The 56,339-nt window shown below is 59.0% G+C and carries 56 protein-coding genes, 3 tRNA genes and 1 pseudogene (2 of these 60 cut by a window edge); 39 read left to right on the top strand and 21 right to left on the bottom strand.

The features are described 5' to 3' along the window. The 6 genes from ABK249_RS15090 to ABK249_RS15065 all read left to right on the top strand — a co-directional run. Positions 1–16, top strand: partial view of a (2Fe-2S)-binding protein gene (locus tag ABK249_RS15090; RefSeq protein WP_037150241.1) — the final stretch only. 467 nt of this gene lie to the left of the window's left edge; 16 of the gene's 483 nt are visible here — the last part of the coding sequence; its start codon lies off the left edge, out of view; its stop codon occupies positions 14–16. Between the two features lie 5 nt (positions 17–21). Continuing rightward, the gene (locus ABK249_RS15085) at positions 22–2,370 is read left to right on the top strand and encodes a xanthine dehydrogenase family protein molybdopterin-binding subunit (protein WP_227705103.1); all 2,349 of its coding nucleotides are present in this window, start codon (positions 22–24) and stop codon (positions 2,368–2,370) included. 29 nt (positions 2,371–2,399) lie between these two features. Beyond that, the gene (locus tag ABK249_RS15080; RefSeq protein ID WP_037150237.1) at positions 2,400–3,293 is read left to right on the top strand and encodes an NAD(P)-dependent oxidoreductase; all 894 of its coding nucleotides are present in this window, start codon (positions 2,400–2,402) and stop codon (positions 3,291–3,293) included. Between the two features lie 9 nt (positions 3,294–3,302). Next, positions 3,303–3,914: a CoxG family protein gene (locus tag ABK249_RS15075; protein WP_081952805.1), complete on the top strand. Its 612-nt coding sequence runs from the start codon at positions 3,303–3,305 to the stop codon at positions 3,912–3,914. Continuing rightward, a complete protein-coding gene (locus ABK249_RS15070) occupies positions 3,911–5,086 on the top strand; it encodes a M20 aminoacylase family protein (protein WP_037150235.1) in 1,176 nt (391 codons plus the stop codon). Before ABK249_RS15075 ends, ABK249_RS15070 begins: the two co-directional genes overlap by 4 nt. Positions 5,087–5,214: 128 nt before the next feature. After that, positions 5,215–5,364, top strand: coding sequence for a hypothetical protein (locus tag ABK249_RS15065; RefSeq protein ID WP_161784756.1), 150 nt, complete (start codon positions 5,215–5,217; stop codon positions 5,362–5,364). Between the two features lie 16 nt (positions 5,365–5,380). On the opposite strand, the pseudogene ABK249_RS15060 reads toward ABK249_RS15065, so the two are convergent. The 12 genes and pseudogenes from ABK249_RS15060 to ABK249_RS15005 all read right to left on the bottom strand — a co-directional run. Then, positions 5,381–7,066 (bottom strand): annotated as a pseudogene (locus ABK249_RS15060) (type IV secretory system conjugative DNA transfer family protein); the annotation flags it as partial. Beyond that, the gene (gene virB11 / locus ABK249_RS15055) at positions 7,063–8,091 is read right to left on the bottom strand and encodes a P-type DNA transfer ATPase VirB11 (RefSeq protein ID WP_227702535.1); all 1,029 of its coding nucleotides are present in this window, start codon (positions 8,089–8,091) and stop codon (positions 7,063–7,065) included. The pseudogene ABK249_RS15060 and the gene virB11, both read right to left, overlap by 4 nt. Then, on the bottom strand, positions 8,072–9,280 hold the full coding sequence (gene virB10 / locus ABK249_RS15050) for a type IV secretion system protein VirB10 (RefSeq protein ID WP_227702536.1): 1,209 nt from the start codon (positions 9,278–9,280) through the stop codon (positions 8,072–8,074). Before virB10 ends, virB11 begins: the two co-directional genes overlap by 20 nt. Further along, positions 9,280–10,083, bottom strand: a complete 804-nt coding sequence (locus tag ABK249_RS15045) for a TrbG/VirB9 family P-type conjugative transfer protein (RefSeq protein WP_037150226.1) — start codon at positions 10,081–10,083, stop codon at positions 9,280–9,282. Before ABK249_RS15045 ends, virB10 begins: the two co-directional genes overlap by 1 nt. Next, positions 10,080–10,778, bottom strand: coding sequence for a VirB8 family type IV secretion system protein (locus ABK249_RS15040; RefSeq protein ID WP_037150224.1), 699 nt, complete (start codon positions 10,776–10,778; stop codon positions 10,080–10,082). Before ABK249_RS15040 ends, ABK249_RS15045 begins: the two co-directional genes overlap by 4 nt. 40 nt (positions 10,779–10,818) lie before the next feature. Next, positions 10,819–11,847: a TrbL/VirB6 family protein gene (locus ABK249_RS15035; RefSeq protein ID WP_037150222.1), complete on the bottom strand. Its 1,029-nt coding sequence runs from the start codon at positions 11,845–11,847 to the stop codon at positions 10,819–10,821. 15 nt (positions 11,848–11,862) lie between these two features. After that, positions 11,863–12,075: a hypothetical protein gene (locus ABK249_RS15030; RefSeq protein WP_037150219.1), complete on the bottom strand. Its 213-nt coding sequence runs from the start codon at positions 12,073–12,075 to the stop codon at positions 11,863–11,865. Positions 12,076–12,081: 6 nt separating this feature from the next. Beyond that, positions 12,082–12,783, bottom strand: coding sequence for a type IV secretion system protein (locus ABK249_RS15025; RefSeq protein ID WP_227705104.1), 702 nt, complete (start codon positions 12,781–12,783; stop codon positions 12,082–12,084). Between the two features lie 266 nt (positions 12,784–13,049). Beyond that, complete coding sequence (locus tag ABK249_RS15020) at positions 13,050–15,509, bottom strand: VirB4 family type IV secretion/conjugal transfer ATPase (RefSeq protein ID WP_227702537.1); 2,460 nt, start codon at positions 15,507–15,509, stop codon at positions 13,050–13,052. Between the two features lie 2 nt (positions 15,510–15,511). Then, complete coding sequence (locus tag ABK249_RS15015) at positions 15,512–15,811, bottom strand: VirB3 family type IV secretion system protein (protein WP_081952804.1); 300 nt, start codon at positions 15,809–15,811, stop codon at positions 15,512–15,514. Between the two features lie 3 nt (positions 15,812–15,814). Continuing rightward, positions 15,815–16,156 (bottom strand): TrbC/VirB2 family type IV secretion system protein, encoded by a 342-nt coding sequence (locus ABK249_RS15010; RefSeq protein ID WP_037150214.1) that lies wholly within the window; start codon positions 16,154–16,156, stop codon positions 15,815–15,817. A gap of 12 nt (positions 16,157–16,168) precedes the next feature. Next, a complete protein-coding gene (locus ABK249_RS15005; RefSeq protein ID WP_227702538.1) occupies positions 16,169–17,125 on the bottom strand; it encodes a lytic transglycosylase domain-containing protein in 957 nt (318 codons plus the stop codon). 151 nt (positions 17,126–17,276) lie between these two features. On the opposite strand from ABK249_RS15005, the gene ABK249_RS15000 reads away from it, so the two are divergent. Then, positions 17,277–17,885, top strand: coding sequence for a hypothetical protein (locus tag ABK249_RS15000; RefSeq protein ID WP_227702539.1), 609 nt, complete (start codon positions 17,277–17,279; stop codon positions 17,883–17,885). A 183-nt stretch (positions 17,886–18,068) separates the two neighbouring features. Here the strand turns inward: ABK249_RS15000 and ABK249_RS14995 are convergent, their stop codons facing one another. Beyond that, on the bottom strand, positions 18,069–18,371 hold the full coding sequence (locus ABK249_RS14995) for a hypothetical protein (protein WP_037150210.1): 303 nt from the start codon (positions 18,369–18,371) through the stop codon (positions 18,069–18,071). A 76-nt stretch (positions 18,372–18,447) separates the two neighbouring features. Between ABK249_RS14995 and ABK249_RS14990 the strand changes: the two genes are divergently transcribed. After that, positions 18,448–18,960 carry a helix-turn-helix domain-containing protein gene (locus ABK249_RS14990; RefSeq protein WP_227702540.1) on the top strand — a complete coding sequence of 171 codons (513 nt, stop codon included), beginning with the start codon at positions 18,448–18,450 and terminating at the stop codon, positions 18,958–18,960. A 263-nt stretch (positions 18,961–19,223) separates the two neighbouring features. On the opposite strand, the gene ABK249_RS14985 is transcribed toward ABK249_RS14990, so the two are convergent. The 3 genes from ABK249_RS14985 to ABK249_RS14975 form a co-directional block, all read right to left on the bottom strand. Continuing rightward, positions 19,224–19,859 (bottom strand): acyl-homoserine-lactone synthase, encoded by a 636-nt coding sequence (locus ABK249_RS14985; RefSeq protein ID WP_052182825.1) that lies wholly within the window; start codon positions 19,857–19,859, stop codon positions 19,224–19,226. Positions 19,860–19,978: 119 nt separating this feature from the next. Next, the gene (locus tag ABK249_RS14980) at positions 19,979–20,704 is read right to left on the bottom strand and encodes a helix-turn-helix transcriptional regulator (protein ID WP_037150207.1); all 726 of its coding nucleotides are present in this window, start codon (positions 20,702–20,704) and stop codon (positions 19,979–19,981) included. 694 nt (positions 20,705–21,398) lie between these two features. Further along, a tRNA-Val gene (locus ABK249_RS14975) sits at positions 21,399–21,474 on the bottom strand. 263 nt (positions 21,475–21,737) lie between these two features. On the opposite strand from ABK249_RS14975, the gene ABK249_RS14970 reads away from it, so the two are divergent. The 27 genes from ABK249_RS14970 to ABK249_RS14840 all read left to right on the top strand — a co-directional run bounded on the left by ABK249_RS14970 (position 21,738) and on the right by ABK249_RS14840 (position 46,497). Next, positions 21,738–21,814, top strand: a tRNA-Asp gene (locus ABK249_RS14970). Positions 21,815–21,889: 75 nt separating this feature from the next. Further along, positions 21,890–21,966 (top strand) — tRNA-Asp (locus tag ABK249_RS14965). Positions 21,967–22,233: 267 nt separating this feature from the next. Next, on the top strand, positions 22,234–22,599 hold the full coding sequence (locus tag ABK249_RS14960) for an NADH-quinone oxidoreductase subunit A (RefSeq protein ID WP_037150205.1): 366 nt from the start codon (positions 22,234–22,236) through the stop codon (positions 22,597–22,599). Continuing rightward, a complete protein-coding gene (locus tag ABK249_RS14955; protein ID WP_227702541.1) occupies positions 22,590–23,171 on the top strand; it encodes a NuoB/complex I 20 kDa subunit family protein in 582 nt (193 codons plus the stop codon). Before ABK249_RS14960 ends, ABK249_RS14955 begins: the two co-directional genes overlap by 10 nt. Positions 23,172–23,189: 18 nt before the next feature. Continuing rightward, positions 23,190–23,792 (top strand): NADH-quinone oxidoreductase subunit C, encoded by a 603-nt coding sequence (locus ABK249_RS14950; RefSeq protein WP_037150201.1) that lies wholly within the window; start codon positions 23,190–23,192, stop codon positions 23,790–23,792. A gap of 173 nt (positions 23,793–23,965) precedes the next feature. Then, the gene (locus ABK249_RS14945; RefSeq protein WP_227705105.1) at positions 23,966–24,109 is read left to right on the top strand and encodes a four helix bundle protein; all 144 of its coding nucleotides are present in this window, start codon (positions 23,966–23,968) and stop codon (positions 24,107–24,109) included. 149 nt (positions 24,110–24,258) lie between these two features. Next, positions 24,259–25,449: an NADH-quinone oxidoreductase subunit D gene (locus tag ABK249_RS14940; RefSeq protein ID WP_037150199.1), complete on the top strand. Its 1,191-nt coding sequence runs from the start codon at positions 24,259–24,261 to the stop codon at positions 25,447–25,449. Further along, positions 25,449–25,712, top strand: a complete 264-nt coding sequence (locus tag ABK249_RS14935; protein ID WP_052182824.1) for a hypothetical protein — start codon at positions 25,449–25,451, stop codon at positions 25,710–25,712. The genes ABK249_RS14940 and ABK249_RS14935 overlap by 1 nt, the downstream gene beginning before the upstream one ends. A gap of 16 nt (positions 25,713–25,728) precedes the next feature. After that, a complete protein-coding gene (locus ABK249_RS14930; RefSeq protein ID WP_227702542.1) occupies positions 25,729–26,877 on the top strand; it encodes an NADH-quinone oxidoreductase subunit E in 1,149 nt (382 codons plus the stop codon). A 10-nt stretch (positions 26,878–26,887) separates the two neighbouring features. Beyond that, a complete protein-coding gene (gene nuoF / locus ABK249_RS14925; RefSeq protein ID WP_037150193.1) occupies positions 26,888–28,192 on the top strand; it encodes an NADH-quinone oxidoreductase subunit NuoF in 1,305 nt (434 codons plus the stop codon). A 4-nt stretch (positions 28,193–28,196) separates the two neighbouring features. After that, positions 28,197–28,895, top strand: a complete 699-nt coding sequence (locus tag ABK249_RS14920; RefSeq protein ID WP_052182823.1) for a hypothetical protein — start codon at positions 28,197–28,199, stop codon at positions 28,893–28,895. Between the two features lie 57 nt (positions 28,896–28,952). Beyond that, positions 28,953–31,034, top strand: a complete 2,082-nt coding sequence (nuoG, locus tag ABK249_RS14915; protein ID WP_227702543.1) for an NADH-quinone oxidoreductase subunit NuoG — start codon at positions 28,953–28,955, stop codon at positions 31,032–31,034. 7 nt (positions 31,035–31,041) lie between these two features. Beyond that, positions 31,042–32,085: an NADH-quinone oxidoreductase subunit NuoH gene (gene nuoH, locus ABK249_RS14910; protein WP_227702544.1), complete on the top strand. Its 1,044-nt coding sequence runs from the start codon at positions 31,042–31,044 to the stop codon at positions 32,083–32,085. A 40-nt stretch (positions 32,086–32,125) separates the two neighbouring features. Further along, positions 32,126–32,617 carry an NADH-quinone oxidoreductase subunit NuoI gene (gene nuoI, locus ABK249_RS14905; RefSeq protein WP_037150180.1) on the top strand — a complete coding sequence of 164 codons (492 nt, stop codon included), beginning with the start codon at positions 32,126–32,128 and terminating at the stop codon, positions 32,615–32,617. A gap of 147 nt (positions 32,618–32,764) precedes the next feature. Next, on the top strand, positions 32,765–33,379 hold the full coding sequence (locus ABK249_RS14900; protein WP_037150178.1) for an NADH-quinone oxidoreductase subunit J: 615 nt from the start codon (positions 32,765–32,767) through the stop codon (positions 33,377–33,379). Between the two features lie 20 nt (positions 33,380–33,399). Further along, the gene (gene nuoK, locus ABK249_RS14895) at positions 33,400–33,708 is read left to right on the top strand and encodes an NADH-quinone oxidoreductase subunit NuoK (RefSeq protein WP_037150176.1); all 309 of its coding nucleotides are present in this window, start codon (positions 33,400–33,402) and stop codon (positions 33,706–33,708) included. Positions 33,709–33,715: 7 nt separating this feature from the next. Further along, the gene (gene nuoL / locus ABK249_RS14890; protein WP_037150174.1) at positions 33,716–35,716 is read left to right on the top strand and encodes an NADH-quinone oxidoreductase subunit L; all 2,001 of its coding nucleotides are present in this window, start codon (positions 33,716–33,718) and stop codon (positions 35,714–35,716) included. Continuing rightward, positions 35,716–37,227: an NADH-quinone oxidoreductase subunit M gene (locus ABK249_RS14885; RefSeq protein ID WP_227702545.1), complete on the top strand. Its 1,512-nt coding sequence runs from the start codon at positions 35,716–35,718 to the stop codon at positions 37,225–37,227. The genes nuoL and ABK249_RS14885 overlap by 1 nt, the downstream gene beginning before the upstream one ends. Before the next feature lie 18 nt (positions 37,228–37,245). Beyond that, complete coding sequence (gene nuoN, locus ABK249_RS14880; RefSeq protein ID WP_037150169.1) at positions 37,246–38,688, top strand: NADH-quinone oxidoreductase subunit NuoN; 1,443 nt, start codon at positions 37,246–37,248, stop codon at positions 38,686–38,688. 2 nt (positions 38,689–38,690) lie between these two features. Next, positions 38,691–39,461: a biotin--[acetyl-CoA-carboxylase] ligase gene (locus tag ABK249_RS14875; protein ID WP_037150166.1), complete on the top strand. Its 771-nt coding sequence runs from the start codon at positions 38,691–38,693 to the stop codon at positions 39,459–39,461. Positions 39,462–39,469: 8 nt separating this feature from the next. Further along, positions 39,470–41,137: a ribonuclease J gene (locus ABK249_RS14870; RefSeq protein WP_037150163.1), complete on the top strand. Its 1,668-nt coding sequence runs from the start codon at positions 39,470–39,472 to the stop codon at positions 41,135–41,137. A 153-nt stretch (positions 41,138–41,290) separates the two neighbouring features. Then, entirely contained in the window at positions 41,291–41,695 is a 405-nt protein-coding gene (mce, locus tag ABK249_RS14865; protein ID WP_227702546.1) for a methylmalonyl-CoA epimerase, read from the top strand. A 105-nt stretch (positions 41,696–41,800) separates the two neighbouring features. Next, complete coding sequence (locus tag ABK249_RS14860; protein ID WP_227702547.1) at positions 41,801–42,184, top strand: PAS domain-containing protein; 384 nt, start codon at positions 41,801–41,803, stop codon at positions 42,182–42,184. Positions 42,185–42,306: 122 nt separating this feature from the next. Further along, on the top strand, positions 42,307–42,576 hold the full coding sequence (locus tag ABK249_RS14855) for a DUF1467 family protein (protein ID WP_227702548.1): 270 nt from the start codon (positions 42,307–42,309) through the stop codon (positions 42,574–42,576). A 529-nt stretch (positions 42,577–43,105) separates the two neighbouring features. Continuing rightward, positions 43,106–44,431 (top strand): proline--tRNA ligase, encoded by a 1,326-nt coding sequence (gene proS, locus ABK249_RS14850; protein WP_227702549.1) that lies wholly within the window; start codon positions 43,106–43,108, stop codon positions 44,429–44,431. 61 nt (positions 44,432–44,492) lie between these two features. Beyond that, on the top strand, positions 44,493–45,800 hold the full coding sequence (locus ABK249_RS14845) for a lipoprotein-releasing ABC transporter permease subunit (RefSeq protein WP_037150151.1): 1,308 nt from the start codon (positions 44,493–44,495) through the stop codon (positions 45,798–45,800). 13 nt (positions 45,801–45,813) lie between these two features. Continuing rightward, complete coding sequence (locus ABK249_RS14840; protein ID WP_037150148.1) at positions 45,814–46,497, top strand: ABC transporter ATP-binding protein; 684 nt, start codon at positions 45,814–45,816, stop codon at positions 46,495–46,497. Positions 46,498–46,808: 311 nt separating this feature from the next. Here ABK249_RS14840 and ABK249_RS14835 read toward each other — a convergent pair whose 3' ends face one another. Then, complete coding sequence (locus ABK249_RS14835; RefSeq protein WP_227702550.1) at positions 46,809–47,372, bottom strand: FG-GAP repeat protein; 564 nt, start codon at positions 47,370–47,372, stop codon at positions 46,809–46,811. A 378-nt stretch (positions 47,373–47,750) separates the two neighbouring features. On the opposite strand from ABK249_RS14835, the gene dnaE reads away from it, so the two are divergent. Beyond that, entirely contained in the window at positions 47,751–51,248 is a 3,498-nt protein-coding gene (gene dnaE / locus ABK249_RS14830) for a DNA polymerase III subunit alpha (RefSeq protein WP_227702551.1), read from the top strand. A 35-nt stretch (positions 51,249–51,283) separates the two neighbouring features. Here the strand turns inward: dnaE and ABK249_RS14825 are convergent, their stop codons facing one another. Both ABK249_RS14825 and ABK249_RS14820 read right to left on the bottom strand, forming a co-directional pair. After that, the gene (locus ABK249_RS14825; protein ID WP_081952802.1) at positions 51,284–52,645 is read right to left on the bottom strand and encodes a L,D-transpeptidase family protein; all 1,362 of its coding nucleotides are present in this window, start codon (positions 52,643–52,645) and stop codon (positions 51,284–51,286) included. A gap of 107 nt (positions 52,646–52,752) precedes the next feature. After that, positions 52,753–54,045, bottom strand: coding sequence for a DNA polymerase IV (locus ABK249_RS14820; protein WP_037150139.1), 1,293 nt, complete (start codon positions 54,043–54,045; stop codon positions 52,753–52,755). 72 nt (positions 54,046–54,117) lie between these two features. Here ABK249_RS14820 and ABK249_RS14815 point away from each other — a divergent pair, with 72 nt between their 5' ends. Next, complete coding sequence (locus tag ABK249_RS14815; RefSeq protein WP_227702552.1) at positions 54,118–54,696, top strand: GNAT family N-acetyltransferase; 579 nt, start codon at positions 54,118–54,120, stop codon at positions 54,694–54,696. Between the two features lies 1 nt (position 54,697). Here the strand turns inward: ABK249_RS14815 and ABK249_RS14810 are convergent, their stop codons facing one another. Beyond that, entirely contained in the window at positions 54,698–55,360 is a 663-nt protein-coding gene (locus tag ABK249_RS14810; protein ID WP_227702553.1) for a hypothetical protein, read from the bottom strand. Between the two features lies 1 nt (position 55,361). Beyond that, positions 55,362–55,670, bottom strand: a complete 309-nt coding sequence (locus ABK249_RS14805; RefSeq protein WP_227705106.1) for a DUF3572 domain-containing protein — start codon at positions 55,668–55,670, stop codon at positions 55,362–55,364. Between the two features lie 124 nt (positions 55,671–55,794). On the opposite strand from ABK249_RS14805, the gene ABK249_RS14800 reads away from it, so the two are divergent. Together ABK249_RS14800 and ABK249_RS14795 are read left to right on the top strand one after the other, a co-directional pair. Next, on the top strand, positions 55,795–56,166 hold the full coding sequence (locus tag ABK249_RS14800; protein WP_007765577.1) for a response regulator: 372 nt from the start codon (positions 55,795–55,797) through the stop codon (positions 56,164–56,166). A 16-nt stretch (positions 56,167–56,182) separates the two neighbouring features. Continuing rightward, on the top strand, positions 56,183–56,339 hold the beginning of the coding sequence (locus tag ABK249_RS14795) for a PleD family two-component system response regulator (RefSeq protein ID WP_037150132.1). The gene runs 1,214 nt beyond the window's last position; only the first 157 of its 1,371 coding nucleotides appear in the window; it begins with the start codon at positions 56,183–56,185; its stop codon lies off the right edge, out of view.

Raw genomic sequence — 56,339 nt, 5'->3', positions numbered from 1 at the left:
CGAGGAGCGGCCGTGAGCGAAATGGATGGCTTCCACTACATCGGCAAACCGCTGGCGCGAAAGGAAGACAAGCGTCTCGTCACTGGGCGGGGGCGTTATGTTGATGACATCGTGGTACCCGGCGCTCTGCACGCATGCTTCGTGCGCTCGCCGCATGCTCACGCGCGCATCCTGAAGATTTCAACGGAAGCGGCGTGCGACCTGCCCGGCGTAATCGGCGTCTTTACCGGTGAAGACCTCGACAGATGGACAAACCGGTTGCGGGTGGCGCCGCCGATCGAGGGCCTTCATCCGACCGAGATTTCGACGTTGCCGATCGATAAGGTCCGGTTTCACGGCGATCCGGTGGCCGTTGTGGTAGCGAAGGACCGGTACGTCGCCGAGGACGCCACCGAACTTGTCGACGTCGAATACGAACTGCTGCCGGCGATCGCCTCGCTGGAAAATGCGCTTGTCGGCAATGCGGTCCTGGTCGACGAGACGCTGCCTTCCAATCTCGTTTCGCATCAGAGCTTTTCCGCCGGAAATGTTGATCGGCGCCGCAAGGAGGCACACGCGGTCGTCGAGGCTTCGTTCTACCAGCATCGCCAGACCCACGTGCCTATGGAAACGCGGGGCTGTGTGGCTGTCTGGGACGCCGGGCGGGAGCACCTTACTTTCCATACCGGCAGTCAGGTCGTGCATCCGCTGCGCAGCCAGCTTGCGGTCCGCCTTGGACTTTCCGAAAGCCAGGTCGCCGTCATATCCCTCGACGTCGGAGGCGGCTTCGGACAGAAGATCGCGCTTTACCGGGAGGAACTGACGGTCGCCGCCCTGGCGCGTCATCTGAACCGTCCGGTGCGCTGGCGCGAGGACCGGAGCGAGAACCTCATGGCAGCAAGCCACGCGCGCGAAAACTTCTGCCGCACGCGCGCGTCGGTCACGGCGGAAGGGCGAATTCTCGGACTGGAACTGGAAATCACCGAGGATTTCGGAGCCTATTGTTTCTATCCGGCAAACTATATGTCACGCGTCGTAGCGATGATCCTGACCGGCCCGTACCGGATCGAGGACTATGCTTTCGACGTCAAGATCGCACTGACGAACAAGTGCGGGAACGGCCCGATGCGGGCACCCATGTCCATCACCAGCTGGGTGATGGACGGAACGATCGATGCCGTCGCTCGGCAGCTCGGTCTCGACCCCCTCGATGTCCGCCGGACCAACATACTCGGGGCGGAAGACCTGCCCTATCGAATGCCCACGGGCGAACTGCTGGAGGACATCACGCCGGCAGAGACATTGCGCAGAGTGGTCGATGCCGTCGGCTACGACGCCTTCCGCAATCGCCAGCAGGCTTTGCGGAACGAGGGACGTTATATCGGGCTCGGCCTTTGCACTGTCGTCGAATCCACCACCTACGGCTCCGCGTTCTACAAATCGACCGGCATTCCCGGTTCGGGGCACGAGGCTGCGTGGGTCAGGATCGAACCGAGCGGGGTCGTGAACGCCTCGGTCGGGCTCGGCGCAACAGGCCAGGGCTATGAGACGGCGATGTCGCAGGCCGTTGCCGAGGGATTGGGCGTGGACCCTTCCTGCATTCGGATTCATATCGGCAATACCGATGTGGCTCCCTACGGCATGGGCAGCCGTGGCGCGAGAGGCGGCACGGCGGGCGGCGGTTCGCTGTATCTGTGCGCGCAAAAAGCCCGCGACCACGTGTTGCGGATCGCCGCGCACCAGCTCGGCCTGAATTCGGCATCCGACCTCCACCTCCTGGACGGCCGGGTGGAAAGGCTCCTCAATGGCGAATGGAACGCAACGGGGATCAGCCTCGCCGACATCGCCAGAACGGCTTATCTCGACCCGACAAACCTGCCGGAAGGGATCGCGCCGGGGCTTGATTTCTCGCTGACCTACGATCCCCCGCCGATGACCTATTCCAACTCGTCGCACGCCTGCGAAGTCGAGGTGGATATCCGCACCGGAATGCTCAGCATCTCCCGTTACGTGGTTTCGGAGGATTGCGGGACCGTCATCAACCCGATCGTCGTGCGTGGCCAGCAGCAGGGCGCCATCGCCATGGGGCTGAGCGGGGCCATGCTGGAGGAAGTCGTCTACGACGAGAACGGGCAGAATCTCTCCGCCACGTTCGCCGACTACCTGGTGGCGACGGCCTGCGAGCTGCCGAACTTCGAAATTCTCCACAACCACACACCGAACAAGCGTACGCCGGCCGGCATCAAGGGCATGGCCGAAGGCGGTGTGATGGGATCGATCGGAGCGTTGACCAATGCCGTCAACGACGCGCTGACGCCGTTCGGCGTGGTGGCGGACCGCCAGCCGCTTTCCCCGCAATACCTGCGGTCATTGTTGCGCGAGCACATGTGAGCCCGCCTGGCTGAAAGGACAGAACCGAGATGAACAGTACAGATAGCAGGAAGAAAGTCGGCTTCGTCGGCCTGGGAATCATGGGGCGCAGCATGGCGGGCCACATTCTCGACGGCGGGCACGAGCTGCATGTCTACAACAGGACAAAAGGCAAGGGAGCCGAATTGGTTGCCAGGGGCGCCGTCTGGCACGACAGCGCAGGAGAGGTGGCGGCGGCGTGCGACATCCTTGTCACCATCGTCGGGTATCCCAAGGATGTCGAGGAAACCTACCTCGGCGCTGGCGGGATCGTAGAGAGGGCAAAAGCGGGGGCGGTACTCATCGACATGACCACTTCCAGCCCTACGCTCGCCGTCGAGATTGCGGCGAAAGCGGCGCAAAAAGGCGTTAGGACGCTCGATGCGCCAGTCTCCGGGGGGGACGTCGGTGCGAAGGCGGGCAAACTTTCGATCATGGTCGGGGGGGACGAAGCCGCGTTCAACGTCGCTCTGCCCCTCCTCAGGCTGATGGGCGAAAACATCGTCCTGCAAGGTGGGCCGGGGGCGGGACAGCACACGAAGATGAGCAACCAGATCGCCATCGCTTCTACCATGATCGCCGTCAGCGAGAGCCTCGCCTATGCCAAGGCGTCCGGGCTCGATGCAGGACGGGTCCTGTCTTCGATCGGAACCGGAGCCGCGTCCAGCTTCGCCTTGAATGTCCTCGGCCCGAAGATGCTGGCCGACGACTATGCTCCCGGCTTTTACGTGCATCACTTCATCAAGGATATGTCGATCGCCATCGCTGAAGCAGAGCGGATGAAGCTCGACCTGCCGGGCCTCGCGCTGGCCAAGCGGCTCTATGAGACGCTCGCGTCGAGCGGATTCGGTGAGGAGGGAACGCAGGCGATCTACAGGCTCTACGAACAGCACGCCGGGAAATAGGAAACGGCAATGGAATTTGTTGGTGAACATGTCATCCCTGCGCCGATCGACAAGGTATGGGTTGGGCTAAACGATCCCGAAACCCTCCGGCGCAGCATTCCGGGCTGTTCTGAGATGCTGCAGACCGGAGACAGGGAATTCACGGCATCGGTGGTCGCGAAAGTCGGGCCGGTTTCCGCCACGTTCAAGGGTAAGGTGGAATTGAGCGACCTCGATCCGCCCTTCGGCTATATACTATCGGGGCGAGGTCAGGGAGGCCCGGCAGGCTTTGCGAAAGGCTCGGCGAGGATCAGGCTGACGCCGCAGGGAGACCGCACGCTACTCGCCTATGTTGCAGATGTCGACATCGGCGGCAAACTCGCAAGCGTCGGGGGGAGGCTGATCCAGAGCATCGCAAAGAAAAATGCGGAGGATTTCTTTTCCAGTTTTTCCGCCGTGCTTTCCGGCGGAACGGGCCAGACCGGCGAGCAGCCAAATGGTTCTTCCGACGGGCATGAGCACTCGCCCCCAGGCCCGACATCGGCGACCGCTCATATACCGTTGATCGACCGGATCGCCTGGTTGCTGGTCGGTATGGCAATCGGCGTGGCGGGTACGCTTGTGTCGGGAGTCATGCAATGAATATTACAGACTGCATCAAGTCCCTGGAGCCGAAGCTGATCGAATGGCGCCGTCAATTGCACGAGCACCCGGAAACGGCCTTTGAAGAGCATCGAACAGCGGCCTTCATTGCAGAAAAATTACGGGATGCCGGCCTGGAGGTACACGAAGGGATCGGGCGCACGGGCGTTGTCGGCGTATTGCGCAACGGGGAAGGGCCCTCTGTTGCATTGCGGGCCGATATCGACGCTCTCGACATCGCCGAGGCGACGGGTTTGCCCTATGCCTCGAAGGTGCCCGGCAAAATGCACGCCTGCGGTCATGACGGCCATACCGCGATGCTGCTCGGCGCCGCCCGTCTGATGGCGGCCAATCCTCCCCGCGGAACGGTCGTTTTCATCTTTCAGCCAGCGGAGGAGAACCATGGCGGCGCCATGGTCATGATCGAGGACGGCTTGTTCGATCGCTTCCCGGTAGACCGCATCTTCGGGATGCACAACTGGCCCGGTCTGCCGGTAGGCACATTTGCAATCCATCCCGGCCCGATGATGGCGGCCCAGGACAATTTCGAACTGAAGATCATCGGAAAGGGCGCCCATGCCGGCATGCCGCATCAGGGGATCGACCCGATCCTTGTCGCCGGCCAGATCAATACGGCCTGGCAGGCAATCGTCAGCCGCACGCTGAGCCCGGCAGATGCAGCGGTGATCAGTATTACGCAGATCCACGCAGGCGATACCTGGAACATCATTCCGGACACGGTATTAATTCGGGGCACGGCGCGATCGCTGACGCTGGAGGTGCGCGACCGGCTTGAGGCCGAGATGGCGCATCGCGCGCGGCTGGTGGCGGAGACTTTCGGCGCTCGAGCTGAGTTGGATTATCAGAGGCGTTATCCGGCGACGATCAACACAGAGGCGGAAACCGACATCGCCAGGGCGGCTGCGCAAACCGTGTCCAAGGAGGGTTTGGTTTATCAGGATATGCCGGCGAGCATGGGCGCAGAAGACTTTTCGTTCATGCTTCGGAAGAAACCGGGGGCCTACATCTGGATCGGAAATGGCAGTGCGGACTGTGGGCGAAATCTCCATAGTCCGGGTTATGACTTCAACGACGAGGCTCTCACGCTCGGTGTTCAATACTGGATGCAAGTCGCCCATCGCGCGCTTGCACTCAATAGTCTCGCTTCCTGACCGGACCGTGCTCCGCGGATCTTGTCGCAAAGCAGCCGGAGCCGATGCTCGGCATCGTTATGTCTGGATGGCGCCCGCTTGGTAAGGTGACTTCCGAGATGGTTGAGGTTGGCGGGTCGGGTGCAAGTATGTCTCCGGTCCGTAAGCGCGGCTTGATCATTGCGATGGCGGGCATCCCAACGCTCGCCGGGCTCTTGCGGGTCATACCGACCGGCCGCATCATTCTTTACCGGGCTCCACTTGGGGAGGCGATCATCATGAGCGCGGAGCCGAAGTGAGGTTAACCGCGTCTTGGTAGCTGGCGGTTGTGGCCGGAACGGGCTTGGGCGGGAGATATTCGACCTGCGGTACCCGTGGAATGTTGGCCTGCGAATAAGCTTCCGCCGATTTGAACGGCTGCGTTTGAAAGAAGCGGAGTTTCTCCGCGAAGATCGGGCGTTGTCCTTCGGTGAGGAGGATCATCCTATCTTCCGGCATTTGTCGGATTTCCTGAGGCATCATCAGATCACGATCTCGGATCTGTTCGACCTTGGTCCGTCGCGGTAAACCGAAAAATTCGATCGTTCGCGATTCCGATTGATAGCGGATTGTGCGTTTGCCGAGCGCCCGCGACGCGTATTCAGCCGTCGCCTGGTCGTTGGCGCCGAGGACGAGCTGATAGCCGCAATTACCAAGCAGGGAGTGACGCGAGGTCTCGCCATAGATTTCATCGAGGTTCTTCAAATCCTGGATGATGAAGGCGAGTTTGATGTTATAGCCGGCGACATAAGGCAGCTTCATCATGATCTCATCCATCCGCCTCAACTGACGGAACTCGTCGAGGAGGAAATAGACCGGCAGCGAATTCTGATCGTGCTCGAGCGTGAGAATATCCATGGCCTGTTGCACGAACAAAGTAAGGAGGGGGCGCAACAGCGTGATATCCCTCAGACTTGGCGCTAGATAAATGGAGATCGGCCGATGCTTCATGGCATGGAAGTTCATGTCGGTAACGCGTGTCGCTGCAACGACCCGTTCATTCTTGAAGGGGCGCATGGCCTTTTGGATATCGAGAAGAGCGGACGCGGCGGCGCGGTCGGAAAGCGCGATAAAGGAATTGAAGCTCTCCATCGTGAACTTCGAAAGGCCAGGTTCTTTCTCCTTGACGCATTTCATCAACTCCTGAAGATTGAGGCCTGTATTGAAAAAGGAATTGACCTCTGCGAGATTGCGACGGTCTTTATAAAACGGGCTTTCCAGCACATAGCTGATGACGCCGGCAAGCGCCTGTTGCGCGGTCGCTTGCCAGATCGAATTTTCAGAGTCGATATTTTCAGGGACGAGTATATTGGCGATGTTTTGAATGTCGGCGGTGCGGTCACCGCGTTCTGTGCGAACGAAATCGAGGGGGTTGTAGCAGTTTGTCGTTACCGCCCCCGGTGCGAACAGAAATACCTCGCTGCCGTCTCGACGGCGATATCCGGCGGTTGCCCTGAAAATCTCACCTTTCAGATCGGTGACGATCATCGAACCTTGGTGCATCAGGGCATTGGGAATGACGTAACCTGCACCTTTGCCCGAGCGTGTCGGGCCGATAATGACGTGGTGCCGATCGTCCTTGACCCTTAGAATTCTTGATCCCAGCCGGCCGAAGATATGGCCCTTTTTGCGAAACCATTTGCCACGTCGAAGCGAAGCCCTGTCCTGAAATGCCGCGTCGCCTAAAGGGTTCGTGGTCGGTTTTAGACCAAGATGGGCCATGAGACCGGCGACCAGCGTGGCTGGCACCGCTGCCCAAAGTGCGACTTTCTGTAGGACAGGGTCGGTCGGATAGAACCAGAACTGCTGGATCGGCGAAAAGGGATTGCTCGTGATCGTGGCCTTGAGAATCCGTCCATCCTCGTAGAAAAGCTGAAGCCCCAGGCCGTAGGCGAGCAGCCAGACAAACAATGCGATCGCGGCGCAGAAGCACAAGTAGAAGCTTTGGAACTGTCTGATCACGGCTCGTCTCGCGCAAAGAAAATCTCAGAGACGCTCCGCTTGCCGCCTTCGCGGCGCAACTGGATGACGACCGGGATGACCATCCGGATGTAGGACATGAGGTCGTGCTTTAAGAAGCCTGAAGAGATACCGGCCTGCTGGATCATCATTGCAAGCTGTTCGTAGGCGCCCAAGGGTGTATCGGCATGGACCGTGGACATGCTGCCGGGATGACCGGTGTTGATGGCGCGAAGGAAGGAAAAAGCTTCACTTCCGCGAATTTCGCCCATGAACAGCCGATCGGGGCGCATGCGCAATGAGGCTTCGAGCAAACTTTGGATCGATACATCGGCCGTACCCTGGTCACCTTTCGAGGCAACCAGGTGGACCGTGTTCGGCTGGGGAGGGAAAAGTTCTCGTGTGTCTTCGAGCGTGATGATCCGCTCATGTTGGGGGATACTCTTCAGGCAGGCGTTGAGGAATGTCGTCTTGCCGGAGGACGTGCCGCCGCTGATCAGGATGGAGACCCGCTGACTGATCGCCGTATGAATGAAGTCGTAAATCCTGTTTGCTCGCAGATGCCCAACCAGCGTGTGATCGAGGTCGCTGAGGTCGCCGACGGCAACCGACACCTTGTCCAGCGAGCCGTTGTCCCGATATTCCTCGAGCGTAAAATCATTGATCACCTGTTTGCGGATAGAGACCGAACCGCCGCCGGATGCAGCCGGCGGCAAGACGATCTGGATGCGTTCGCCGGTCGGTAGTGAGGCGCTGAGGATCGGCTTTGTACGGCTGACAAACTGGTCGGTCGCCGCTGCAACCCGCTCGCCTATATTCTGGATTTCGTCAGCCGTTAGGCTGCTGATGTGATGATGCTCCATATATTCGGCACCACGTCGCTCGATATAGACATGGCCAGGCCCGTTGACGGCAATCTCCATGACCGCCGGATCGTCAAGGAACCGCCGAAGCGGTTCGAGGGCGCGATTGAGGAAATAATAATGATCGCGCCTGGTCGACATGACATTACCTGTCGCGACGTTCACGTCGGATCTCCTTCATTGCTTCGGTGATCGGATCGTCATAAAGGGCGCTGAAGTCGAGGTCTTGGCGCACATAGACAAAGATGCGCTCGCCTTGAGGAACATTGATCGTCGGCGCGATGCGCAGGTTTTCCGAAAGAACGGTATTCGCCATATTGCTGAAGGTCTCAGCGATCGTTTCTCGCGCGAGCTCTGCGCCACGCTCTGCGTCATCGCCGTTGCCAGAAGCCCGTTCGCTGCCGTATCCCGTCAGATAGCTTGCGCCAGCACCGACGATCGACAACATGATCGAGGCGCCGAACCGTTCACGGAACTTGTTGTCGACATGGCCGGTCAATCCAGACCTTCCCAGCCCGTCGGTGGCAATTGAATCAAGTCTGACGGAGACGCCATCGTCGCGGATGAGACGGGTCCAGATGACAAAAATGCGCTTTTGACCACGCGTGATCTCTGACTGGTATTCTCCAATGAGGCGGGTGCCGGTCGGGATTAGGATGCGTCGACCGTCGAAAGAATAGACGTCTTGTGACGTAATGGCCCTGATTTGGCCGGGCAGATCGCTATTAATCGCCGTTTCCAAAATGCCGGGGATCAACGTTCCTTCGGTAATCATGGCATCGATCCGCTCGATCCGGCGGGCCTTGGCGCTACGGCTGGCCAGATTGGAGGCTGCATTGAGATATGTGCTGTTGCGATCGGCGCCGGCGACCGTCACGCCTGAACTGCCTTCGTTGCGGAGGCTACGACCATCATTGCCGCCGGCGATTTCATCCATTGCAATCAGCTTTGACATGTACCGTTTCGGAAAAGCCTCCTCGATAGGTGAAGGGGGCATTGGCGGCTGAGCCACCTCTTTCGGCGGAGGTACGTCAAAGGTCGTCGTCTCGGGAGGCGGTTTTTCCGGGGGAGCGGGTGGCGGCAGATTGATGACAGGCTGCTCGGGGGCGGGCGAGGGCTTTTCTGTTTCCCTCAGAAAGGACGGCGGCCTGAAGGTCGTCGTCTGAAATTCCTCGTCGCTCTGGATGTTCTCGGTGTTTTTTTCGCCGGAGGTCGTGACGACGAGGTACGCGGCGGCAATCCCGCCCAGAAACAGGGCTATTGCTCCAAGCCTTTGGTCTCGTCGAGCGTTTCGATCCTGGACCGGCGTGTCGTCGGCCGCGGCCATCGCCTCTAGTTCCGGGCTTAACTTCATCAGTTGCCGCTCCTTCGCCGCTTCGTCGCATTCCTGTCCAAAGCCGGCCCGAAAAAATCAGGGTTCGGGACGCCGAAGTCAGGCCTTTCAAGATTAAAGATGCAGGTCCATTGGTTGCCGTCGCGAAGCGTGTATTGCGTGGCGATACCGTCGACGACGATGTAATCGCCCTCTTTACGGAAGTTGCGCAGGGTCTCGGAGAAATCGGATTGGACGGCAAAGATCGCGGGGACAGCCTTTTCAAACCGAAAGAAGGTCTTCTTGCCGTCATCAAAGACCATGCTGGGTTTCAGGGCCGGATCGCCGGAAAACGAATAATCGATATTGACGTTTGCCCTGTCGATATTGGCGATATTGGGATAGGCGGCCCGATCCTTGGCCTCCTGGCGCCATCGCGCGTTCAGGTCCTTGTCGGGATAGACGAAGCGAATGGCAAATACCTGCTTACCATCGTCCGGAGCGTGATCATTGAGCTCGAGGAAATAGATCCTCTTGGTCGTTACGATGTTCATGTTGGTGTCGACGTTTCGTGCGATGGGCTTTACGAAGAGGATGTTGCCCTTTTCTGAGGGGGCGACCTGCCAGCTGTCGGTATCTCCAAGCGAGATCGTTTCGAATTCCTCATCCTCGTCGAAGATGATCATGGTGGAGATGCCGTAGGTTGCGGGCACTTCCAGCACGTTGTTCGCCTGATAGACGACACTTGTAACGCGCCGGTCGAGCGATCCTGGCCGTGGCGCCTGACTTGCGAACGCCTCCACCGTGATGAGGACTGCAAAAGCCGGGAGAAGAAGCAACCTCATTGTCCGGCATCTCCTGGCGTGACCGTTTCCTGATCGCGACGGTAGTCATAGACTTGGAAGCCCAACGGATTTTCGAAGCGCCACGCATTGGTTGCTGGCGATTCCGTATAGCGATAGCGGACAACGGAAATGTAGTGGCGGGTGATCTGACCCGTGTCCGATTTCTCCGTCGTGGAAAACCGAACGAGGGCGGTGCTGGGGTTTGAGAAGGTGACGGACTTGAGGTCGACGGTGACTTTTTTATCCTTGCCGTAGATTCTCGCGGGATTGTCCGGGTTTGCCGCGCTATAAAGCTCCTGGAGTTCGCGCGCGGCGTCATTGGTGGAAAGCAGCGCCGCGATGCCGAAATTTTCGGTCACCGCAAAGGGATCGTACCCCTCGCGGGATCGGATGTAGCGCACGACATTGGCCTGAGTGATGGCTTGCAGATCGGTTAGTTTGACCGATTTGGTAAGGCCGGATTTGACCTCCAGATAGCCTGTATTCTTGTCGACCTCGATGATATAGGGCTCGAAGCTCTTAAGTGGCACCAGCAGGATGAGTGCTGTCAGCGATAGCAGCGTGATGGTGCCGAAGACCATGGTGATGAACCAGGCGATCGCTCGCGATCGCTTGGCGCTCTTCAAGATTTCCTGTTCCCAGCGGTCGCCATCCTGAAAATAGCTTTCAAGAGCAGCATCATGCGATTTGCTCATTCGCGCGCATCCTTAAAGACACTTCCCTCGAACGGTTCACTCAATTTGGCAGGCTGTTGCTGCTGATTCGGTTCTGCATCGCTCGGGCGGTGGCATTTCGAATATTTGCCCTCATGTTTTCCATGGTCCGCGTCCTTGCTTGCATGCCATGATCGCCGATCGTGCCTGCCAAGGAGCGAGCCGCGCCGAACGTCGCTTTCGGGACGGTCACTCCCGCCAGATGTCCGGCGTCACGCGCGATCCTGCCGATACCGGCCGCAATGCCACCGGTAATGCCCTGGGCGAGTATCTGAATGTTGAACAGGACGAATGCACCCGCGCAGCAGAGCAAAAGAAAGGCGGAGATATCGCTGAGTTGAAGGCGCCTCTGGGCTGCGGCATTCGTCACCTTTGTCAATTCCGGGTCCATTGCCGCAATGAGGAAGGCTGCAACCACGTAGACGAAGAGGGGAATGAGGGCATACATCAGCACCTGCTGAAACCAAGCAGCGCCAAGGCCGCGGGATCGTTCAAAGAGCATGCAGGCGATGAAGATGGGAGCGGTGCCAATCAGCATCCACATCATCACTTTGGCAAGCAGAAGGATCGCCAGCGCCACGGCGATGAAAACGCCGACGCAAAGCATGATCAGAAAGCCGACCATGGATGGCAGGATGGAGAAGTAGCCCGATTGTTCCGCGAATGCGGAAGCCGCCTCGTTGGCCGTCTTCCAGATTAAGGACAACCCATTCGTGGGTTCGGTGATGCCGGTTCCGGTTGCGGTCAAGATCGCGCGGCCAACCTCTTCAGGCGTATCGCTCAGCCAGGCATAAAAGAGGCTATTGAAATTCTCCCACTTGCTGACGAGGGTCAGGATGACCAACATGCGCACGACGCGGCCGATGATCTCGCTGACGCTGACGCGCGCCGTTCCCATGACGAGTTGCAGACCGTAGTAGCTCACATAGGCGACAAACAGGATTGTCAGCAGCGGCATCAGCTGTTGACCAACGATACCGAAGGCTTCTTCGGAAAAGTTTGATCCTGTTTGCTCGACCCTTTCAAGAACGTCGCCAAGGAAATCGTGCATGGCCTCCGACCTTTGCTATTTTGCCAACACTGCATCGATGGCCGCCAGGGCGGCAGCCGAGGTGTCGCTGTTGACCCGGGTCATCGGTCCACATTCCTGTCTCGGATCGGGAGCCAATCCGGTCAGGTGCTTCGGTCTCTTGCAAGGTGCGGTCTTTTCTTTGTAGGCAGTACCGCAACCGACAAGACCGACCGAAACCATGAAAAAAAGAAATACCTTGCCGCTCATGGTGCGTTACTCGTCACTATAGCTGAGCGCTTTTTGGGAGTTCGAGATATCCGTGAGCCGGCGTTGATTATCTGCCTGCAGCGAGGACACAGCGCCGTTCATGACGCCAATCAGCTCGTTGATGGTCAGGCCCGCTTCGACCTGAAGCTGGGTGTTTTGGTCGATCGAGCCTTTGATGTCCTTGGCCTGACCGATGCTGGAGCCGGCCTGTTCGAATGATGCGCGGCGGGTCTGAACGGCTTTTTGGGAACCGGTAACGAGTGCGGCGACGCCGAGCACCGTCTTCACCATCTCCTCATAGGACTTGTCGCCGGAAAACGAACTGCTTTCCTTGCCGGAGAGGGTCCTTACCAGTTCCAGGCTGTTGAGAAATGTGGTTGCGACCTGCGAGACGTCTCCGCTTACGCTCCCAAAGTTCGCGACTCCACCCGATAACAATTTGTCGAATGAAGGCATCTGCGACGCGCTGAAGCCATTGCCGACCGCGAGGTTTTGCATGCGGTTTGCGTCACCGGCGCGATCGCCGGTCACAGCGTCGAGCGTTTCTTCGGTTGTTTTCAGGACTTGCCCGTTCGTCTCCAAGATCTCGCCCGTCGTCTGGGCGGTTCTTCTCGCGATATCGAGATTTGCGTTGTCGATGACTGGCACCTGAGCGAACGCGGTGGATGCAACCGGCAGTAAACATGCGATGAATAAGAATTTCTCCATGGTCGTTTTCCTCATTCAGCGTTCAATATCAGCGCTATATCGGCCTCGCGTTCGCGCCTCTGTGCGCAGGCCTTTCGGTTAGGCTCCATTCATGCCCTTGTCGGAGATTGCAGACGCCACCCGAGACGCGATCTTAACCTCTTCACCATTTTGGGCAGTGCCAAAAGCAGGGTTGACGCGACCGACAACGGGCACTTGTGGCATCGCCGGACCGGAGACGCCGACTGCCAGCGATAGGTTTAGAAGCCATAAGAGACGACCTTGCTTCATTCGCCTGTCTCCCATCCGCAGAACCGGGCAAGCCAATGTTCTGGTTGTTCGCCATAGCGTTCGCGCAAGCGCGCGCATTCCTCGATCGTTTCCTTGCGCCCGGAAAGCACTTTGATGAGATCGGGCATTGCGGTGAGATCAAGCCTAGCGATGACGGAGTCATTGCCGTGCTTGATCAGGAAGGTTCGCTTTTCAGGGGGTGTCGTTTTGATGAAGCTGAATTCCTTCATCGTCAGACCAAAGCGTTTTATGTAGCTTTCCTCGTCGGCCCGCGGGTTCGGGAAGTGGATGTGGGTCGCCGCCTGCTCGATCAGCGTATGGGAGGCTTTTGCTTTGGCGATATCGGCTGCAGATTGTGTCCCGAAGCCGACAATGCCGTTCAGCTTTCGGATGGTCTTCATCTTGTCAACGATGAAGTTGCTGAAAGTTTCGTCCATTAGGAGCTGCCAGCCCTCATCCATGAAGAACATGGCGGGGTTTCCGTCGAGCAGTTCATCGAGGCGGTGGTAAAGATACATCAGCGCCGGTGTACGCAGTTCCCCGTTGGCGAGGATGTGGGTCATATCGAAACCGAAGACGCGATGGGACGAGAAAGAAAGTACGTCCTCTGCGGCATTAAAGAGCCATGCCTTTTCGCCGTCGATCCAAGCGCGAAGGCGAGAACAAAGATCGTTGGCGTTGGCCCGCGACCGGCCCGAGAGAAGGTCTGCCAAATTTGAAAGATTTCGTTCCGATCTCGGCTCCTGCATCAGGCGGGGGATCGCTTGCTCTAACGTATCTTCGTCTTCCTGGCTGAGCGCGCTGCCATCACCAGATCGCAGCATCGCCTTGACGAGCCGCAGTAAAAAATCGCGGTTGGTTCCGGTGTTTTCCAGCTGGAGCGGGTTGAAACCTGTCGGTGTTCCGGGCGACAATACCTCATAGGAGCCGCCGATCGCCCTGACAAATATTTCGGCGCCATGATCTTTGTCGAAGAATGCGGCTTTTGGTGTGGGCGAGACCCGCATCGCCTGAGCCAACAGGAATGTCAAAGCAACCGTCTTGCCCGATCCGGTCGGTCCCGTGACAAGGAAGTGGCCGATGTCACGACGATGGAAATTGAACCAATAAGGTGTTTGCGATGTCGTCTCGAGAATGGTGATCGGCCAACCCCAATGGGTATGATCAGCCTCTCCCGTAGCGAGATTGTGCATCGATGACAGGCCGGAAAAATTTGCACTCGACAGCATTGCCTTGCGGGCGATGTAAGCGTGGTTTCCCGGCAGTTGCGCCCAAAAAGCCGCTTCGAGGTTGAGATCCTCTCTGAGCCAATTGATGTTCATGTTTGTCAGACTGGCGCCGAGTTCTGTCACGCTGCGGCTGACACCTTCCAGATCGCGAGACAGACAAAGAAGCGAAAGATGATGGAAACCAAATACGGCTTCCTGGTTCATCAGGCTATTGAGCGCGTAGTCGATGTCTTGTTCAACCGCGCTGCCGGAACCGTCCGACGCCCTGATCTGCCGCTGCAGCCGGCTGATCCGCTCCTGTGCAATCGGCTTGTCGGCTATGGAGAAGGACTGGGTGAGGATGAATTCGTGGTTCACCTGCAACAGGCTGTCCAGTAAACCCGGACCGGTGAACGGGGGATATTCCTTGATAGACAGCATCGCTCCGTAACGGGTGTCTTCATCGACGGCTGCTTGAGCCTGCATCGTTCGCTTGGCGAAATGCAACCGCGACGTGCCGACGAAGCCGTAGATTCCCATCCGCGGCAGACGCATCTTTCGCGGTATTCCACAGGTCAGGATCGTGTTGAAGAATTCGCAAGGCTCAGAGTAAGGCTCGACCTTTGCCGCATTTAACTGCTCTTCGTTTCCCGCCGGATCATCATCACGCTTCCGGTAGGTAATACCGAGCGTGCGCGCGCCGTATTTGGTCAGATCCTGCACGAGGTTTCCGACGAGTTCCTCGAGTTCCGTGACGTCATCGCGGGTGTATTTTAGCCCGGCACCTCGATCTGCTCGTGCGAACATCCGTTTAATGGAATCGCCAACGCCGAGGACGCCACGCATTCCCGACTGCACAATGGTGAGATAGATCTCGTTTCGAAACATGCGCTTGTGACGCAACTGCTCCATATAGCGGGAATTTAGAAGATCGCAGTATGGATTGTCGAACGTGCCGCCGATTTGCGCTTCGACTTCTCGACGCACGACCGTAGACCACAGCGAATAACGGCTGGAGCCGAGGGCGCGGATCATCGTGTTTTGGACTATAGCGCGCATGTTGAGTTCTGCCTGATCTTCCGTCTGAAAAAACAAGCCGTGCAGTCTGATGACGCTTAAGAGGGAGCCATTCTCCAGCCCGATCACCGTATCGGATACATGCCGCAGATATGGGATATGCCGAGACATGGGCCGCTCGCGGCCGGAAAACCGACCAAGACCGAGCTCCTGGCTGATCACTTTCCGCATGGCTATGGTCCGTACGAATTCGTGCCCCAAAGGTGCATGTTAGGCGTTCGGGGAGTTTTGCGGGAGGCCACCTGCAGCACGTCGAGGATTTTGCTGTCGCGGGCGCAAAGCGAAAACAAGACGAGATAGGTGACAGGTGCGATCAAGAGTGCCAGCAGGTCGTTCGTCGCCAACCAGCCAATGACGGTAATGCCAAAGGTGACGACGACCGCCATATAGGGCACACCCCAAAGCGTCGGCGGCCTGGTCAAGCCGATGACAAGCGGAATGAAAGTCGGTCCTTCACGCTCAAACCCGGTCATTGGTCATTGTCCGACGGCTGATATCATTTGATCGACGATGGCGGGTGCACCAAACACCAGCCCGATTCCAATGACGACCGCGCCCGCCGTGAACCAGGAAAGGCGGCCTGCAAACGCGAGGAAGCCGAGACCGATGACCGCAATGATCGCCAGAAGCCGGCCGAAGGGGCCGGTAATGAAGTCGACGATCATCTGAACCGCCGTTTCTAACGGCGCAAATGCTCCACCACCATTTGTCTGAGCCAGGGCAGCGTCTGGAGCTATGACCTGAACAGCGGCCATGACGCCTATCAGGGTCGTAAGCTTCAGCACCCGCAATCCGATGTTCTGCCATTCGTGTTCCATCGAGTTTCTCCTTCAAAAATGCATCACTCCGCCGACAAATTGGCGGCGTTGTTGCACAGCGATAACGCCAGCCTCGTTGCCGGGAGCTGGGCCTTCGATTGGGGTTTGCAGGACGCGCATCGGGCCTGTCTTTGCCGACGGCATCGGCAGGCCAAGTCGGTAGTTGATGACTTTTGCGAGGTATCTGACGGTTTCAGCAAAGGGTGGAATGCCCGCATGTTCGTAGACGCGCCGCTCGCCGCTGTTGTAGGCGGCCGCGACGAGAAGGGGGTTCTGAAACTCGTCGAAGAGCACCCGCAGGTATCTCATCGCACCGTCGATGTTTTGGGCGGGGTCGCAGATATCGTGAACGCCGAAACGAGCCGCAGTATCGGGCATCAACTGCATCGGGCCACGCGCACCTTTTGGTGAATTGCGCCGCCTGTCGAAGTCGCTCTCGACCCAGGCGATTGCTTCTGCAAAAACCTCATCGACCTGATGACGCCTGGCGGATTGGACCACCAGGCGCCTGACACTTTCCGGCGTAAGCGGTGAGGGCGCGCATTCATCAGTCTTTCGCGCAATTGTGGCGGGAGGTGCTTTCCTTGAGCTGTCAGGCCTTTGAGACGATGTAGCGATTTTAGTATCGTAGTAAATTCTGTTCGGCCATGCGGATGTCGCCGACTTTGCAAGGGAAAAGTAACGAAATAAGTTAATTTCGTTTTCCGATGTTTCATGTGCTGTCCGCGGTCCTGATCTCGGCCCCGGTGTTTCATCGAAGCTTGCCTGCGAAATCTTCCTGCGCCCCAAGGCATCCGATGATGAAGGCTCCTCCAAAGCAGGAAGATCGATTTCATAAGAAATTGAAATTACATTTGTTTTGTCAGACTCATCTCTTGCTTTCGCCTCCCCTTCGGTGATGATCAAGGTCACCAGAAGAGTGATCAACGTAGGGATTTTCAGTCGGGAAAGTTCACCGTAAGTGTGCATCGATTCCCTCATATCGGTGGCTGAGCATTTTCGACGACTGACTGCTCTTGGAGTGAAATAATACGCAATACGTATAGGTCTACAGAGAATTTGGTTGATTTCAACCCCTGTCGATAAAATAACGATACGAGTTAAGTTATGGAGGTGGGTGATGAGACGTGGAATTTATGCAGCGCTTGGCATTTGCGTGCTCGCGGCGCCTGCTTTCGCCGCGCAACCGATCAATGAGGACTATGTTCGATCCCTGGCGGTATCGGGGAAAATCGTCCTTGTGATGGAATATTACGACGGGCGTGGTGAGGTGGCTGAGCGCAAGGGTTATGCGACCACGAATGCCTTCGAAGCGCTGTCGGCGACCGACTTTCGTGTCACTGACGACACTGTGGTTCGCCTTTACGGCGTTGAACCGTGCGAGGGCGAAATGGTCAGTCGACGGGATGGGTTCATAGGACGTTGCCGCGACTATGCGCAAGAACAGCTGCAAGTCATGCTGAACAATCCAAAGGTGATATTCTGCCGGGCGTTTACCAGCGAGCAGAAGTCGCCGGTTCACAATGCAACCTGTTATGGCTACTATTATTTTCCGGGCAGCCTCGACGCTGTCGAAATGTTCGAAGAACAGCTTGTGTCGCTTGGCGCCCTTCGTCTCTCGACAGAGCCCGATGGTACTTTGGCTCGCCCGGATCTGTCGAAAGCCGAAGAGGTTGGCAAAAAGGCGTCGTTCGGCATGTGGGCAGATCCGAGGGTGAGGGGGCGATGACCGCCCAACTGCGACGATGCGGTCCTTTGGTGGTGCGATCCGATTTGAGTGTTGCGGCGGATAAAAATTCAGGAAACCGGGTCGGTTCACGTCTCGATCGTTTCGGCGTGCGCCCGCATCTGTCGCGCATGTTCGCTTGGTCGGAAAGAGTATCACAAGGGCGATCGGTGTCGGCGATATCGTTCATGAGACAGAGCCCGGGGGGTAGAAGAACGGTTCAACCGAATGGCAAATTGTTGCAGCATCAAGGGGTATCCCTGTGGCCAGTACGTAGCCCGCCAAATGCGTGAGCTTTTGCAACGCCTCGCGCCTGTCGGCCGGCTGCCATGCAATAATCTGATTGCAAACCAGGCGTTCTTCCAGCTCAAGCTCGTCGAAGAACGAATGTACTCGAACCGTCTCGCCTCGCCGCCTTAACTCCAGCAGCAGCGTGCGATGACGTGAGAGGAGAGTGGTGAGGTCTTGAGGAACCTCGTAGTCGTCCATGATGGCCCCCTCGATTATTATTCCGTTCACACAAAGCGGAAAGCTCGCTTCTGGTCATAAGAAGCGTTGTTGATGTATGAGGATAAGAAACAATGGCGGGCCACCTTTCATGACAAGCAGAGTAGACAAACACATCCAAGAGAAGGGTCTCGTCGAACATAAAGGTCCCGAAGCCGACAAGCCGGTTTACCGATGCCCTGGATATGAGGGGATCGCGGAGTTTTCCGAACTTGATAACCGAATTGCAGACGCGCTCAGGCAGGCGCGAGAACGCACCGGGCTCACGCATGCTGATGTCGCACCTCTGCTCGCGCTTCATCCTCAAGTCTATGGGCGATACGAGCGCAACGAAACGAAGATGACCGTGACCAGGCTCATTCATCTGAGCGAGCTTCTGGATTTTTCGCCAATCGATGTCATCATGGCTGCTGCGCCTTATCGGTTTGGAAAGACAAAAGACGAAGCCGACAGACGTCGCGAACTGATCAAGATCGTTGAGGCGCTGCCGGCCGACGCTGTGAATTCCTTGCTGTCGCTGGTCGATGCGATGATCAAAGTGCGATCAGCGGACGTTGCAAATGGCGGCTGATTGGATGTGGGCGCACCTCAATGAAAGAGATCTTGCACGCCAAACGGTGTAGACCGGCGGACATTGCCACTGCAGCTCGCAAGCGAAAAGAACATCGAGACAAAGCCCAAAGCGGTCGTTTGTTGACATCGTTGCGGGCGCCTTTCCGCGGCTTTCACTTGTCAAGGCGCCATGCCCAGGGAGGTCGCTTCCTGATGAATATGGCAGCCGAAGCCCTTCCATGAAGTTTCGTCATAGTCCTGCGCCTCCGATTTCCATCACCGTTATTCAGCTCCGGCCCAACTGCCTGAACCTTCTTCCGTGCGCTGGCTGGTATCCGTGATCGCAGAGGATCGCGATGGGCGCGACGGCACGGAAAGCAGGGACTGATCTATACCATAGGCCTTGCGATGCTGTTGAAGCAGGCGAAAGGAGGGGTAGGCTGCAATGACCATGACCGGTTCTCCCTCATAAAGTATGGGCTCACGCAGAACCTCCAATCGATAGCCTCTCCTGCGGATCATTTTCACGAGCGCAGGGTTTGTCTGTATAATGACGGTCTCGATCTTGGAAAAGACGAGGAACTCGAGAACGGCTGTCATCAATACGTCTGCAGTTGCAATGCCACGGACGTGCCTTACGTGTCTTGCGGTTGCACATCGTCCCCATTCGAAGACCTGGCGCCCTCTTGGATAACTTTCTTCACCGATCAGCTCTGGATAAAGATGGGACAGAAGGTGTGGTTTCATCGTCGGCAGCAGACGCGAATAGCCGACCACTTCGTTTTCCTCTGTCAGTACCAGGTGAATGGTGGACTGCGTGTCGAACGCGTCCCGTTCGCGGCCGTCGCTTTGTCGAAGCGCCTCCCAGCCGAGCTCGTCGACAAAACACTGATGGCGGAAACGCCAAACCGCCTCCATGATGGACTGTTTTTGCGGGACTTGTCTGCCTCGTATAATCTCCAGCATCGATTGCCTCCGTTGTGCACGTGTAATGTGCAACCGGAGGTAAGGAAAAACTATTCGTAAATTGTCGTATTTTACCGTTGCAGTCCGCGTCGAAACGCCTCTGCAATCAGATGTGCTCGATTTCTTGCGTTCAACTTCTGCTGCAGATTGGTAAGGTGAGTTTGGACCGTCCGCGGCGAACGCCGGGTCATTTCACCGATTTCCCAATCCTTCTTGCCTTCAACACACCAGGTCAGGCATTCGCTTTCGCTGCGGGTGACCATGACGTCTTCGGTAATGTCGCTGCCCGCAGCGTTCAGGTCTCGCAGTCGGGTGTAAGCCCTGATTGCTATGATGTGAAGGAGGTCCCTATGGGGCGCCGGCAACGAGACCTTCTTTCCAGCAACGGAGAAGATGCCCGCAAAGCCTGATCGTGTGAAGATCGGGATCGTGATGCCGTCCACCAGCCCGAAATCGGCAGCTTCGCGCATGACTTGGCGGGCTTTGGGCGGCAGAGCCTGATTGTCAATCGTTTCGGACCATACGATTGCCCGGTCCGCTCGACGAACGAGGTTCACAACGGGATCGTCTCGGAAGTAATTTTTCCTCAGATACCGCTCAAACCATGCTGGTGGCCAACCGTTGAGATGGAAGTAGCTCTCCAGGCTTTCATGGGGGAGTGGAAGTCCTGCCAAGGCAAATCGCTCAACGCCCAAAGATACCACTATGCGCTCAACGAGTTCGCAAACCTCCGCGACAGTTCGTGTCGAAATGCAAGCCTCAGAAAACTGAAGCATCAAATAGGCTAACTTGTCCAACCTTTTGCTCCATTATCACGGTTATGCCGAGCCGCTGACGATGGCCTTTAGGTCACGCCTGCTGAGCCCAAATACTTGTGAGATGAAGATCAGCGGCCAATTCTGGCTTTTGGATAGGACGAAATGCTCCTGTTATCAAAATGCAACGATCCGATCAGGTGTGTGACCTGATTAACGTGAACTTTCGCAAGCTATTCGAAAGCGGTGGCCGTTGAACAAAGTTTTCCAAATTGCCCCCCGCGTCGAGCCTGTCCAGTCGCACGGAATGGAAGCATAAGAGAAGACGATTGGCGAGGCAATTAGGTTGAAATGCAGCAAAGGAAAACACAAGGATTACCGTTGGTTAAGGCCGATGACAAATCTGTCGACAAGGAGCCGGAAGCGGGAGACCGCGACGGAAAAGAAGGCACGCGAGAAGGATAAGCGCCAGCAGGCGAGTTAGAAGAAACGAGCAGACGCGGGCAAGTGATGCGTATTGGGCGCGTGTTGATCGCCAGCGCCGGACGGCAAGGGAATCAATATCTCATGCACCTGCCAGACAAGCTTCGGTGTGCTTGCGGGAACAATGAGGGTAACAGCGTGCTTATCGGAAAGCTGCCCGGTAACGTCTCGCCAGCCAAACAAGGAGCGCACACTGACCCGCTACGCAGTCCCGTTTTCCGCTGCCTGCAGGCCCCTGAAATCTTTAAGAAAATGGTGGGCGATGAGAGACTCGAACTCCCGACATCCTCGGTGTAAACGAGGCGCTCTACCAACTGAGCTAATCGCCCTTTCGCGGCTGCAGAAGATACGCCCGCCGCGTCGGTGGCCGTGATCTATGCGGATCGCGGAAAAACCGCAAGAGCTTTCATGATGTTTTTTTGAAATTTTTGGGGAAGCTGCGATCGCCGGGAGGGCAGGGGAGGGAAAGAACCGGGTCGTCATCCTTTTGTCTTGAAACCTGCTTGACACCCGAACACGAACCTCTTAGTTAGCCGCTCAACCGAGCGGTCGAGGCCGCCGGCCGGGAGGTGTCACACCTCACGAGTAATGCGCGGGTGTAGCTCAGTCGGTTAGAGTGCCGGCCTGTCACGCCGGAGGTCGCGGGTTCGAGCCCCGTCACTCGCGCCATCTCTTCCTCGAAAATTTGCTGGCGCTTCAGTATGCGAGGGGCAGATTTTTCAATGCCGCAAGTCGGCATCATGCGCGGGTGTAGCTCAGTCGGTTAGAGTGCCGGCCTGTCACGCCGGAGGTCGCGGGTTCGAGCCCCGTCACTCGCGCCATTCACGATTTCTTTTATTTTTCCGATCGGTCTTAAACCGATTTGATTGCGGAATGTTTCCTGCGAAACAGGCTTGCGGTTCTCGCGGAGACCAAGTCGTAGGTGTTCGTCCGAACTGCTTCATTTAGGTACAGGATGCCGCGCTCAAAAGGCTTGCGCCGGGGCTTCGGCTGCGCTAGTCACGGCTTGTTGCAATGCACGTTCGCTTGGCCCGTGTATTGACTTTAAAGCGTCGCTCGACGCTTCAGGCAAGCTGGGATCGAATACCATGAGTGAACTCCTCACTTCCTATGTCCCGATCGCGATTTTCATCGGTATTGCGCTGGTGATCGGTATCGCGCTTCTGGTCGCCCCCTTCGCTGTGGCCTATAAGGCGCCCGATTCGGAAAAGCTGTCGGCCTACGAATGCGGTTTCAACGCGTTCGACGATGCGCGCATGAAGTTCGACATTCGATTTTATCTGGTCTCGATTCTCTTCATTATTTTCGACCTTGAGGTGGCCTTCCTGTTCCCTTGGGCTGTCTCCTTTGGTGATATGGGTTGGTTCGGTTTCTGGTCGATGATGGTTTTCCTTGCCGTCCTGACGGTCGGCTTCATCTATGAGTGGAAGAAAGGAGCGCTGGAATGGGAGTAGTCGACAACGGCAGCACTCTCGTTGCGCCGAAACCGAAGGGTATTATCGATCCGAGTACTGGTAAGCCGGTCGGTAGTGACGATGCTTTTTTTGGAGGGGTTAACGACGAACTGGCCGACAAGGGCTTTTTGGTGACGTCGACCCACGATCTGATCACCTGGGCCCGCACGGGTTCGCTGATGTGGATGCAGTTCGGCCTGGCCTGTTGCGCCGTAGAGATGATGCAGGCCTCGATGCCGCGCTATGATATGGAGCGTTTTGGCTTTGCTCCCCGTGCATCGCCGCGTCAGTCGGACGTCATGATCGTCGCCGGAACGCTAACCAACAAGATGGCCCCGGCGCTCCGCAAGGTCTATGACCAAATGCCGGAGCCGCGTTACGTCATCTCGATGGGGTCGTGCGCCAACGGTGGTGGTTATTACCATTATTCCTATTCCGTGGTTCGCGGATGTGATCGCGTCGTGCCGGTGGATGTCTATGTTCCGGGCTGTCCTCCCACGGCTGAGGCGCTGCTTTACGGTGTGCTTCTGCTGCAAAAGAAGATCCGGCGCACGGGTACGATCGAGCGCTGAGGGCCTAAGGACAAGACGATGAGCGAAGCCCTGACCGAGCTTGCAACCTATATCCGCGAGGCGCGCTCCGCCCTCGTGGAAGATGCGACGATCGCCTTTGGCGAATTGACGCTTACGGCGACCGTTGAAAACATCGTGCCGCTGCTGACCTTCCTTCGGGATGATGTACAGTGTGGTTTCATATGTTTTGTCGACATCTGCGGCGTCGATTGGCCGCAGCGTGAAAAGCGTTTCGACGTGGTGTACCATCTTCTGTCGCCGAGGCAGAACCAACGCATTCGCGTGAAGCTCGCCGTCGGCGAAGGCGAGGCCGTCCCCTCGGCGACCGCCGTCTACATGGGCGCCGACTGGTTCGAGCGTGAGGCGTGGGACATGTATGGCATTCCCTTCACCGGCCACCCGGACCTTCGTCGCATCTTGACGGACTACGGTTTCGAGGGGCATCCGATGCGCAAGGATTTCCCAACGACGGGATATGTAGAGGTCCGCTATGACGACAATGCCAAGCGGGTTGTCTACGAACCTGTCGAGTTACGCCAGGAATTCCGTAATTTTGACTTTCTGTCTCCATGGGAGGGCACGGATTACGTGCTGCCGGGAGACGAGAAGGCCAAGACTTAGGTGAAATAAACAGGGCGAATAGCGGATAGTTGTCGCCAAACGAAAGGAAGACGCAGACGAACAACTCCCATGAGGATCTCAACGTGTGGCCGCGGGCAATTGAGCGTGCAGTTCAGTTCGATCGCGCGACGGATGGATTTCCGAGGGATGAGATACACGGTTAAGACGCTCGAATTCGCAGGGGCGCTGCTTCGGTGGCGGCGAGTATTGCGGAAAGTCGCAGGCGGGAAAACACCAGTAATTTCATCCAGTTTCTCGGGATTGCTCAAGGTTCTTTGAAGGAGTTGGGGCGCATATGGTCATCGCCGGGAAGGTGAAGAGCCTTCCGGTACGGCAGTTTCGGAGCCTGATGGAGCAGCGCGATGAGATTGTCGGATGGTCCATGCACTGATCAGACGTCTGCAGGAAAAGACATGATCAAGTTGAAACAGCTATTCGCTAAATCCTCCAAGCGCGGAGCGCGCATATGACTGAACATAACGTCCGCAATTTCACCATCAACTTTGGGCCTGAGCATCCATCTGCCCACGGCGTATTGCGCCTTGTTCTGGAGCTCGATGGAGAAATCGTCGAGCGTGTAGACCCGCATATCGGCCTTCTTCATCGCGGAACCGAAAAGCTGATCGAGACGAAGACGTATCTGCAGGCAGTCCCCTATTTCGATCGCCTGGACTATGTCGCGCCGATGAACCAGGAACACGCGTTCGCCCTGGCGGTAGAACGTCTGCTGGGCATCGATATTCCGATCCGCGGCCAGTTGATCCGCGTGCTCTACTGTGAGATCGGCCGTATTTTGAACCATCTCCTGAATGTGACGACGCAGGCCATGGACTGCGGTGCTTTGACGCCGCCGCTCTGGGGCTTCGAAGAGCGCGAAAAGTTGATGGTTTTTTATGAGCGGGCCTGCGGAGCCCGTATGCATGCTGCCTATTTCCGGCCGGGAGGCGTGCACCAGGATCTGCCGCCAGAACTGGTCGACGACATCGAAAAGTGGTGCGATCCCTTCATGGTCGCGCTCGACGACATCGACAAGCTCCTGACCGGCAACCGCATCTTCAAGCAGCGCAATGTCGATATCGGTGTCGTATCGATCGATGACGCATGGTCTTGGGGCTTTTCAGGCGTGATGGTGCGCGGTTCCGGTCTGGCTTGGGATTTGCGCAAGTCGCAGCCTTACGAATGTTATGCCGATCTCGATTTCGACATTCCCATCGGCAAGAACGGAGACTGTTATGACCGCTATCTCGTCCGTATGGAGGAGATGCGGCAGTCGGTTCGCATCATGCGTCAGGTTCTTTCGCGCCTCAAGGGCGATGCGCGGACCGGCCCGGTCTCTTCGCTGGACGGCAAGGTCGTGCCGCCAAAGCGCTCCGAGATGAAGCGGTCGATGGAAGCGTTGATTCATCACTTCAAGCTCTATACCGAAGGTTATCGCGTGCCGGCCGGTGAGGTTTATGCCGCCGTGGAGGCTCCGAAAGGGGAGTTCGGGGTCTATCTGGTCGCGGATGGGACCAACAAGCCGTATCGCTGCAAGATCCGCGCGCCGGGTTATGCACATTTGGCTGCGATGGATTTCCTTGGGCGCGGGCATATGCTGGCCGACATGGCTGCCGTGCTGGGCTCGCTCGATATCGTGTTCGGCGAGGTAGACCGCTGATGATCCGCGCCGTCGTATTCGCTGGCTTTTTGCTGGCTGGCCCGGCTGCTCTTGCGCAGCAGGACCAGTCGGCCGATCAGCTCGGCGGTTCGACAGCTTCCGGCGGATCGAAATCGATGGGTGATCTCCTGTCGGAAGGATATGAGATCAAAACCTCCGTTCCCAATGGGACAAAGTTCATAGTGTTCATGCAGAAAGACAAGTCTGCCTATGCCTGCGAGTTCGTGTCGCTCACGCGGTCGCGGTGTGGATCCATAAACTGATAAGGCGTGGAAAAGAATGTCCGTTCGTCGATTAGCCGAAGATAGCGTCCAGCCGGCAGTATTCGCCTTTAACGAGGAGAATGCCGCCTGGGCCGAGGCAACGATCAGGAAATATCCGGAAGGCCGGCAGCAATCCGCCGTTATTCCGCTTTTGATGCGTGCGCAGGAACAAGATGGCTGGATCACCCGCGCGGCGATTGAGCATGTCGCCAACAAACTGGACATGCCCTATATCCGTGTCCTCGAAGTCGCGACCTTCTACACCCAGTTCCAGTTGAAGCCTGTCGGCACCCGCGCCCATATCCAGGTCTGCGGCACGACGCCTTGCATGCTGCGCGGCGCCGAAGACCTGATGAAGGTCTGTCAGCACAAGATCCATCACGATCCCTTCGAGCTCAATGCCGACGGCACGCTCTCCTGGGAAGAGGTCGAATGTCAGGGCGCTTGCGTCAACGCGCCGATGGTCATCATCTTCAAGGATGCCTATGAGGACCTGACGCCTGAGCGCCTGGAAGAGATCATCGATGCATTCGAAGCCGGCAAGGGCGATCAGATCAAGCCGGGTCCGCAGATCGACCGCTATTTTTCCGCACCCGAAGGCGGCCCTCAGACGCTTCTCGAAGATGTGAAACCCGTCCGGACCAACCTCGATGCGCAGCCAGCGACCGATGCCGCGCCGGTTCCGCCGGCTGATGCGGCACGTCCCAAGGATACGGCGCCGGAAACCGATCAGAAACTGAAGACGCCGGCCACCGCGCCGAAGGCTGCCGCGAACAATGTGAAAGCAGCCGAAATTCAGCCGCTTTCGGGCACTGCCAAGAGCGAAGCAGCCGCGTCCGATGCTGCAAAGCCGGCCACTACCAAGGCGGAAAAGCCGTCCCTGGAGGACAAGAATCGCCCGAAAGGGATCGACAAGCCGGCCGAACCGGACGACCTCAAGATGATCTCCGGGGTTGGCCCGAAGATAGAGGGCATTCTCAACGAGCTCGGCATCTTCACCTTCGCGCAAGTCGCAGCATGGAAGAAGGCGGAGCGCGAATGGGTCGACGGATACCTGAATTTCAAGGGCCGCATCGAACGCGACGACTGGGTCAAACAGGCCAAGGCGCTCGCCATGGGCGGCGAAGCCGAATACATTAAGGTCTTCGGCAAGAAGCCGCGGTAAGGGGTGAGACATGCTTAAGGATCAGGATCGCATCTTTACCAATATCTACGGCCTCAAGGACAAGTCGCTCAAAGGCGCGATGAGCCGCGGCCATTGGGACGGCACCAAGGAGATCCTCGAAAAGGGCAGGGACTGGATCATCAACGAGATGAAGGCGTCCGGCCTTCGCGGACGTGGTGGTGCCGGCTTCCCGACCGGCCTCAAATGGTCCTTCATGCCGAAGGAGAGCGACGGCCGGCCGCATTATCTCGTGGTCAATGCCGACGAATCGGAGCCCGGCACCTGCAAGGACCGCGAAATCATGCGCCACGATCCGCATACGCTGATCGAAGGCTGCGTGATCGCCGGTTTCGCCATGGGTGCCCATACAGCCTATATCTATGTGCGCGGCGAATATATGCGTGAGCGTGAAGCGCTGCAGGCGGCGATCGACGAGTGCTATGATTTTGGCCTGCTCGGCAGGAACACCAAGCTCGGCTGGGATTTCGACATCTATGTCCATCACGGTGCCGGCGCATATATTTGCGGCGAAGAGACCGCGCTGCTCGAAAGCCTGGAAGGCAAGAAGGGGCAGCCGCGCCTGAAACCTCCGTTCCCGGCCAACATGGGCCTCTACGGCTGCCCGACGACGGTCAACAACGTCGAATCGATCGCTGTCGCGCCGACCATCCTGCGCCGCGGCGCCGGCTGGTTCTCCTCGATCGGCCGCCCGAACAATGTCGGAACCAAGCTCTTCATGATCTCGGGCCACGTGAACAAGCCCTGCACGGTCGAAGAGGCGATGGGCATACCGTTCCGCGAACTGATCGAAAAACATGCCGGCGGTATCCGCGGCGGCTGGGACAACCTGCTCGGCGTCATCCCAGGTGGTGCATCTTGCCCGGTCATCAGGGGCGAGGACATGGACGACGCGATCATGGACTTCGACGGCATGCGCGACAAGAAGTCGTCCTTCGGCACGGCCGCCGTCATCGTCATGGACAAGTCGACCGATATCATCAAGGCGATCGCCCGCCTTTCTGCCTTCTTCAAGCACGAAAGCTGCGGCCAGTGCACACCCTGCCGCGAAGGAACCGGCTGGATGTGGCGCGTCATGGAGCGCATGGTCAAGGGCAATGCGCAGAAGCGCGAGATCGACATGCTCTTCCAAGTGTCCAAACAGATCGAAGGCCACACCATCTGTGCGCTGGGCGATGCGGCCGCCTGGCCGGTCCAGGGCCTTATCCGCAACTTCCGCGCGGAGATCGAGGCACGCATCGATCAGTATACTTATAACGCCATGGATCATGGCGCAGTCATGGAAGCTGCGGAGTAAGAACGTGACGAAGACGGACAAGGATCAGGATCGGAAGGCGGCGGATCATCCGGCGCATGATCCTGCGCGCCTGTCTGATTTTTCCGAGGCGCTGAAGCTCAATCCGCTGTTTGCACAATCGGCCGCAGCAATGGCGGCCGCGACTGCGATCGGTTTCGGCCTTGCCAGCCAGATGGCGAGCGCCTTCTTCGGTACGCTGCAGGGCGCGATGGAAGCGGCCAATCGTCAGGCGACGCCACAGGAGCCTCCGCCGGCCGAAGCGTCGGCCCCGCAAAAAGCCTCCGCCGTCGCCGAGCCGACCGCTCCTGCCGTTACCGAATCTGCGCCGGCCGCCACCAGGCCGAAGGCAAAGCCGGTCCGCAAGGGGGCGGCGCCCGCCGCCGCGAAGAAGCCGGCTGTGAAGCCGGTTGCGGTGGAGCCCCCGGAAAAGCCCAAGGTTGCGGCGAAGGCACCGGCCAAGGCTGCGGCGAAACGCAAGCCGGCAGCGAAGGCGGTCGCCGTTTCCGGTGCCGACGATCTGAAGCGGATTTCCGGCATCGGGCCGAAGCTGGAAGGGGTTTTGAAGGGCATGGGTGTCACGAGCCTGGCGCAGATTGCTGCCTGGACGGATGCCGATATCGCCCGCTTCGACAAGGAATTGGGTTTCGAGGGACGCATCAGGCGGGACGATTGGGTCAGCCAGGCGAAAGCCCTGTTGAAATAAGAGATATGTCCCCGACCTTCGGGTCCGAGGGATGGAACTGAGGACGTAAGTGATACGATGGCAAAGCTGAAGGTAGACGGCAAGGAAATCGAGGTCCCGGATCATTTCACGCTGCTCCAGGCGTGCGAGGAAGCCGGCGCCGAGGTTCCGCGCTTTTGTTTCCACGAGCGTCTTTCGGTTGCGGGCAATTGCCGCATGTGCCTGATCGAGGTGAAGGGCGGCCCGCCGAAGCCGGCAGCCTCCTGCGCCATGGGCGTGCGCGACGTCCGCGGCGGCCCGAACGGCGAATTGCCGGAAGTCTTCACCAACACGCCGATGGTCAAGAAGGCCCGCGAAGGCGTGATGGAATTCCTGCTGATCAACCATCCGCTCGATTGCCCGATCTGCGACCAGGGCGGCGAATGCGATCTGCAGGACCAGGCCATGGCCTTCGGTATCGACAGCTCGCGCTATACGGAAAACAAGCGCGCCGTCGAGGACAAGTATATCGGCCCGCTCGTGAAGACGGTGATGAACCGCTGCATCCATTGCACGCGCTGCGTCCGCTTTACGACCGAAGTCGGCGGCATTTCGGAGCTCGGCCTTATCGGCCGCGGCGAGGATGCCGAGATCACCACTTATCTCGAACAGGCGATGACCTCTGAGCTGCAGGGCAATGTGATTGACCTTTGCCCGGTCGGTGCGCTCACCTCGCGGCCCTTCGCCTTCACGGCCCGCCCGTGGGAATTGAACAAGACGGAATCGATCGACGTGATGGACGCGGTCGGTTCGGCGATCCGTGTCGATACCCGCGGTCGTGAAGTCATGCGCATCATGCCGCGTGTCAACGAGCAGGTGAACGAGGAGTGGATCTCCGACAAGACCCGCTTCATCTGGGACGGTTTAAAGACGCAGCGTCTCGACCGGCCTTATGTCCGCAAGAACGGCCGTCTGGCGGCGGCCTCCTGGAGCGAAGCCTTCGGCGCGATCAAAGCCGCGGTGTCGGCAACCTCCGCCGACAAGATCGGCGCGATCGCCGGTGACCTGGCATCTGTCGAGGAAATGTATGCGCTGAAGGAGCTGATCCGCTCGCTCGGATCGGAAAACCTCGACTGTCGGCAGGACGGGACGGCGCTTGATCCGTCGCTCGGCCGTGCAAGCTACATCTTCAACCCCACGATCGAGGGTATCGAACAGGCCGGCGCGCTGCTTCTCATCGGTGCCAATCCGCGCCTCGAAGCGGCCGTGCTCAACGCCCGCATCCGCAAGCGCTTCCGCCGCGGCAACTTCCCGATCGGCGTGATCGGCGAGGTGAGTGAGCTGCGCTATGTCTACGATTATCTCGGCGCCGGTCCGGAAACGCTGCGTGATCTGGAAACGGGTGCCAACAGCTTCGTCGACAAGCTGCGCAATGCCAAGAACCCGATGATCATCGTAGGACAGGGGGCTTTGGCCCGCCCGGATGGCGCGGCGGTCCTCGCGGCTGCCGCACAGCTCGCTGGCTCTGTGGGCGCGCTGACGGAAGACTGGAACGGTTTTGCCGTGCTGCACACCGCGGCCGCTCGCGTCGGCGGTCTCGACCTCGGCTTCGTGCCGGGCGCCAAGGGCGCGAATGCGGCAAAGATGCTGGCCGGCATGGATGTCCTCTTCCTGCTCGGCGCCGATGAGCTCGACTTCTCGAAGAAGGGCGCCAGGTTCACCGTTTATATCGGCAGCCATGGTGATGCAGGCGCCCATAATGCCGACGTCATCCTTCCGGGTGCCGCCTATACGGAAAAGTCAGGCACCTGGGTCAACACTGAAGGCCGTGTGCAGATGGGCACTCGCGCCGGTTTCGCGCCGGGTGAGGCCCGCGAGGACTGGGCGATCCTGCGTGCGCTGTCCGACGTGCTCGGAAAGAAGCTGCCCTTCGACGCGCTTTCTGCACTGCGTGCGAAGCTCTATGAAGCCTATCCGCATTTCGCCGCTATCGACGAGATCGCGCCGGGTTCCGTGAACGAAATTGCCGCACTCGGCCAAAAAGAAGGTGAGATGTCGAAGTCGGGGTTTGCGTCTCCGATCAAAGACTTCTATTTGACGAACCCGATCGCCCGCGCTTCGGCGGTCATGGCCGAATGCTCGGCATTGGCTCGCAACAATTTCCAGGCTGCGGCGGAGTAATTTGAACATGGATCCGTTCTTTTCGATCTACGTCTGGCCGGCGATCGTCATGATCGGGCAGTCGCTTCTGCTGCTGGTCTGCCTGCTCGTCTTCATCGCTTTTATCCTGCTTGCCGACCGCAAGATCTGGGCGGCCGTGCAGCTTCGCCGCGGGCCTAACGTCGTCGGTCCTTTCGGCCTCTTCCAGTCCTTTGCCGATCTTCTGAAATTCGTCTTCAAGGAGCCGATCATTCCGGCCGGTGCCAACAAGGGCGTCTTCCTGCTTGCTCCGCTGGTCGCCGTGACCTTGGCGCTCGCCACCTGGGCGGTCATCCCGCTCGCGGACGGCTGGGTTATCGCCAACATCAACGTCGGCATCCTTTACGTCTTCGCGATCTCCTCGCTCGAAGTCTATGGGATCATCATGGGCGGCTGGGCATCGAACTCAAAATATCCGTTCCTTGGCGCGCTGCGTTCGGCCGCGCAGATGGTCTCGTACGAAGTCTCGATCGGCTTCGTCATCGTTACCGTGCTGCTCTGCGTCGGCTCGCTGAACCTCTCGGATATCGTCTATGCGCAGAAGGACGGCCTCGGCACGATGATCGGCCTGCCGGCCTCCTTCCTCGACTGGCACTGGCTGGCGCTTTTCCCGATGTTCATCGTCTTCTTCATCTCGGCGCTTGCCGAGACGAACCGCCCGCCCTTCGACCTTCCGGAAGCAGAATCGGAACTCGTCGCCGGCTTCATGGTGGAATACGGCTCGACCCCATACATGATGTTCATGCTCGGCGAATATGCGGCGATCGTGCTGATGTGCTCGCTGACGACCATCCTGTTTCTGGGTGGCTGGCTGCCGCCGGTCGATATCGCGATCCTCAACTGGGTGCCGGGCATTATCTGGTTCGTGCTGAAGGCAACGCTCGTCTTCTTCATGTTCGCCATGGTGAAGGCCTTTGTGCCGCGCTACCGTTACGACCAGCTTATGCGCCTCGGCTGGAAGGTTTTCCTGCCGCTGTCGCTCGCCATGGTCGTCATCACCGCATTCGTGCTGAAGCTGACGGGATGGGCATGAAGATGACCATCCAAGCTTTTGGCATCATTGGAGAATAAAGATGGCAGGTCTCGGACAAGCCGTGAATTCCCTGTTCCTGAAGGAGTTCGTCGGCGCCTTCTTCTTGTCGATGCGTTACTTCTTCAAGCAGAAGGCGACGATCAATTATCCGTTTGAAAAAGGGCCTGTCTCCCCGCGCTTCCGCGGCGAGCATGCGCTGCGCCGTTACCCGAACGGCGAAGAGCGCTGCATCGCCTGCAAGCTCTGCGAAGCGATCTGTCCTGCCCAGGCGATCACCATCGAGGCGGGTCCGCGCCGCAACGACGGCACCCGCCGCACGGTGCGTTACGACATTGACATGGTGAAGTGCATCTATTGCGGCTTCTGCCAGGAGGCCTGCCCGGTCGACGCGATCGTCGAGGGGCCGAACTTCGAATTCTCGACCGAAACGCGCGAAGAACTCTATTTCGACAAGGCGCGGCTTCTGGAAAACGGCGACCGCTGGGAGCGGGAGATCGCCCGCAATATCGCAATGGATGCGCCCTACCGTTAAGGCGGGCGCATTCGACCGGGACCGCCCCAACCAACGGGCAATGTGCCGGTGACATCTGGATGAAATGCCCGGCGCGTGTCATGCCGCCGGGTTTCGACGGGAAGGGGCCTCCGCCCTGCTTCCGGTGAGGGACGAAAAGGCACCACGATGGGTCTGCAGGCTATCTTCTTTTATCTCTTCGCGTTCGTCGCGGTGGCGTCGGCGTTCATGGTCATCTCGGCCAGGAACCCGGTTCACTCGGTGCTCTTCCTCATCCTGGTCTTCTTTAACGCGGCCGGCCTCTTTCTGCTGACCGGTGCCGAATTCCTGGCGATGATCCTGCTGGTCGTCTATATCGGCGCGGTTGCGGTCCTGTTCCTCTTCGTCGTCATGATGCTCGACATCGATTTTTCGGAACTGCGCTCCGGCGTGCTGCAATATGCGCCGATCGGCATCTTGATCGGGCTCATCGTGGCGGCAGAGCTGATCGTGGTCATCGGCGGCAGCGTGCTGACCCCGGATGCAGCCAAGGCGATCACCATGCCGATCCCGAACCCGGCCGAACGCACCAACACAGCGGCCCTCGGCGACGTGCTTTATACGAACTATGTCTACTTCTTCCAGATCGCCGGGCTGGTGCTTCTGGTCGCGATGATCGGCGCGATCGTGCTGACGCTGCGTCACCGCACCCACATCAAGCGGCAGAATATTTCGAAGCAGGTGGGCCGCACGCCCGCCACTGGCGTCGAGGTGGTCAAGGTCAAGTCGGGTCAGGGCGTCTGAGGCGGAAAAGGAATAGAAAAATGGAAATCGGACTTTCCCATTATCTCACGGTCAGCGCCATCCTCTTCATGCTTGGCGTCTTCGGCATCTTCCTGAACCGCAAGAACGTCATCATCATCTTGATGTCGGTCGAACTCATCCTGCTTTCGGTCAACCTCAATATGGTGGCCTTTTCCTCCTTCCTGAACGACATCGTCGGCCAGGTCTTCGCATTGTTCATCCTGACCGTCGCGGCCGCGGAGGCTGCGATCGGTCTTGCAATTCTCGTCGTCTTCTATCGCAACCGCGGTTCGATCGCCGTTGAAGACGTCAATATGATGAAGGGCTGATCAGGTTATGATCTACAAGGCAATCGTCTTCCTTCCCCTGATCGGCTTCCTGATCGCCGGCCTGTTCGGCCGCCAGATCGGTGCCAAGGCCTCCGAATACATCACCTCCGGCCTGATGCTCATCGCGGCCGCTCTGTCCTGGATCGTCTTCTTCAATGTGGCGCTCGCGCATGGCGAGGCGGGCGAGGTGATCAAGGTTCCGGTGATGCGCTGGATCCAGTCCGGCGGCATCGATGTCGAATGGGCCTTCCGTGTCGATACGCTGACGGCGGTCATGTTCGTGGTCGTCAACACGGTCTCGTCGCTCGTGCATGTCTATTCGATCGGCTACATGCATCATGATCCGCACCGGCCGCGCTTCTTTGCCTATCTCTCGCTCTTCACCTTCGCGATGCTGATGCTGATCACGTCGGACAACCTCGCCCAGATGTTCTTCGGCTGGGAAGGCGTAGGTCTGGCGTCCTACCTGCTCATCGGTTTCTGGTACAAGAAGCCGTCGGCTTCGGCTGCCGCGATGAAGGCATTCATCGTCAACCGCGTCGGCGACTTCGGCTTCGTGCTCGGCATTGCCGGCGTTTTCGTGCTTTTCGGCTCGATCAATCTCGAAACGATCTTCGCTGCGGCTGCCACCTACCTGCCGCCGGAAGGCTCGCCGGAGGCGACTGAGGTCATCGTCAACTTCTTCGGCATGCCGCTCGACAAAGCTGGTGCAATCACCGCCGTCTGCCTGCTGCTGTTCATGGGCGCCATGGGCAAGTCGGCGCAGTTCCTGCTGCACACCTGGCTGCCGGACGCCATGGAAGGCCCGACCCCGGTCTCGGCCCTCATCCATGCTGCCACGATGGTCACCGCCGGCGTCTTCCTGGTCGCCCGCATGTCGCCGCTTTTCGAACTGTCGCCCGATGCGCTCACTGTCGTGACGCTCATCGGCGCGATCACTGCCTTCTTTGCGGCGACCGTCGGCCTCGTCCAGAACGACATCAAGCGCGTGATTGCCTATTCCACCTGCTCGCAGCTCGGCTACATGTTCGTGGCGCTCGGGGTAGGGGCCTATGGCGCGGCGATCTTCCACCTTTTCACGCACGCCTTCTTCAAGGCGCTGCTCTTCCTCGGCGCAGGTTCGGTCATCCATGCCGTCGACGGCGAGCAGGACATGCGCTACATGGGCGGTCTGCGCACGCATATCCCGATCACCTTCTGGATGATGACGATCGGCACACTGGCGCTGACGGGTGTCGGCATCCCCGGCACCATGTTCGGTTTCGCCGGTTTCTTCTCCAAGGACGTGATCATCGAATCCGCCTATGCTTCCCATTCGGTGGTTTCCGGCTTCGCCTTTGCCCTTCTGGTGATCGCGGCACTCTTCACGAGCTTCTATTCGTGGCGTCTGGCCTTCCTGACCTTCTTCGGCAAGCCGCGCGCATCCGCCGACGTCATGCACCATGTGCATGAATCACCGAGCGTGATGCTGGTGCCGCTCTACGTGCTCGCCATCGGCGCGGTTCTCGCCGGCGTGCTTTTCGAAGGCTACTTCTTCGGCCACGAATATGCCGAGTTCTGGAAGGGCGCGATCTTCACGCTGCCGGAAAACGAGATATTGGAGGAGTTCCATCACGTGCCGACGCTGGTGAAGTGGAGCCCCTTCATCGCCATGGCAATCGGCTTCGTCACCGCCTGGTACTTCTACATCAAGTCGCCGTCGCTGCCGCGCCGCCTCGCCGAATCGCAGAAGGTCCTCTACGAGTTCCTGCTCAACAAGTGGTATTTCGACGAGATCTACGATTTCCTTTTCGTCCGTTCCGCGAAGGCGATTGGCCGGTTCCTGTGGCAGAAGGGTGATATCGGCGTCATCGATACCTACGGCCCGAACGGGATTGCCGCCCGCGTGGTCGACGTCACCAACCGGGTGGTCAAGCTGCAATCCGGTTACCTCTATCATTATGCGTTCGCGATGCTGATCGGCATTGCCGCCCTCGTCACCTGGATGATGCTCGGGAGCTCAATCTAATGACCGACTGGCCAATTCTCTCGACGGTCACCTTCCTGCCGCTGGTCGGCGTTCTTCTCCTGTTGCTGACGCGGGAGGACGGCCCCTACGGCCGCCGCAACATCCTGAACGTCTCGCTGTTCACGACGATCTTCACGTTTGTCGTCTCGCTCTTCATCTGGTTCAGCTTCGACAACTCGAATCCCGGTTTCCAGATGATCGAGAAGCATGCCTGGCTCGGCACCGGCATTTCCTATCATCTCGGCGTCGACGGCATTTCCATGCTCTTCGTCATCTTGACGACCTTCCTGATGCCGTTCTGCGTGCTCGCGAGCTGGGAGTCGGTCCAAAAGCGCCTCAAGGAATACATGATCGCCTTCCTGCTTCTGGAAGTGGTCATGGTCGGCGTCTTTGTCGCGCTCGATGTCGTGCTTTTCTACGTCTTCTTCGAAGCGACGCTCATCCCGATGTTCGTCATCATCGGTGTGTGGGGCGGCAAGGATCGCGTCTACGCATCCTACAAGTTCTTCCTTTATACGCTGCTGGGTTCGGTGCTGATGATGCTCGCCATCATTGCCATGTACTGGCAGGCCGGTACGACCGACATCACCGAGCTCCTGAAATACGGCTTTCCGGCCGGCATGCAGACCTGGCTCTGGCTCGCCTGTTTCGCAGCCTTCTCAGTCAAGATGCCGATGTGGCCGGTGCATACCTGGCTTCCGGACGCACACGTTCAGGCACCGACCGCGGGCTCGGTCATCCTGGCTGGCGTCATGCTGAAGCTCGGCGGTTACGGCTTCGTGCGCTTCTCGCTCGCCATGTTCCCGCTGGCGTCCGAATACTTTGCGCCCTTCGTCTTTACGCTGTCGGTGCTGGCGATCATCTACACTTCGCTGGTGGCGATGATGCAGGTCGATATCAAGAAGCTGATCGCCTATTCGTCGGTCGCCCACATGGGCTACGTCACCATGGGTATCTTCGCGGCGAATGTTCAGGGCCTGCAGGGTGCGCTCTTCCAGATGCTGTCGCACGGCATCGTCTCCGGCGCGCTCTTCCTTTGCGTCGGGGTGGTCTATGACCGGCTCCATACCCGCGAGATTGCGGCCTATGGCGGCCTCGTCAACAACATGCCGAAATATGCCGTCGCCTTCATGATCTTCACGATGGCGAATGTCGGCTTACCGGGCACGTCGGGCTTCATCGGCGAATTCCTGACGATCATCGGCGTCTTCCGGGTCAATACCTGGGTTGCGCTGTTTGCGGCGACCGGCGTCATCCTGTCGGCTTCCTATGCACTGTGGCTCTATCGCCGGGTGATCTTCGGGGCCCTGGAAAAGGAAAGCCTGAAGGCGCTCCTCGATCTTTCCGCCCGCGAAAAGCTCATCCTCTATCCGCTGATCGCGGTTACCATCTTCTACGGCTTCTATCCCGCGCCGATCTTCGATGCGACGAGAGCTTCCGTGGACCTGATGGTGAACAACTATTCCGCAGCCCTGCAGGCGGCGAAAGACCTTGCACTGAACGTGCACTGAGACGGGACACGACTGGACATGACCGCTGAAACACTCTCCCTAAGCCTGCAGCTCTCCATGCCGGAGATTATTCTGGCCGTGGGTGCGCTCGCTCTCCTGATGATCGGCGTTTTCTCCGGCGAGAAGTCCGCGCCGACGGTGACGGGACTTGCGGTGGCACTGCTTGCCGTTGCCGGCCTCTGGCTCATCTTCATGCCAGCCGATGGCGAAGCCTATGGCGGCGCGTTCAAGCTTGATCCGTTCGCGCGCTTCATGAAGGTCCTTGCCCTGATCGGTTCGCTCGTCGCGATGATCATGTCGGTGGGACACGCCCGCTCCGAACAACTCGACCGTTTCGAGTTTCCGGTTCTGCTTGTGCTCTCCACTCTCGGCATGCTGCTCTTGATCTCGGCGAACGACCTCATCGCGTTCTACCTCGCGCTGGAACTGATGTCGCTGGCCCTTTACGTGGTCGCCGCCATCAACCGTGACAGCCTGCGCTCGACGGAAGCCGGCCTGAAATATTTCGTGCTTGGCGCGCTTTCCTCCGGCATGATGCTCTATGGCATGTCGCTGGTCTACGGCTTTACCGGCAATACCGGCTTCGACCAGATCGCTGGTGTTCTCTCTTCCGAGACGCGGCACCTCGGCCTCGTCTTCGGCATGGTCTTTGTGCTCGCCGGTGCCTGCTTCAAGATCTCGGCCGTGCCGTTCCACATGTGGACGCCGGACGTTTATGAAGGTGCGCCGACCCCGGTCACGGCTTTCTTCGCTGCCGGCCCCAAGGTTGCGGCGATGGCGATCCTCGTGCGTATCGTCTCCGACGCCTTTCTGCCGATCGTCGCCGATTGGCGCCAGATTATCGTCTTCGTGTCGATCGCCTCTATGCTGCTCGGCTCGTTCGCGGCGATCGGCCAGCGCAACATCAAGCGGCTGATGGCCTATTCCTCGATCGGTCACATGGGTTATGCGCTTGTCGGCGTTGCCGCGGGCACCGAGTCCGGCGTTTCCGGCGTGACGCTCTACATGGCGATCTACATGGTCATGACGCTCGGCTGCTTCGCCTGCATCATGGCAATGCGCCGCAAGGAAGGCGACAGCGTCGAGAACGTCGACGATCTCGCCGGCCTGGCATCGACCAAGCCCTTCATGGCGGTGGTGTTGACGGCGCTGATGTTCTCGATGGCGGGCATTCCGCCGCTGGCCGGCTTCTTCGCCAAGTATTTTGTCTTCGTGGCGGCGATCGAAGCCAAGCTCTATGCGCTGGCAGTCATCGGCGTTTTGACCTCGGTGGTGGGCGCTTATTATTACCTGCGCATCGTCAAGCTGATGTGGTTCGATGAAGCCAAGGGCGAATTCGCCCGCATCTCCGGTGAACTGCGCCTGGTCTTCGGTCTCTCCGGCCTCTTCGTCACGGCCTATGTGCTGTTCGGCGGGCCGATCGGCAGTGCGGCGAACGCTGCCGCCAAGTCCTTCTTCTGAGGATGGCTCGCAGGACTGGACGCTTCTCGCTCGACGCGTTTCGCCATGAGGCACTGAGCGAGGTAGGGTCCACCAATAGCGAATGTCTCGCCCGCGCCCGCGCGGGCGATTCCGGTTTGTTATGGATCACGGCAAGACGCCAGACGGCCGGCCGGGGCCGACGCGGACGGGCATGGACTTCGGAGCCCGGCAATCTCTATGCTTCACTGCTGCTGATCGACCCGGCACCACCTGAGCGGCTTGCATCTCTGCCGCTTGCGGTCGCCGTCGCCGTCCATGCGACCGTGAAGGCCGTATTGCCGCCCGGCAGCGAAGCCCTCGAGGTCAAATGGCCGAACGACATCCTGATCGGCCGCAGGAAGACCTGTGGCATTCTTCTGGAAGGTGAAAGCCTGCCGGATGGCCGCCGCGCGGTGGTCATCGGCATAGGGATCAACATCCGCCACATGCCGGATAGCGCGCCCTATGGCGTCACACGCCTTGTCGATCATGGCGCCGGAATTTCACCGGAAGAGATTTTTGCGCATCTTTACAGAGAGATGGCAAGTATTCTTGAAGCGTGGGATGAGGGGGGCGGCATAACGATCATCTGCGAGCGCTGGCGGCAGATCGCCTGCGGCATCGGCGAAAAAATCACCGTCAACCTCTCCGACCGCTCGCTTGTTGGAACATTCGCAGGTATCGATGACAAGGGATTTTTGATGCTTGATACAGGCGCGGGCGGAGTTCTTCCGATCGCCGCCGGTGATGTATTTTTCGAGAGAACGGAATAAGAGAAGAAATGGCAAAACAGGAAGAACTGGTGTTTCTGCCGCTTGGCGGCGTGGGTGAGATCGGCATGAACCTCGCCCTCTACGGCTATGGAACGCCGCAGAAGCGCCAGTGGATCATGGTCGATTGCGGCGTCACCTTTCCAGGGCCGGACCTGCCGGGCGTCGATCTCGTTCTGCCGGACATCCGCTATCTCGCCGGCGAGCGCCATAACCTCAAGGCGATCATCATCACCCATGCGCACGAGGATCACTACGGCGCGCTGAACGATCTCTGGCCGGGCCTCAACGTGCCGGTCTATGCCTCGCCCTTTACGGCCGGCATGCTGGAGGCGAAACGCAATTACGAGGGGTCGCGGGCCGATATTCCGGTAACGATCTTCAAAGCAGGCGACCGCATCACGGTCGGCCCGTTCCAGATCGAAGGGGTTGGCGTCAACCACTCCATTCCCGAGCCCATGTCGCTTGTCATTCGCACGCCGCTCGGCAATGTGGTCCACACCGGCGACTGGAAGATCGATTATGCTCCCTCGCTTGGCCCGCTGACAGACGAGGTTCGCTTCCGTGCGCTTGGCGACGAAGGCGTTCTGGCTGTGATGTGCGATTCGACCAACGCCATGCGCGATGGCGTGTCTCCGTCGGAAGAAGAAGTTTCGGAAGGCCTGCGCAAGATCATCGAGGGAGCCGAGGGCAGGGTGGCGATCACCACCTTCTCCTCGAATGTCGGCCGCATCCGTTCGGTCGCCCAGGCCGCCGAAGCTGCCGGTCGCGAGGTGTTGCTGCTCGGCAGCTCTCTGAAGCGTGTCGTCGACGTCGCCCGCGATGTCGGCCTGATGGAGGGCTTGAAACCCTTCATCGCCGAGGACGAGTACGGCTATATCCCGCGCGACAAGATCGTCGTCATCCTGACCGGCAGCCAGGGCGAACCGCGCGCCGCACTTGCCAAGATCGCCCGCGACGAGATGCGTAACGTGGCGCTGGCATCCGGCGACACGGTGGTTTTCTCCTCGCGCACCATTCCCGGCAACGAAAAGGCGATCATCGAGATCAAGAACGGCTTGATCGAGCAAGGCATCAACGTGGTGACGGATTCGGATGCGCTGGTGCATGTCTCCGGTCATCCGCGCCGCAATGAGCTCCTGAAGATGTACGAATGGACCCGGCCGCAGATCCTCGTGCCGGTGCATGGCGAGGCAGCTCACCTGATGGCGCAGGCCGAGCTTGCGGCATCCGCCGGCATCAAAACGATCCCGCGTGTTCGGAACGGCGATATTCTGCGGCTTGCGCCGGGTCCCGCGGAGGTGGTCGACGAGGCGCCGCATGGCCGCATCTTCAAGGACGGCAAGCTGATTGGCGACTTCGACGAAATGGGAATTGGCGATCGCCGCAAGCTCTCCTATGTCGGACATGTCTCGGTCAATGTGCTGCTCGACAACCGCTACGATTTCCTGACCGATCCGGATGTCGTCGCCTTCGGCCTGCCGGAACTCGACGACGAAGGGGAGGCAATGGAGGATACGCTCTATGACGCGGTGCTCGGCGCGGTCGAGAGCATTCCGCGAGGCCGTCGCAAGGACCTCGATATGTTGCGGGAGGCGGTTCGCCGCGCGGTGCGCGCCGCTGCCAACGAGGCCTGGGGCAAGAAGCCGGTCGTGACGGTGTTCGTGACGAGGTTGTGAGGGGTGGGCGGATTGCCCCTCTCCTGAAAAATCGGCGCGGCACGGTTATCTCTCTCCTTGCGGGAGAGAAAGCGATTTCAAAATCTTAGCCGAAGGCTAAGTTTCAGAAATCGAAAGTGAGGGGCTCGCAACACCAAACTCGGAGGACACCACATGCTCGGACGCGTCAACCATATCGCCATCGCCGTGCCGGATCTGGCAGCGGCCACGACCACCTACCGCGATACGCTCGGTGCCCGCGTCTCGCAGGCCCAGGCGCTGCCGGAACATGGCGTGACGGTCGTCTTCGTCGAGCTTCCGAACACCAAGGTGGAACTGCTCGAACCGTTGGGGGCGGACTCCCCGATTGCCGCCTTTCTGGAGAAGAACCCGTCAGGCGGTATGCACCATATCTGCTACGAGGTGGAGGACATCATCGCAGCCCGGGATCGACTGAAAGCCGGCGGCGCCCGCGTGCTCGGCGACGGCAATCCCAAGACAGGCGCTCACGGCAAGCCGGTGTTGTTTCTACACCCCAAGGATTTCGACGGCACCTTGGTCGAGCTTGAACAGGTCTGATCTTGCGACGAACCGCAGCTGATTGTCCCCGGCTGGCTCTGCCTTCCTTTATCCTGAAGCCCGTTATAGTATTTATAAATCGCCTGTCATGAGTAAGGACGCCTCATGGACCAATTATCCCGCAGAAAATATGATACTTTACTGGAGAGTGGAATTTTTACTTATGATGTGGCGCTGGATCTGTTGTGGGGTGATGTCAAGGCGGCAAATATCATGGGTTTTGCAACGGAGGAAATGAATGACGGGATCAGGTTGTTGGAATATGTAAGCCTTGTTCATCCTGATGACCTTCCGGAATTTGCTGAGAAGAAGCACAAGTCGATACTCAATGCTTCGCCGTTCCAGAGTTCTCACAGGCTTCTTCGCAAGAACTCCGCTCCCGTTTGGGTGACTGTGCACAGTCGGCCCTGCCGCATTCAAAACGGCCTGCCAACGCTGATCGGCGGCATTATCGCATCGGGAAAGATTACAGTGGAATTGCCCCTTTAGGGAGCGAGGGCAGGTTACCTCCGGACTATCCGGTGCGGCATCGCGTCCCCGGGCCCCCCTTTGAGCTTTGCTGTCTTTCAGCCTATAACGCCGCTCTCTGAACTGAAACCGGAAATCAACTCATGTCCCTCCTGACGGTCGCCGCCATCTATTTCATTCTCTGGTGGACCGTGCTCTTCATTGTTCTGCCGCTCGGCTATCGCAGCCAGCAGGAGGAGGGCGAGGTGACGACCGGAACGGTCGAAAGCGCGCCGGCGAAATTCCGCGGCGGCCGCGTCATCCTGCTGACGACGGTGATTTCCGCCGTGCTCTATGCGGCCTATCATCTCGTCTCGGCATATTTCGGCTTCGGCGTTGCCGATATCCCGGTCATCGTGCCGAGTTTCGAATAGGACAGAAAAACACGCGAACCTGTCATCTTCCTGTCATGCTGACCGTGCAAAGGAGGCGCGGTCCGTCGAGGCCAAAACAGGCAGGGCTTCGAGAAAGCAAAAAAAAACAAGGCGGTTAAGCCTTGTTTTAGTTCCGCGTGATCCTTCACCGTTGCCGGGGCAGCGAACAAGCGCGCCTAAGATCTGATCCTCCCAAGACTTGACCGCGAAATGGCAAGAATTTGAACTCCTTGCCTCTTTTGTGAGCTGAACCTAGCTCAAAGGTTGGGCTTTGTCATCCGATTTTTTTGTATTTTTGACACAGTCGGGTAAAATTTTTCAGTTGACAAAAATGTCGCACGCTTGCCACGAAATCCCCACTTTTGGGCGATCTGCAGTGGCAGGCGCACAATCGCGAACATCCAGGCGATTCATGCGGGGGCGGGTTCCCTTGGGAACGCGGAACGGCTATGTACCCTCGCAATATTACTCCAGAAATGGCCGATTCCTGATCAGACAAGGGATAGGCTGGCAACCCTCGGAAATTTCGATGCGCCTCACCCGTTATTTCATGCCCATCCTGAAGGAAAATCCCAAGGAAGCGGAAATCGTCTCCCACCGGCTGATGCTGCGTGCGGGCATGATCCGCCAGCAGAGCCAAGGGATCTATTCCTGGCTGCCGCTGGGAAAACGTGTGCTCGACAAGGTCTGCGCGATTATCCGGGAGGAGCAGGACCGGGCAGGGGCGCTGGAAATCATGATGCCGACGATCCAGTCGTCTGACCTGTGGATCGAAAGCGGTCGCTACAATGACTACGGCGCCGAAATGTTGCGCATCAAGGACCGGCAAGACCGCGCCATGCTCTTCGGGCCGACCAACGAGGAGATGGTGACTGATATTTTCCGTTCCTACATCAAGTCCTACAAGAGCCTGCCGCTCAACCTCTACCACATCCAATGGAAGTTCCGCGACGAGATCCGCCCGCGCTTCGGCACCATGCGCTCGCGTGAGTTCCTGATGAAGGACGCCTATTCCTTCGACCTGACGAAGGAAGACGCGATCCACTCCTATAACCGCATGTTCGCCGCGTATCTGCGCACGTTCTCGCGCATGGGATTGCGGGCGATCCCGATGCGTGCCGATACCGGCCCCATTGGCGGCAACCACAGCCACGAATTCATCATCCTGGCCGATACCGGCGAGTCGGAAGTGTTCTCCCACAAGGATTTCGTGAACTTCGAAATCCCCGGCATCGACACCGATTTCAATGACGTCGACGCGCTGAAGGCGATCTTCGACAAGTGGACCTCGGTCTATGCCGCGACGTCCGAAATGCACGATGAGGCGGCCTTTAACGCCATTCCCGAAGCCGACCGCATGTCCGCCCGCGGCATCGAGGTTGGCCATATCTTCTATTTCGGCACGAAATATTCCGAGCCCATGGGGGCAAAGGTGCAGGGTCCGGATGGCAAGGAACACCTTATTCACGGCGGTTCCTACGGCATCGGCCCGACCCGCCTTGTTCCCGCCATCATCGAAGCATCGCATGACGAGAACGGAATCATCTGGCCGGCGTCCGTCGCGCCCTTCGACGTTGTGGTCATCAACATGAAGCCCGGCGACGAGGCCTGCGACCGCATCTGCGAGACGCTTTATGGCGGGCTCACGACCGTCGGTAAGGACGTGCTCTACGACGATACGGATGAGCGCGCCGGCACCAAGTTCGCGACCGCCGACCTGATCGGCGTGCCGGTTCAGGTGATCGTCGGACCCCGTTCCGCCGCAGGTGGCGAAGTCGAGGTCAAGGACCGCAAAACTGGTCAGCGCGAGACGCTGACCGTCGAAGCAGCGATGAACAGACTTGCCGGCCGATAAGCCAGCGGGTCCGGTGAACAACGATAAGGCGGGCTTGACCGTCAGGCATTGAGGAAACGGCATGGCGAGCGTCGCGGCGAATGGTGAGGCGGAAAAGGCGGAGCGTTCGCCCTCGGCTGGCCCTTTCTCGGCCTTTGAGCGCATGGTTGCCTGGCGTTACCTGCGTTCGCGCCGCCGCGAGGCCTTCATCTCCGTCATTGCCGGCTTTTCCTTCATCGGTATCATGCTGGGTGTCGCCACTCTCATCATCGTCATGGCGGTGATGAACGGTTTCCGCACCGAGCTCATCTCGCGCATCCTCGGCATCAACGGTCACATGATCGTCCAGCCGATCGACGGGCCGTTCACCGATTATGCCGAGCTCACCAAGAAATTCGCGGCTGTTCCCGGCGTCAGGATGGCGCTTCCGTTGGTGGAAGGCCAGACGCTGGCTTCCGGCCGCGGTGGTGCAGGTTCAGGCGCGCTTGTGCGCGGCGTTCGTCCGGAAGATCTCGAAAAGCTCACCGAGGTCGCCGGCAACGTCAAGTCCGGCGATCTGGTCGGTTTCGCTTCAGGGCAGGGCGTCCTGGTCGGCTCGCGGCTTGCGGCCCAGCTCGGCTTGAATGCCGGCGACCAGATCACGTTGATTTCGCCGGAAGGGGACGTGACACCCATGGGCGTCAATCCACGGGTGAAATCCTATCCGATCTCCGGCATTTTCGAGATCGGCATGTCGGAATATGACGCGACGATCATCTACATGCCGCTTGAAGAGTCGCAGCTCTATTTCAATGCCGATGGCCTCGTGCAGTCGATTGAGCTTTTCGTCGACAATCCCGACAATGTCGACGGTATCCGGCCATTGGTGGAGGCCGCGGCCGGCCGGCAGATATTCATCTCCGACTGGCGGCAGCGCAACCAGACCTTCTTTTCCGCGCTCCAGGTGGAACGCAACGTCATGTTCATGATCCTGACGCTGATCGTGCTGGTGGCCGCACTCAACATCATTTCCGGCCTCATCATGCTGGTGAAGGACAAGGGCAGCGATATTGCGATCCTGCGCACCATGGGAGCCGGCGCCGGCGCAATCATGCGCATCTTCTTCATGACCGGGGCCGCGATCGGCATCGTCGGAACGCTCGCCGGCGTCGTGCTCGGCGTCATCGTCTGCCTCAACATCGAATCGATCCGGCAGTTCTTCTCCTGGGTTTCCGGCACAGTCCTCTTCGATCCGGAACTCTATTTCCTCAGCCAGTTGCCGGCGGAGATGAGCTTCCGCGAGACGTTGTCGGTGGTCGTCATGGCGTTGGGGCTTTCCTTCCTCGCCACCATCTTCCCGGCATGGCGGGCCTCGAAGCTCGATCCTGTCCAAGCCCTCCGATACGAATAGGTCCCGATCCTTTATGGCACGCAAAACTGTCTTGCAGCTTTCGGGCGTCCAGCGTCACTACGGCCAGGGCGACACCACGCTTTCGATCCTGAAGGGCGCGGATTTCGAGCTGGTGCGCGGCGAAATGGTGGCGCTGGTCGCGCCGTCCGGTACGGGAAAGTCGACGCTGCTGCATCTTGCCGGCCTGCTTGAGCATCCGGATGACGGCGAGGTCTTCATCGGCGGGCGCCCCTGTAACGATTTGTCTGACGACGAGCGCACCGCGATTCGCCGCTCGGAGATCGGATTCGTCTACCAGTTCCACCATCTCCTGCCGGAATTCACGGCGATCGAGAACATCATGATGCCGCAACTGATCGCCGGCCTTTCGAAGGCAGAGGCGAAGGAACGGGCAGCCCAACTTCTCGACTACATGCGCATCGGCCCTCGGGCCGAGCATCGCCCGGCCGAATTGTCGGGCGGCGAACAGCAGCGCGTGGCGATCGCCCGCGCGGTCGCCAACGCGCCGCGCGTGCTTCTCGCAGACGAGCCGACCGGCAACCTCGACCCCAAGACGGCATCCTATGTCTTTGATGCGCTGGAGGCGCTGGTACGCCAGTCAGGCCTTGCGGCACTGATCGCCACCCACAACCACGAACTTGCCGGCCGCATGGACCGCCGCGTGACGATTGAGGGCGGCAAGGTCGTGGAGATGTGAGGCCGGTTAGGCGCCGGCGATTGGCGCCATATTCCCGTTACCCTGTGCCGGTCACAGAGATCCGGCAGCGCTGCGTCGGTCGCGCGTGTGTCGCACACAACCCCGTGGGGCATCGCGCAAAGACGTAAGACCATATCGCCGCAGAGGAACCGGAGTTGTGCGGAAAAACTTGGCTGAACGGGATACGTCACGTGTCATTTGTAAATTTCGATACGGGGCACTCGATGTGTCCCGACCGCTCCTGAAAACAACCGTGATCGCCAAGGGGGACTTCCCCTCGTTTCCCCTATGAAAATATGCTGGCAGACGGCTTATCGCCCCTTGCAGATGTCTTGCCCGATCTCGTTCTCCCATTGAGCGACCGGAACCGCGCCTGGCGTGCCGGCGATCGGCTGGCCGTTCACTTTGCCTTTGCCTGTCAGCAAGTTGACGTCGCATTCGATCGGGTCCGGCACGTCCTCTGAAAAGCTGAAGCCCGCCACCAGGAAATCCGAGTTCCGATAGGCAAGCGTGAGCCTGATCTCGTAATGCCGCTGCCCGGGCGTATCGTTTTTCGCCGTTACCAGAATTGATCCGTTCTGCAAGGCGGCGATTGCAACCGATTCTCCCGCATAGATAAACGAGCCGGGCACTTTGTTCGCGGCAGCTGCCTTGAGCGTCATCCGTCCTTCGTAGGGTTCGGCGAGATAGATGTAGATGCCATTGCCGTCCGCGCCGTGTTTCGGTGGCGGACGCACGATCATGGCGAGATCGCTGTCGCCATCCCGGTCAAAATCTCCCGTCGCGACGGCGGCGATTCGGCTGGGATCGATCACCTTTTCGGCCATCGCCGGGCTGGCAAGGAGATAGGCGACAAGAATTGCAAGTTTTCTCATGTGGAAGGTTCCTGCGTCTGTTGTGCTAATCCTAGCCCACCAAAACCTCTTGGAAAAAGGCTTTTCTCCAATTTTAACCATAATCCCGAAACCGGATTTCTCCTTTTGTTCTTCTGTTGACTTTTGTACAAAAAGAGAACAAATTGAAAACATAACGAACACGGGAGACGACGATGACTGACATTCTTCGTGACATTGCCGCATTCGCTTCCATCGCCACCTTCGTGGCAAGCCTGTCCATGCTCGTCATGGCCATGTGAGGGAAGTCTCGCTTAAGGCCTCGTCATCCGAAAGACGTTGAGCGAGGAAATCTGAACTGGACTCTCGGCAAGCCGCACCGGAAAATAGCCCGATTCATGAAGTGGGTAAGGCGCGGACATGGCAGATACGGCGAACGTAAAATCGGGATCGGAATCGTTGGGCGATAGCCCGCAATTCGTTCACCTTCGCGTTCACTCCGCCTATTCGCTTCTTGAAGGGGCACTGCCGCTCAAGAAGATACTTTCCAAGGCGGTTGCGGATCATCAGCCCGCGATCGCGATCACCGACACGAACAATCTCTTCGTTGCGCTGGAATTTGCCCAGAAGGCGATCGATGAAGGGCTGCAGCCGATCATTGGCTGTCAGCTTTCGATCGATATGGAAGACCAGTCGGAAGAGCGACGCGCCGGCCATCAGCAGCTTGCCAAGCTGCCGGCGATTGTCGTGCTTGCGGCGACGGCTGCGGGCTACGAAAGGCTGGTCGACCTTATCAGCCGCGCCTATCTGAGCGGCGAGGGACACGGCGCCGTGCATATCTGCAGTTCCTGGCTGGAGGAGGGCGGCACCGAAGGGTTGATCGCGCTTACCGGAGCTTCGGGCGGGCCGGTCGACATGGCCTTGAAGGATGGGAATGCGGTGCTTGCCGAGGCGCGGCTGCTGAAGCTGAGGGAAATCTTTAGCGACCGGATTTATGTCGAACTGCAGCGCCACGGTTCATTTGACCGGCGGCATGAGCAGAAGATGGTGACTCTTGCCTATGACCATGACCTGCCGCTGGTCGCAACGAACGAGGCTTTCTTCCCGTCGAAGGCGGATTACGACGCCCATGACGCGCTGATGGCGGTCGCCCATAATGCGATCGTTTCGGATGATAACCGCTTCCGTCTGACGCCTGATCATTATCTGAAAAGCCGGGCTGAAATGGCAGCCCTGTTTGCCGACCTGCCGGAAGCGCTGGAGAACACGGTCGAGGTCGCCCGACGATGCTCCTTCATCCTGAAGACGCGAAAGCCGATCCTGCCGCGCTTTACCGGGGCGACGGCAGATCCGGAAGAGGCCGAACGGGCCGAGGCGGCGGAACTGCGCCGTCAGGCGAACGAGGGGCTGGAGAACCGCATTGCAACGCTTGGAATGACGAGCGGCTATACGGAACAGGACTACCGCGAGCGTCTGGACTTCGAGCTTGGCGTTATCGAGCGCATGAAGTTCCCGGGTTACTTCCTGATCGTGTCGGACTTCATCAAATGGGCAAAGCAGCACAATATTCCAGTCGGCCCGGGCCGCGGTTCGGGTGCCGGTTCGTTGGTGGCATACGCGCTGACGATCACCGATGTTGACCCGTTGCGCTTCTCGCTGCTTTTCGAGCGCTTCCTCAATCCGGAACGCGTCTCGATGCCCGACTTCGACATCGATTTCTGCCAGGACCGCCGTGAAGAGGTGATCCGCTACGTGCAAGCCAAATACGGCCGCGAGCAGGTGGCGCAGATCATCACCTTCGGTTCGCTGCAGGCGCGCGCCGCGCTGCGCGACGTCGGTCGTGTGCTGGAAATGCCCTACGGCCAGGTCGACAAGATCTGCAAACTCGTGCCGAACAACCCGGCCAACCCGACGCCGCTGTCGAAGGCGATCGAGGAAGAGCCGAAGCTGCAGGAAGAGGCGGACAAGGAGCCCGTCGTCCAGCGCCTTCTCGACATCGCCCAGAAGATCGAGGGCCTTTACCGCCACGCCTCGACCCATGCCGCTGGCATAGTGATCGGCGATCGGCCGCTCTCGAAGCTCGTGCCGATGTATCGAGACCCGCGTTCGGACATGCCGGTTACCCAGTTCAACATGAAATGGGTGGAGCAGGCGGGCCTGGTGAAGTTCGACTTCCTCGGTTTGAAGACACTGACGGTGCTGAAGACTGCCGTCGATTTTTGCAGGAAGCGCGATATCGAAATCGATCTCGCCAAGATACCGCTGGACGACCAGAAGACTTATGAGATGCTTTCCCGCGGCGAAACGGTCGGCGTGTTCCAGGTGGAAAGTGCCGGCATGCGCAAGGCGCTGATCGGCATGCGGCCGGACTGCATCGAGGACATCATCGCGCTGGTCGCGCTCTACCGCCCCGGTCCGATGGAGAATATCCCAACCTATAATGCCCGCAAGCACGGCGAGGAGGAGATCGAATCGATCCACCCGATGATCGATTATCTGCTCAAGGAGACCCAAGGGGTCATCGTCTACCAGGAACAGGTCATGCAGATCGCCCAGGTGCTCTCAGGCTATTCGCTCGGCGAGGCCGACCTTTTGCGTCGTGCCATGGGCAAGAAAATCAAAGCCGAGATGGACCAGCAGCGCGAGCGCTTTGTCGACGGCGCGGTGAAGAACGGCGTCTCCAAGGCGCAGGCCGACAACATCTTCGAACTGCTTGCAAAGTTCGCGAACTACGGCTTCAACAAGTCGCACGCGGCGGCCTACGCGATCGTCTCCTACCAGACCGCCTATATGAAGGCGCATTACCCGGTCGAGTTCCTCGCCGCGTCGATGACCTACGATATGGCGAACACCGAGAAGCTCAACGACTTCCGGCAGGACGCCGGGCGCCTCGGCATTGCCGTCATTCCACCGTCCGTCCAGACCTCCTACAGGCATTTCGAGACGGGCGAGAACAAGATCTTTTATGCGCTGGCCGCCATTAAGGGTGTTGGCGACTCGGCCGTGGAACATATCACGGCCGTGCGCGGCGACCGGCCATTCAGGAGCATCGAGGATTTCTGCCTCAGGATCGATCCGAAGCAGATCAACCGGCGCGTCATGGAAAGCCTGATCTCGGCGGGCGCCTTCGATTGCTTCGGCATCGATCGTGCCGAATTGATCGGCGGGCTTGACCGCATCATCGGTTATGCGCAGCGCGCCCAGGAGGAGAAAGTCAGCGGCCAGTCGGATTTCTTCGGCTCGTCGGCGAGCTCTGGCCCCGAAAAGCTCGTTCTGCCGCCTTTCGATCCGTGGACGCCGTCGGAAAAGCTGATGCGCGAGTACCAAGTTCTCGGCTTCTATCTCTCTGCTCATCCTCTCGATTCTTATGCAAATATTCTTGCCAAGATGCGGGTGCAGACCTTTGCGGAATTCTCCGTCTCGGTGAAGGGAGGGGCAAGTTTCGGAAAGCTCGCGGGCACCGTGACGAGCCGCCAGGAGCGCAAGACCCGCACCGGCAACAAGATGGGCATCGTGGCGTTTTCGGATTCTTCCGGCCAGTTCGAGGCCGTCCTGTTCTCGGAAGGACTTGCGCAATACCGCGATCTCCTTGAACCCGGCAAATCGCTGCTTATTACCGTGCAGGCGGAGGAGCGGCCGGAAGGCATCGGGCTTCGCATCCAGACGGCCCAGTCGCTGGAGGAGAAATCCGTGCAGATGCAGAAGGCGTTGCGCGTCTATGTTCGAGATTCAGGGCCTTTGAGGATGGTAGCCCGGCATCTGAATGCCCGAGGCGACGGACTGGTCTCTTTCGTCGTCATCAAGGATGATGGCAAACGCGAGATCGAGGTGGAACTGACAGAGAAATATCGCATCTCGCCGGAAATCGCCGCAGCATTGCGCGCGGCGCCGGGCGTCCTCGACGTGGAACTGGTATAGAGCCGGCTCGGCGGTTTCGATCGCGCGCCGTACCTTTAATAGAGACCGATCGAACGATATTGCGCTCTTGCTTGCGATTGGCGAACGGGCCGAGGCTTGGTCACGGAATTTTTGGCTTGGCTAATCGTGGGTTGAGAGTGCGTGATGGTTACAAAATCGGTGCCTTTGCCGGTTTCCGGTCCAAGGCCCTGGTCGTTGATCGTCACCGACGTGCCATCGGTCATCAGCGTCTCGATCCGGTCGCGGATATCGGCCGGGATTTCGATGCGGTCGAACGCGCGGGCGGTGGCATCCGGGGCATTGGGGTCATCGGCGACTGCGATGCCGAGCCGCTTCATCGTTGCATCGCTCAGCTGGTTCGGCAGAGTTATCCCAAGCCACTCGGCAGTCTCGGCGCTGTGCTCGACTTTGTCGACAGTGAAGAAATGCGTGCCGAGAGCAATTTGCGGGTCCTTGATGCCGACCGGCGCCTCGAACAGCGATTCGAAATTCTGCCGCACCATGATCTGGCCGGCCGGCGGCTGCGGCTTGCCGGCAGTCTCATAGAGCGCATTCAGGAATTCCGGCGTCATCAGCGGCCCTTTGAGGGAAAGGTTCTTCCAGCGCTTGAAGCCGGCAATGGCGCTGCGGGTCAGGGGGCCGGCGAAGCCGTCGGCGCCGCCGGTCTCGAAGCCGAGATCCTGCAGGATCACCTGCACATCCATCAGCATTTCGCGCTCGCTGCGACGGGTGATGAGGATACGCAACGGTGCTGCATCTTCGTCTGCGGCCGCCGCGCTCCGCGCATCCGTCACAATGGCCGGACGAGCGAGCGAAGGATTGTCCGGAACGACATTCATTGCCACCTCGACCGGTTTGGAATCCCCTCGGATCGAGGAGGTCCTGAGCTCGACATCCGGAAAGAGCGGCCCGGCTGGCAGGGGTTTGCGCGGCATGAAGAGATTCGTGCTCTCGATCCGTTCCGGCGCGATCTGTGCATCTATGATGATCACATGGGCGCCGCGCTCGGTCATCTGGTAGAGCGATTTCGCGAATGCGCCCGGCATACGCACGCAGCCGTGCGAGGCTGGATAGTTCGGCACGCTGCTGGATTCGTGAAGCGCAATCCCTGACCAGGTCAGCCGCTGCATCCAGGGCATGGGTGCGTTCGAATAGATGTTCGATTCGTGATATTTGCGCTTCTCGAGGATCGAGAAGATGCCGCTCGGCGTCGAGTGTCCCGCCTTGCCGGTGGAAACATTCGAGGTCGCAACGACCGTGTCGCCATCATAGACCGTGAGGGATTGCTTATCCTTGGAAACGATGATCTGCAGCGTGCGGGCGCCTTCCGCGAAGGCTGCATGCGACAGCATGGTCGCAGATAGAAAACCAAACCCGAACATCAGGTGACGCAACATAACCGACCCCATACGCAATACATGACCCGTATATTAGCGCATGAGGTTAAAGAAGGTTTTCGGCGGCGGGGATAATCTTAAGATCATGGTTAAGAACGGATCACCTTTCATGGATCGCGCCGGCGATCCCCGAACGTGTAGCCGGTTTCGACCGCCGCCTTGCCGAACTTGTCGCGCAGCTTGTCCATCGCCGCCTCGGCCGCGGCGCGGCGCCCGGCCTGCGTGTCGACGAGGTCCGGCGGATCGGCGAGCGCCGGATCGGTGAGGTCGGTGAGGCCTATGCCGATCAAGCGGAATTTCGTGCCGTCGGTCTCGTGCTCCATCAGCGCAAGTCCGGTTCGGAAGATGCGGTCGGCAAGCTGGGTCGGATCTTCGAGCCGCCTGTTGCGGGTACGGCTTTTGAAGTCGGCGGTCTTCATCTTGAGCACCACGGTCCTGCCGGCAATGCCGTGCTTCTTCAGCCGCGCGGATACTTTTTCCGAGAGCCGGCGCAGGATCGGCACGAGGTCGTCATGGCGCGAGATATCGTCGAAGAACGTGGTTTCGGCCGAAACGCTCTTGGCCGCCTCGTTCGGATGCACCTCGCGATCGTCGATGCCGCGCGAAAGCCGGTAGAGCCGCTGGCCCATCGTGCCGTAGCGGCGCATCAGATCGCCTTCCTCCATGGTCTGGAGCTGGCCGATGGTGCGGATGCCGTCCGCTTCCAGCGTCGCGTTGAAGGCCTTCCCGACGCCCCAGATCGTGGTGACGGGGCGGGCGGCCAGAAATTCCAGCGCCTCCTCCCGGCCGATCACCGAGAACCCCCGCGGTTTCTGGAGATCGGAGGCGACCTTCGCGAGGAATTTGCAGTAGGACAGCCCGATGGAGATGGTGATACCGAGTTCACTCTGCACACGGGTGGCCAGTTTGGCGAGGATGCGCGCAGGCCGATCGTGATGCAGGCGTTCGGTGCCAGCGAGTTCGACAAAGGCCTCGTCGATGGAAAGTGGCTGCACGAGCGGTGTCAGGTCCATCATCATCTGCCGCACCTGACGACCGACCGACACATATTTCTCCATGTTCGGCCGGATGACGACGGCATCGGGACAAAGCTCCAGCGCCTTGAACATCGGCATGGCCGATCGTACGCCGTTGATGCGAGCGATATAGCAGGCGGTAGAGACGACACCGCGTTTGCCCCCGCCGATGATGACCGGCTTGTCTGCGAGTTCCGGGGCGTCGCGCTTCTCAATCGTCGCATAGAAGGCGTCGCAATCGATATGCGCCAGCGTGAGATCGTAGAGTTCCCTGTGATAGACGAGGCGGGGACTGCCGCAGGCGCGGCAGCGGCGCACCTCTGCCTTCTGCTCAGCAAGGCAGTCGCGACAGAAGCCGGGTGTCTTGTCAGGCGCGGGCGTCATGATGAGAACAAAGGTTGAACGCCGCGACGATAAGCCCTAAGCTTGCGACTCTCAAGAGAGAAGCGAGCCGGCATGGAAGTCTTCGCAGCCTATCCACTGACACCTGAGCGATGGGATGATTTTGAAACGCTGTTTGGACCGAGCGGCGCCTGTTACGGCTGCTGGTGCACCTATTTCCGGATGCCCGCGGCGGAACGGAAAGTGCTGGACGGCGCGGCCAAGAAGGAATTCATTCGCAACCGCATCGAGACAGGCCCGCCGCCCGGTGTGCTCGGATATGTGGAAGGCCAGCCGATGGCCTGGGTGCAGGTGGGGCCGCGCGCCGATGTTCCGCAATGGAATTCGCCCCGTACGGTATCTCGACCGTTGGACCCTGCGGATGCCGGGGACCCGTTGGTCTGGGCGGTAAGCTGTTTCTTCATCGGCAGTCGCCATCGTAGAAAGGGCAACAGCCACCGGATTTTGGATGCGGCGATCCGATTTGCGAGAGAAAGCGGGGCCAGAAGCATCGAAGCCTGTCCCATGGAGCAGGCAAAGACGTCGAAATCGCTTGGTCTCTATGTCGGCTCGATGAGAGTCTTCGAGGCGGCCGGGTTTAGGGAGGTGGCACGCCGCAAGGAGGGGCGGCCGTTGATGCGGCTCGAATTCTAGCTTAGGCAGCGCCGGAACGGATATGAGCCCGGATGAGTTGTGCGGCATGTGGCCAGTCTGTCGCCCGTACGATGTTTCCAGCAGGCTTCGGAGCAAGGACATGCAGCGGCGAGTCCGGCATCATGTGAAGGAGGAGGCATTGTGCGAGATGATCCCGCACCGAATGAAGGTTATGCGCCATGTCGTCGATGAAGATCGAAGGCAAGGGGCGTTCCGCATGCAGTCTTTGCACGATCGGTCCCTTGGGCTCTTCGCTGGCAATCAGCGGAAAGGCGAGCCCGAGACGGTCGAGAAGCCGGCGACGATGTTCCTGGTAAAGCGGCGGCATCGCGGTGAGGAAGACGACGTCGACGTCACGGCCGAGCGTTTCGAGCGTCTGGACGACGAGATCGAAGGGGAACTGCCAGCTTTCCTGTGCCTCGAAGAAGGCTTCGACCAGCCGGCGGACATCGCCCTGTTCGAGGGCAATCCGGGTCTGGGTGGAGATGATATTGCCGGTAAGCCGGAAGGAGCGCGGCAAAAGTTCATGGCCTTCGCCCCGCAGGAAATCCTGAAAGGGAGCCACGAAATGCAGCACGACATCGTCGACATCGCAGACGATGAGTGGGCGATCGCGAAGGCGTACATGGGAAAGATCGGTGCGGAGGTCGAAAATCTCGGTCATCTCAATATTCGCCGGAATCAGGTCCTGGGCCGGAATAGTGGCGCCAGGCGGCAGCCACGGTTTCCGGTTTTGTGCCCGTTGCTTCGCAAAAGGCAAGCAGCGTCGGCTCATGGCCCATCAGGAAATCGATCATGCCGGCCAGAAAGCCTGGATCGTTTGCAGCACCCCGCAATTGGTTCGGCTGCAGGCCGGAAAGCGCCAGGAACCGGCCAAGCATCTCCGGCTCGTTGGCAAGCCAGCCGAGAATGGCGGTCGCCGTTTCCTCGGCATCGGCCGAATTGCTTCGGCTATATTCGGTTTCGCGCCGCATCATCTGCCAAGTTACCTTTTTCTCAACCAAATGGCCTTACCGTGCCTGAATGGGGCTCTGTGGAATCGACCGTTCCGGGAGCTTATATACTGAAGGCACGCTTGCAAGACAGGAACGGATCGCCATGCCCAAACGGGTCATGATTGTCGAGGACAATGAGCTTAACATGAAGCTCTTCCGCGACCTGATCGAAGCATCGGGATATGACACGATCCAGACCCGCAACGGAATGGAAGCGCTCGATCTTGCCCGCAAGCATCGTCCTGATCTCATTCTCATGGACATCCAGCTTCCGGAAGTGTCCGGTCTCGAAGTCACGAAGTGGCTGAAGGAAGACGACGAGCTTCACGTAATTCCCGTCATCGCCGTGACCGCCTTTGCCATGAAGGGCGACGAGGAACGCATCCGCCAGGGCGGCTGCGAAGCCTATGTCTCCAAGCCCATCTCGGTGCCAAAATTCATCGAAACCATCAAGACTTATCTGGGCGACGCATGAGATCGGGACGGGCGTCATGACCGCGCGCATTTTGGTAGTCGACGATATTCCGGCAAACGTGAAGCTTCTCGAAGCCCGACTTCTCGCGGAGTATTTTGACGTGCTGACGGCAGATGATGGCTACAAGGCGCTTGCGATTTGCGACAGTACCCACGTTGACCTGATCCTGCTCG

Origin of the sequence: Neorhizobium phenanthreniclasticum (assembly GCF_040066075.1) — a bacterium.
Classification (GTDB): Bacteria; Pseudomonadota; Alphaproteobacteria; order Rhizobiales; family Rhizobiaceae; genus Neorhizobium; species Neorhizobium petrolearium.
The sequence above is the reverse complement of the archived record's forward strand: the minus strand, read 5'-3'. Positions and strand labels throughout refer to the sequence as shown.

Excerpts from the sequence above, each read along its gene's own strand:
- ABK249_RS15085 (WP_227705103.1), top strand. The coding sequence starts at position 22 with ATGGATGGCTTCCACTACATCGGCAAACCGCTGGCGCGAAAGGAAGAC.
- ABK249_RS15080 (WP_037150237.1), top strand. The coding sequence starts at position 2,400 with ATGAACAGTACAGATAGCAGGAAGAAAGTCGGCTTCGTCGGCCTGGGA.
- ABK249_RS15075 (WP_081952805.1), top strand. The coding sequence starts at position 3,303 with ATGGAATTTGTTGGTGAACATGTCATCCCTGCGCCGATCGACAAGGTA.
- ABK249_RS15070 (WP_037150235.1), top strand. The coding sequence starts at position 3,911 with ATGAATATTACAGACTGCATCAAGTCCCTGGAGCCGAAGCTGATCGAA.
- ABK249_RS15065 (WP_161784756.1), top strand. The coding sequence starts at position 5,215 with ATGTCTCCGGTCCGTAAGCGCGGCTTGATCATTGCGATGGCGGGCATC.
- virB10 (WP_227702536.1), bottom strand. The coding sequence starts at position 9,280 with ATGAAGTTAAGCCCGGAACTAGAGGCGATGGCCGCGGCCGACGACACG.
- ABK249_RS15045 (WP_037150226.1), bottom strand. The coding sequence starts at position 10,083 with ATGAGGTTGCTTCTTCTCCCGGCTTTTGCAGTCCTCATCACGGTGGAG.
- ABK249_RS15040 (WP_037150224.1), bottom strand. The coding sequence starts at position 10,778 with ATGAGCAAATCGCATGATGCTGCTCTTGAAAGCTATTTTCAGGATGGC.
- ABK249_RS15035 (WP_037150222.1), bottom strand. The coding sequence starts at position 11,847 with ATGCACGATTTCCTTGGCGACGTTCTTGAAAGGGTCGAGCAAACAGGA.
- ABK249_RS15030 (WP_037150219.1), bottom strand. The coding sequence starts at position 12,075 with ATGAGCGGCAAGGTATTTCTTTTTTTCATGGTTTCGGTCGGTCTTGTC.
- ABK249_RS15025 (WP_227705104.1), bottom strand. The coding sequence starts at position 12,783 with ATGGAGAAATTCTTATTCATCGCATGTTTACTGCCGGTTGCATCCACC.
- ABK249_RS15020 (WP_227702537.1), bottom strand. The coding sequence starts at position 15,509 with ATGCGGAAAGTGATCAGCCAGGAGCTCGGTCTTGGTCGGTTTTCCGGC.
- ABK249_RS15015 (WP_081952804.1), bottom strand. The coding sequence starts at position 15,811 with ATGACCGGGTTTGAGCGTGAAGGACCGACTTTCATTCCGCTTGTCATC.
- ABK249_RS15010 (WP_037150214.1), bottom strand. The coding sequence starts at position 16,156 with ATGGAACACGAATGGCAGAACATCGGATTGCGGGTGCTGAAGCTTACG.
- ABK249_RS15005 (WP_227702538.1), bottom strand. The coding sequence starts at position 17,125 with ATGCACACTTACGGTGAACTTTCCCGACTGAAAATCCCTACGTTGATC.
- ABK249_RS15000 (WP_227702539.1), top strand. The coding sequence starts at position 17,277 with ATGAGACGTGGAATTTATGCAGCGCTTGGCATTTGCGTGCTCGCGGCG.
- ABK249_RS14995 (WP_037150210.1), bottom strand. The coding sequence starts at position 18,371 with ATGGACGACTACGAGGTTCCTCAAGACCTCACCACTCTCCTCTCACGT.
- ABK249_RS14990 (WP_227702540.1), top strand. The coding sequence starts at position 18,448 with ATGAGGATAAGAAACAATGGCGGGCCACCTTTCATGACAAGCAGAGTA.
- ABK249_RS14985 (WP_052182825.1), bottom strand. The coding sequence starts at position 19,859 with ATGGAGGCGGTTTGGCGTTTCCGCCATCAGTGTTTTGTCGACGAGCTC.
- ABK249_RS14960 (WP_037150205.1), top strand. The coding sequence starts at position 22,234 with ATGAGTGAACTCCTCACTTCCTATGTCCCGATCGCGATTTTCATCGGT.
- ABK249_RS14955 (WP_227702541.1), top strand. The coding sequence starts at position 22,590 with ATGGGAGTAGTCGACAACGGCAGCACTCTCGTTGCGCCGAAACCGAAG.
- ABK249_RS14950 (WP_037150201.1), top strand. The coding sequence starts at position 23,190 with ATGAGCGAAGCCCTGACCGAGCTTGCAACCTATATCCGCGAGGCGCGC.
- ABK249_RS14940 (WP_037150199.1), top strand. The coding sequence starts at position 24,259 with ATGACTGAACATAACGTCCGCAATTTCACCATCAACTTTGGGCCTGAG.
- ABK249_RS14935 (WP_052182824.1), top strand. The coding sequence starts at position 25,449 with ATGATCCGCGCCGTCGTATTCGCTGGCTTTTTGCTGGCTGGCCCGGCT.
- ABK249_RS14930 (WP_227702542.1), top strand. The coding sequence starts at position 25,729 with ATGTCCGTTCGTCGATTAGCCGAAGATAGCGTCCAGCCGGCAGTATTC.
- nuoF (WP_037150193.1), top strand. The coding sequence starts at position 26,888 with ATGCTTAAGGATCAGGATCGCATCTTTACCAATATCTACGGCCTCAAG.
- nuoG (WP_227702543.1), top strand. The coding sequence starts at position 28,953 with ATGGCAAAGCTGAAGGTAGACGGCAAGGAAATCGAGGTCCCGGATCAT.
- nuoH (WP_227702544.1), top strand. The coding sequence starts at position 31,042 with ATGGATCCGTTCTTTTCGATCTACGTCTGGCCGGCGATCGTCATGATC.
- nuoI (WP_037150180.1), top strand. The coding sequence starts at position 32,126 with ATGGCAGGTCTCGGACAAGCCGTGAATTCCCTGTTCCTGAAGGAGTTC.
- ABK249_RS14900 (WP_037150178.1), top strand. The coding sequence starts at position 32,765 with ATGGGTCTGCAGGCTATCTTCTTTTATCTCTTCGCGTTCGTCGCGGTG.
- nuoK (WP_037150176.1), top strand. The coding sequence starts at position 33,400 with ATGGAAATCGGACTTTCCCATTATCTCACGGTCAGCGCCATCCTCTTC.
- nuoL (WP_037150174.1), top strand. The coding sequence starts at position 33,716 with ATGATCTACAAGGCAATCGTCTTCCTTCCCCTGATCGGCTTCCTGATC.
- ABK249_RS14885 (WP_227702545.1), top strand. The coding sequence starts at position 35,716 with ATGACCGACTGGCCAATTCTCTCGACGGTCACCTTCCTGCCGCTGGTC.
- nuoN (WP_037150169.1), top strand. The coding sequence starts at position 37,246 with ATGACCGCTGAAACACTCTCCCTAAGCCTGCAGCTCTCCATGCCGGAG.
- ABK249_RS14875 (WP_037150166.1), top strand. The coding sequence starts at position 38,691 with ATGGCTCGCAGGACTGGACGCTTCTCGCTCGACGCGTTTCGCCATGAG.
- ABK249_RS14870 (WP_037150163.1), top strand. The coding sequence starts at position 39,470 with ATGGCAAAACAGGAAGAACTGGTGTTTCTGCCGCTTGGCGGCGTGGGT.
- mce (WP_227702546.1), top strand. The coding sequence starts at position 41,291 with ATGCTCGGACGCGTCAACCATATCGCCATCGCCGTGCCGGATCTGGCA.
- ABK249_RS14860 (WP_227702547.1), top strand. The coding sequence starts at position 41,801 with ATGGACCAATTATCCCGCAGAAAATATGATACTTTACTGGAGAGTGGA.
- ABK249_RS14855 (WP_227702548.1), top strand. The coding sequence starts at position 42,307 with ATGTCCCTCCTGACGGTCGCCGCCATCTATTTCATTCTCTGGTGGACC.
- proS (WP_227702549.1), top strand. The coding sequence starts at position 43,106 with ATGCGCCTCACCCGTTATTTCATGCCCATCCTGAAGGAAAATCCCAAG.
- ABK249_RS14845 (WP_037150151.1), top strand. The coding sequence starts at position 44,493 with ATGGCGAGCGTCGCGGCGAATGGTGAGGCGGAAAAGGCGGAGCGTTCG.
- ABK249_RS14840 (WP_037150148.1), top strand. The coding sequence starts at position 45,814 with ATGGCACGCAAAACTGTCTTGCAGCTTTCGGGCGTCCAGCGTCACTAC.
- ABK249_RS14835 (WP_227702550.1), bottom strand. The coding sequence starts at position 47,372 with ATGAGAAAACTTGCAATTCTTGTCGCCTATCTCCTTGCCAGCCCGGCG.
- dnaE (WP_227702551.1), top strand. The coding sequence starts at position 47,751 with ATGGCAGATACGGCGAACGTAAAATCGGGATCGGAATCGTTGGGCGAT.
- ABK249_RS14825 (WP_081952802.1), bottom strand. The coding sequence starts at position 52,645 with ATGTTGCGTCACCTGATGTTCGGGTTTGGTTTTCTATCTGCGACCATG.
- ABK249_RS14820 (WP_037150139.1), bottom strand. The coding sequence starts at position 54,045 with ATGACGCCCGCGCCTGACAAGACACCCGGCTTCTGTCGCGACTGCCTT.
- ABK249_RS14815 (WP_227702552.1), top strand. The coding sequence starts at position 54,118 with ATGGAAGTCTTCGCAGCCTATCCACTGACACCTGAGCGATGGGATGAT.
- ABK249_RS14810 (WP_227702553.1), bottom strand. The coding sequence starts at position 55,360 with ATGACCGAGATTTTCGACCTCCGCACCGATCTTTCCCATGTACGCCTT.
- ABK249_RS14805 (WP_227705106.1), bottom strand. The coding sequence starts at position 55,670 with ATGCGGCGCGAAACCGAATATAGCCGAAGCAATTCGGCCGATGCCGAG.
- ABK249_RS14800 (WP_007765577.1), top strand. The coding sequence starts at position 55,795 with ATGCCCAAACGGGTCATGATTGTCGAGGACAATGAGCTTAACATGAAG.